A 50,788-nucleotide genomic window follows, 5' to 3' on the forward strand; every position below is an offset into this window, starting at 1 on the left:
CGATGCGCCTTCTGAGTGTCCCGGAGTCATGCCTGACCAGGCCTCCGACTCTTGGCGTGGGCGCACGGTGACGTGTCTTTCGAACGAAAAAAGCGCCCCTTGGGGCGCTTCTGTCATCGGCTCAGGCCACCGCTCGCGGTGGCCATCGATGTTGCGAGCATCGGAGTCGAACTTGATTCTATCAGAACAAGGGGTATCAGGCTTCCTGTGCGATCGGAATCACGTTGGACGCTGCGTTCTGATACTCCTCGATTTCGTGGAAGTTCATGTAGCGGTAGATTTCACCCGACATGGCGTCGAACTCGCTCATGTAGCGGCGATACTCATCGACGCTCGGCAGGCGACCTTCCACGGCGGCCACCGCCGCCAGTTCCGCGGACGCCAGGTAGACATTGGCGCCGTCACCCAGGCGATTGGGGAAGTTGCGGGTGGAGGTGGAGACCACCGTGCTCTTGGCGGCCACGCGCGCCTGGTTACCCATGCACAGCGAGCAGCCGGGCATTTCCATGCGTGCACCGGCGCGGCCATAAATGCCGTAATACCCTTCCTCGGTCAGCTGGTGCTGGTCCATCTTGGTCGGCGGTGCCAGCCACAGGCGAGTCTTCAGGCTACCGGCCGGTTGCTTCTCGAGCAGCTTGCCCGCGGCACGGAAGTGGCCGATGTTGGTCATGCACGAGCCGATGAACACCTCATCGATCTTCTCGCCGGCAACCTCGGAGAGCAGGCGCGCGTCGTCCGGGTCGTTGGGTGCGCACAGAACCGGCTCCTTTAGCTCGGCCAGGTCGATTTCGATGACCTCGGCATACTCGGCATCCTTGTCGGCACGCATCAGGCTCGGGTTGGCCAGCCACTCTTCCATGCCAAGAATGCGGCGCTCGATGGTGCGCTTGTCACCATAGCCGTTGGCGATCATCCACTTCAGCAGCGTGATGTTCGACTTCAGGTACTCGCTGACGCTCTCCTCGGAAAGCGTGATGGTGCAACCCGCGGCACTCCGTTCTGCGGAGGCGTCGGAGAGTTCGAAGGCCTGCTCGACGGTCAGATCCTCGAGACCTTCGATTTCCAGCACGCGACCCGAGAAGGCGTTCTTCTTGCCAGACTTGGCGACAGTCAGCAGGCCCTGCTTGATGCCGTAGTAGGGTATGGCGTGAACCAGGTCGCGCAGGGTGACGCCGGGCTGGCGCTGACCCTTGAAGCGCACCAGGACCGATTCCGGCATATCCAGTGGCATCACGCCAGTGGCGGCGGCAAAGGCCACCAGGCCGGAACCGGCCGGGAAGGAGATGCCCAGCGGGAAGCGGGTGTGGGAATCGCCGCCGGTACCCACGGTATCTGGCAGCAGCATGCGATTCAGCCAGCTGTGGATGATGCCATCGCCGGGCCGCAGGGAGACACCACCGCGGTTCATGATGAAGTCGGGCAGGGTGTGGTGGGTGTCCACATCGACAGGCTTCGGGTAGGCCGCGGTGTGACAGAATGACTGCATCACCAGGTCGGCCTGGAAACCGAGGCAGGCAAGATCCTTGAGCTCGTCACGGGTCATTGGGCCGGTGGTATCCTGGGAGCCCACGGTGGCCATCTTCGGTTCGCAGTACATGCCCGGACGCACGCCGTCCATGCCACAGGCCTTGCCGACCATCTTCTGGGCCAGGGTGAAGCCGCGGCCGGTGTCCTTCGGTTGTTCCGGCAGACGGAACACGTCCGATTGTGGCAGGCCCAGCGACTCACGTGCCTTGGTGGTCAGGCCGCGGCCGATGATCAACGGAATACGGCCACCGGCGCGCACTTCGTCGAGGATCACCTGGGTCTTGAGTTCGAAGGTGCTGACGACCTCGTCGGTGCCGTGCTTGCAGACCTTGCCCTGATAGGGGTAGATGTCAATGACATCGCCCATCTCGAGGTTGGATACATCCATCTCGACGGGCAGGGCGCCTGCATCTTCCATGGTGTTGAAGAAGATCGGTGCGATCTTGCCACCGAAACAGAAGCCGCCCGCGCGCTTGTTGGGAACGTTGGGGATGTCGTCACCGAAGAACCATAGCACCGAGTTGGTGGCCGACTTGCGCGATGAACCAGTGCCCACCACATCGCCGACATAAGCAACGGGGAAACCCTTTGCCTTGACGTCCTCGATCTGCTTGAGCGGGCCTGTGGTACCGGGCACTTCCGGTTCGATACCGTCGCGCTCATTCTTGAGCATGGCATTGGCATGCAGCGGGATATCGGGGCGCGACCAGGCATCCGGAGCGGGTGAGAGGTCATCGGTATTGGTTTCGCCGGGTACCTTGAACACCGCAAGCGTGATCTTCTCGGCAAGCTCGGGCTTGGCGAGGAACCACTCGGCGTCGGCCCAGGACTGCACCACGTCCTTGGCGACGGCATTGCCGTTCTTGGCACGTTCTTCCACGTCATGGAAGGCGTCGAACATCAGCAGAGTGTGCTTGAGCTGTTCTCCCACTTCCTTGGCCAGTTCCTGGTCGTCGAGCAGCTCGACCAAGGTGACGATGTTATAGCCGCCTTGCATGGTGCCAAGCAGCTTCACGGCGTGAATCTTGTCGATCAGGGGGGAGGTGGCCTCGCCCTTGGCCAGCGCGGTCAGGAAGCCCGCCTTGACGTAGGCAGCCTCGTCAACACCCGGTGGAACGCGATTGGTGATCAAGTCGAGGACGAATTCCTCTTCACCGGCTGGCGGCGACTTCAGCAGTTCGATAAGTGCGGCGACCTGCTCAGCGTTCAGCGGCTTGGGTGGAACACCCTCGGCGGCACGCTCCTCGACATGTTGGCGGTAGGCTTCAATCACGTTGGGGCCCTCATCGGTGGTGATTGCCAGGACATGATCAAGTGACGTGAAACGGTGGCAATTGATCGTTCTGGCGGGTGAAACAGGGGTGAAGGACGCCCTGTCTGCGATGGCGCCGAGTCTACTCGAAACTGTCGACAATGTTAAGCGAGGCCCAGCGCCAGGGCCTTGGACTTTGGTCTGCGTGATGTCCGTCCTGCTACAGGATGTCACCGAGCCCTTGGCGCGTTACCATGGATGACTCGCTGAACCAGAGAGATCCCATGTCTGCCAGCCAATCTTTTGCGCCTGCTCGTCGACGCACATCGTCAGGGGTGATCGTCTCGCCCTGCGTCGGTCTGTGTTCCACCACCCTTGGCGATCGCACTTGCCGGGGATGTCAGCGCGCCGACAGCGAGATCCATGATTGGCCCGGTCTTTCACACGACGAACGCCGTGCTCGCCTGGTAGCACTCGACTCCCTGCGCGAGGCCGTCGCCGGACGCTACCTGCAACTGCTCGACAGCGATGCGTTCGATGCCCAGATGCGGCGCCACCGTATTCGCTCCCGGTCCGATCAGCCGGGGTTATCGAAGGCGGTAGAGCTGCTCAGAGTGGGGCGCGATCGAATTCGCGACCTGCGTTGCTATGGTCTGGCGCCATTGGGTGAGGCGCGTCACCTCTCTGTTGCAGAACTCCATGACCGGATTGCCGCCGATCTGGCCAGTGCCGCAGAATTGCGCCGGATCAGCCTTGCCGATTCCTGACACCCGCATGGCCATCGACGAAGGCCATCGCCTAGAGCCATTATCATGCCAGTAGCCGATTCTCCTCGCCCGCCCGAACGCACTGTCAGCCCCGATACGGATGCGTTGCTGCCCAGCCAGTTGCTTGACTTCCTGGGGTGTCGAACGCCCGATGCCTGGCTTGACTGGGCACTCGACAACACCGAATTACTGTTGATCGACCATGCGCAATGCGAGAAGAAAGCGGCTTCCACCGCGATGAGTCTGCTTTACCGGTATGTCGACCGGCCATTATTGTTGTCAAAGATGTCTCAACTGGCCCGTGAGGAGTTGCTGCATTTCGAGCAGGTGGTGACGTTGATGGAGGCCCGCGGCATTGGCTATCGTCATCTCAGCGCGTCACGCTATGCCGAAGGGTTGCGGCGGCATGTTCGCCCTCAAGACCCCGAGCGACTGGTCGATATCTTGATCATCGGTGCCTTTATCGAGGCTCGCAGTTGCGAGCGCTTTGCCCGGCTCATTCCGCATCTCGACAGTGAGCTTGCAAAGTTCTATCGCAGTCTGGTTAAGTCGGAAGGACGCCACTATGAAGATTACCTGATGCTGGCACGTGAGTACGCCGCATCATCTATCGAGTCACGAATTGCCTTGTTTGCCGCCCACGAAGCGGAACTGGTGCAGACGCCCGACACGGCGTTTCGTTTTCACAGCGGCGTGCCTGCCTGAAGGCCGCCGCCATCGACTGGCAGGACCGACCATGATGCGGAAGCCCTCCGACGTCGTAGACACCAACGAGCAGAATCAACTGGCGCTGTTCGGCCACTTCTCGCTGACCCTCGGCGAGGATGTGGTAACGCAGTTCAGCTATGACAAGGTGAAAGCGCTACTGGTTTACCTGCTGCTGCATAGTCAGCCGGTCAATCGCGCCACCCTGGCGGAGCTGCTGTGGCCCGACCAGGGATTGTCGTCGGGACGCACCAATCTCAGGCATGCACTGCATTGCCTGCGCCAGTCGTTGGGCGAGGAGGCGGAACGTGTACTGGTAGTGTCGCGACAGACCATCGCCTTCCGGCTGCCGGAAAGCTGGCGCTTCGATCTACTGGAAGTCCAGGGGTTGCTCGACGACGAGCGAGACCTGGCCACCCTGGCCGCGCTGCTCGAACGCTACAACGGTGATCTGGTGGAAGAGTTGCAGCTGCCAGCTTGTGGTGATTACCAGCGGTGGTTGCTGCAGGTGCGCAACGAATGGCGGCAGCGTGTCATTCGCTTCGCCGAGGCGGCGCTTGAGCAACATGACAATGTGCCAGACAGGCTTCTCTATGACCTGGTCAGCCGCTTCCCGGGTTATGGTCCATTTCACGAACGGTTGGTACACCAGCTCGCTGATCAAGGCCAGTTGGCCGCCGCTCATGAACAATACAATGCCTACCTTCAACTTCTCGCGCTCTCGGGACAGCAGCCGGAGCCGGCCTTCCTGCAACTGGCGCGTTACTGGTCGGATGCCGGCAGTGACTCGGTTCAAGCGGGTAGCGTAGGCTTCTCGCGAATACTTGCTGCCGATAGCGCACCGCTGCGCGAGGATGAGATCGAGCAGCGCCAGTTGTCGGTGATGGCCATCCGGCTGCGCCTCAAGGGTGACCTGTCGTCGCGGGCGGGTAGCCGCGCCTGCTTGATGTTGCAGTTCGAATTGATGCGCTGGCTCGAGCAGCAGTGCCATCATCTCGGCGGGTTCTGGCTCCCGGGTGCCACCGGTGGGTTGGGGCTTGCCTGTTTCGGCACCCATGGCCCCGCTCACCAGCTGGCCGAACTGGTGGCGTTGTACGAGCACTGCCGCCGGATGCTGCCTGACGAATCGGCGCGACACTGGAGCGGCGAGGGCGAGCCTCCCCAGGTGGCGCTTGCTGCCGGTCTCAACAGTGGCCGGGTGATCTATCTGCCTGAGCGCCATATGGTCGACCCGCTGGGGCAGGTTACCCAGGGGTCGCTTGAACTGATGAACGCTGCCGAAGGCAGTGAGCTGGTGATCTCCCAGGAAGCTAGCCAGCACATGCCACCAGCGCTCGACCTGCAGCCACGGCTGAGTTCACGGCTGGTGGCCAGTGACGGTCGCGTACGCTTGCGAGCGCTGGTGCTGGGCACTAACGAGGGTGGGCGCGAAGCGCTGCCGCCGAGCCTGGTGGGGCGCGAAAGCCAGCTAAGAACGTTGCGTGATGCGTTGGCGCGGGCCGGTATCGGTCTGCGTCAGAGCGTGCTGGTACGTGGCCCTTCCGGTATGGGCAAGTCGGCATTGATGGTGGGCTTTCGGCAACTCGAGCAGAGTCGTGATGCTGCCATCTGCTGGCAGCCAACCACGCGTTTGTCGGTGCAGGAACCGTATGGCGTCGCCAGGCATCTGCTGCGCTGGCGGCTGGGTGGCGAGATTACGACCGATGCCTTCAACGCACTGCTTGAAACGCTGTCCGTACCCGTGCCCGACGAAGAGCGCCGTCAACTGCTGGAAGAGGCGCTTGGAGTGCGTGATCCGCGCGAGGTCGCGGTGCTGGCCCAGAGCGGCGAGGCGGTCGAACTGGTGGTCGGCATGTTGCACCGCTTGATCACTGCACTTGCCGCCGAACGTACCCTGGTGCTGATGATCGATGACCTGCAGTGGCTCGATGAGCCCTCCTTCAAGGTGCTGGCGGGGTTGCAGGCGCGCTTGCCGATCAACTGCGCTTTCCTGCTGGTGGCAAGCCACCATGGGCGCGAGGTGTTGCCGGCGAAGCTGCACTGGGATCAGCAGATCTCCCTTGGTCGCCTCGATGCCATTCAGTCTTCACACTTGCTGTCGCAGCTGTCACGACGCTACCGGATCCATCTCAGTCCGCGCTTGCGAGGCCAGATCATCGAGCGCTGCGACGGTGTGCCGCTCTATCTTCAGGAAATCTGCCGTCGCGTCGACCTGGATCGGCGCGAGGGACGTAGCGTGCAGCTCGATGAACTTCCGCATGGCCTGCTGGGGCTTTTGGCAAGCCGCATCGATCAACTCGATGCCGACCGCGAGGTGGCTCACGTATCGGCGGTGCTCGGTCGACGGTTCCGCTTCGATTTCCTGGCTGAATGCAGTGGTTGGGAGAAACCGCGCCTTTGCCAGGCGCTCGAGCAGATGCGCAGGCTCGAGATAATCGAGCCGGTTGAAGGCGACGACGATGGTCGTGAATATCAGTTCACCCATCAATTGTTGCAGGAAGCCGCCTATCTGTCATGTCCGCGAGATGTGCGTGTGTCCATTCACCGCCAGGTCGTCGAATTGATCGAAGAGCACTTCCCGATGTGGATCAGCCGCCATCCCGGGGACTTCGCCACCCACCTGCGGCGCAGTGGCCACTATGCGCGTGGGGCGCGTTACTTCGAACTTGCGGCGCGTGAGGCACTCAAGGTCAGTGCCAATCGTACGGCACTCAAGATGGCCGATTTTGGTCTGGCGAGTCTGCGTCATGTCGAAGATCAGGCCGAGCGCGAGGTTAGCCTGCTGACCGTTCGTGGTCAGGCGGCCTTCGCCCTTGAAGGCCATGGCTCGCCCACCGCCCACGAGAGTTTCGTTCGAGCGCGCGAACTGCTGGCGGGGCTGGATACCTCCGATGAAGACAGCGACGACCTGGAGCAGGCCTTCCTGGTCAAGTGGGGGCTGTGGGTGGGGTGTAGCCAGCGACATGCGCATGCCGACGCGTTCCATCTGGCATCAAGGCTGGCTGACCTTGCGCAGAGGCTCGATGACCCGCGCTATCGGCGCCTGGCGGAGTACTCGCGGGCCAGCTGCGAGTATTGGGCCGGGCGCATCCAGCTTGCCTATGACCATCTGGAAGAGATCAACCCTCTTGAATCGCCGATGATGATCGAGTGGCTGCCGTTCTCCGATCACCCGCAAGTGGCTGCCGCCTGCTTCCAGGGCTGGGCACTGTGCCTGCGTGGTGACTACCGCCGTGCCGAGCAGCATATCGAGGCGGCGATTCGTCTGGCCGAACGCTTCAACCACCCGGGAAGTCTGGCCATGGCGTTGCTGTATGCCGCATCGCTCTATCGCCAGTTGGGGCATGTACACCTGGCCGCCGCCCGTGCCGAACGCGCCTTCGAGCTGACGGGGTCGCCAGACCTGCACCTGTGGCAGATTGCCGCACGTGGTGTGCTTGGTTGGCAGCGCGCACTGTCGGGCGACCGCGACGGCCTGGCCCAGGTGGAAGCGTCCCTCGAGGAACTCACCGAGCTGACCGGGCGCGACCGTTTTCAGCGGCCCGCGCTGTGGTATTCGGATGCTTGTATCAGTGTCGGTGAATTGACGCGAGCCGAGGACTACCTGGACCAGACGCTGTTTCTGGCCCGCGAGCAGAGCACCTTGTACGTTCCTGAGCTGGCATTGCAGCTGGCGCGGGTTCGCCACCGTCTCGGTCGCTCACGCGAGGCGGTGCGTTTGCTTATCGAGCAGGCCCAGACCCAGGCCCGCGAAGCTGGCAACCTGCACCAGCAACTAAGCGCGCTTTCCATGTGGCTGACCTACATCGACGAAAGTGACGACGACGTGCGTGACGAGTTCCGGCGCTTGCTGTCCGAGGCGACCCCGAGCGATGCACCGATTCTGATGCGTTGGCGCAGTCAGTTGGATCGTACCCTTTCCCATGCGGCCGACATGACATCGTGACCGTCATTCACCCATGGCCTTGCGCTTGACCTAGCCCCTTGGTCGTCAACCAACCATGCAACGCCCCGCTCACACCAAGTGACGGGGCGTTTCCGGTTGTCCAGCAAGAGTGGGACTAGCGTGGGGAAAAGCGCCGGGTCAGGCCCATTTCGGCGATCATGCGGGTCGAGATCTCTTCCACCGAGAAGCGCGTGGTGTCGATGAACGGGATGTGCATCTGTCGGTAGAGTCCTTCGGCCTGGCCGACCTCCTGCATGCACTGGTCCATGGAGCTGTAGCGGCTATTGGGTCTGCGCTCGTTGCGAATGGCGGCCAGGCGGCGCGCATCGATAGTCAGGCCGAACAACTTGTGGCGATGTGGCGCCAGGGCCTTGGGGAGCCTGAGGCTGCCGTCCTCATCGAGATCATCCTCGGTGAGCGGGTAGTTGGCGGCTCGAATGCCAAACTGCAGTGCCAGGTAGAGCGAGGTGGGCGTCTTGCCGCAGCGCGAAACCCCGACCAGGATGACATCGGCCTTGTCATACTGATGGGTGCGCGCACCATCGTCGTTGTCCAGGGCGAAGTGAACCGAATGGATGCGATCCATGTAGACCTCATCCTTGCCGATGGAGTGCGTGCGACCCACCGTGTAGGTGGAGTGGGTCGCCAATTCCTGCTCCAGCGGCTCGAGGAAGGTTGAGAAGATATCGATCTTGAAGCCTTCCGCTTCGCGGATTACCGCGCGAATGTCGCTGTCGACGATGGTGTCGATGATGATCGGCTGCTCGCCATCATGCACCGCTGCCCCATTGATCACGTCCACCAAGGCGCGCGCCTTGATCACCGTATCGATATAGGGCTTGGTCAACATGCGAAATTCGACATTCTCGAACTGGGTCAGCAGGCTACGGCCAAGGCTCTCGGCGGTGATGCCGGTGCCATCGGAGATGAAGAAGGCGGTGCGGGTCATGGCGGTATCGCTGTCGGCGGAAGTGAACGCCCATTGTCGGTGCAGTGGCGAGCCGCGACAAGACTTGAAGAGTGCCTGGTAGGGCAATCGCAGTTGGACATGACGAGGGGCGCCGGGGACAGGTCGAAGAGGAGGTCTTTTGCCATGGATGGCAAAAGTAGCGCCCAGGGAGGGGTTTACAGCGCCTCCTCGCAGACCTGTCGACGGTTTAGCACCGAGTGAAACTCTACACTGCGATATCCCCGGGGTGCCTGGAAAATACGTGTCACTACACAAAATCGTTAAATACGCCATCTGTTGTAAAAAACCTCCACTGACTTCGCTGTTAGACCAATGGCGAATATGGTGGCCCCTTGGTAAAGTCGCGACCATCCCTCCATGCCTGGATTTCCGGGTATGGAGAAACCGGTCGTCGATTTCCAAGGGGGTCACGTGGACGATTACATTGTATGGTTCGATCAGTTGGGTATGGACGATGTCGAGCGGGTAGGAGGGAAGAATGCCTCGCTCGGCGAGATGATCTCCAACCTGTCCGACGCTGGTGTCACCGTGCCAGGTGGCTTTGCCACCACCGCCCACGCCTACCGTGAATTCCTGTCCCACGAAGGGCTCAATGAGCGAATCAATACGGCCCTCTCTACCCTCGACGTGGATGACGTGACGGCATTGGCGAAAACCGGCGCCGAGATACGCCAATGGGTTATCGATACGCCACTTCCCCCAACCTTCGAGAAGCACCTGCGCAGCGCCTACGAGACGCTTTCAAGCCAGCATCCCAAGCTCAAGGTCGCGGTACGCAGCTCGGCCACCGCCGAGGATCTCCCTGATGCGTCGTTTGCCGGTCAGCAGGAGACCTTCCTCAACATCGAAGGCTTCGACAATATCAAGCGTGCCGTGCATGAGGTCTTCGCTTCGCTGTTCAACGACCGGGCAATTTCCTACCGCGTGCACCGTGGCTATGCCCACGAAAACGTGGCGTTGTCCGCCGGTATCCAGAAAATGGTGCGCTCCGAGACCGGCGCATCCGGTGTGATGTTCACCCTGGATACCGAATCCGGCTACCGTGATGCGGTCTTCGTCACTGCTTCCTGGGGCCTTGGCGAGACCGTGGTGCAGGGTGCCGTGAACCCCGACGAGTTCTATGTCCACAAGCCGACGCTGGCGGCCGGGCGCCCGGCGGTACTGCGCCGCAACCTCGGCTCCAAGCTGATCAAGATGGTCTATGGCCAGGAAGCCAGCGCTGGCAAGTCGGTGGACACCATCGACGTGCCGCTCGCCGATCGAGGCCGTTTTTGCATCAATGACCAGCAGGTCATGGCGCTGGCAAGCCAGGCCGTGACCATCGAGCAGCACTACCAGCGCCCGATGGACATCGAGTGGGCCCAGGATGGCGATGACGGCAAGCTCTATATCGTCCAGGCACGTCCCGAGACTGTGGTTTCCCAGCAGGAGGGCGGCAAGCTCGAACGCTTCCAGCTCAAGGAGAAGGGCCGTACCCTGGTGACGGGCCGAGCGATTGGCCAGCGCATCGGGCGTGGCGCGGTGAAGGTGGTGTTTTCCCCGGACGACATGAACAAGGTCAACGCCGGCGACGTGCTGGTGACCGACATGACGGATCCGGACTGGGAGCCGATCATGAAGCGGGCATCGGCTATCGTCACCAATCGCGGCGGGCGCACCTGTCACGCGGCGATCATCGCCCGTGAGCTGGGAATACCCGCCGTGGTGGGCTGTGGCGATGCCACCGAGGTGCTGGCCGATGGTCGCGATGTGACGGTGTCGTGCGCCGAGGGCGATGCCGGCAATGTCTATGATGGCCTGCTGGAATTCGACCGCCGGGTGACCAGCGTCGACGCCATGCCCGAGATTCCCTTCAAGATCATGATGAACGTCGGCAACCCCGACCGCGCCTTCGGTTTTGCAAGCCTGCCCAACGCAGGCGTTGGTCTGGCACGCCTGGAATTCATCATCAACCGCATGATCGGCGTGCACCCCAAGGCGCTGCTCGAGTACGACACGCTGCCCGCCGAGCTTCAGCAGAGCATCGATCTGCGCATCGCCGGCTACAACAGTCCGGTTGACTTCTACGTCGACAAGCTCGTCGAGGGCATCTCCACCCTGGCGGCCGCCTTCTATCCGCAGCGGGTCATCGTGCGGCTCTCGGACTTCAAGTCCAACGAGTACGAGAACCTGATCGGTGGCAAGAACTACGAGCCCGGTGAAGAGAACCCGATGCTTGGCTTCCGGGGTGCCTCACGCTACATCTCCGACTCCTTCCGGCCATGCTTCGAGCTGGAGTGCCGGGCGCTGAAGCGGGTACGCGAAGTGATGGGGCTCGATAACATCGAGATCATGGTACCGTTCGTGCGGACCACCGAAGAAGCCAGTCAGGTGATCGATCTACTGGCCGCCAATGGCTTGAAGCGTGATCCCCAGGGCCTCAAGGTGATCATGATGTGCGAGCTGCCGGCCAACGCCTTGCTCGCCGACGAGTTCCTTGAGTATTTCGACGGCTTCTCGATCGGTTCCAACGACCTTACCCAACTGACGCTCGGCCTGGATCGTGACTCCGGCATCGTTGCCCACCTGTTCGACGAGCGCAATCCGGCGGTCAAGAAGCTGCTGGCCATGGCTATCCAGGCATGTCGCGCCAAGGGCAAGTACATCGGCATCTGCGGCCAGGGCCCCTCGGATCATCCCGACCTGGCCAAGTGGTTGATGGAGCAGGGCATCGATTCGGTATCACTGAACCCCGACGCGGTGCTCGAGACCTGGTTCATGCTGGCCGGTGAAACTCTGGGTTGAGAACAGGGACCGACTAGGGCAATCGCTGTTGGACATGACGAGGGGCGCCGGGGACAGGTCGAAGAGGAGGTCTTTTGCCATGGATGGCAAAAGTAGCGCCCAAGGACGGGTTCACAGCGCCTCCTCGATGGTCCGACATTTCGGGACCTGTCCCCGGTTCAGCACCGAGTGAAATTGCTTACTGCGATTGCCCTGGGGGCGACCCACTGGCCTAAAACCAGCAACGCCGCGATACATCGCGGCGTTGCTGGTTTTAGGACGGCCCCAGGACTCGTGCCTGGCGCCCACAAGTGTAGCAAAGCCGGTTAGATCCAAATCTCTCGCAACTCAGGCTTTCCGGTGTTGCCGACCTCGATCTCCCAGCCGTGGCCCGGTTGCCAGTCGCCCAGCACGATGCGCTGAGCGGGCTTGCCGTCGATGTCGAGCGCGTGGACCGCCGGGCGATGGGTGTGGCCATGGATCAGCGTGGTCACGCCGTAGTCGGCCATCACCTTGACCACCTCATCGGGGGTCACGTCCATGATGTCGTCGGCCTTGTTGGAATTGGCCTCGCCGGACTGTTCGCGCAACTGGCGTGCCAGCTGAATCCGCTCGCCCAGGGGCATGCCGAGAATCCGGGCCTGCCAGTTCGGGTCGCGTGCCTGGGCGCGAAAGGCCATGTAAGCGTCGTCACGGGTGCACAGGCTGTCGCCATGCATCAGCAGCACGGGCTGATCGCCGAAAGAGACAAGGCTCGGGTCGGGCAGCAGGGTGGCGCCGGCCCGTTCGGCAAAGCGCTCGCCAAGCAGGAAGTCGCGGTTGCCGTGCATCAGGTAGATGGCGGTACCGCGCTGGGCGAGGTCGTTAAGCGCCTGGGCGACGCGTACGGCAAGGTCGGCGTGGCCGGTAGGATCGCTGCCCGCCAGGTCGAGCAGGTCGTCGCCGATCCAGGCGTCGAAGAAGTCGCCGAGGATGTACAGCGCATCGCAGTCTCTGGCGCGGGTCTCGAGCCAGCCAAGAAAGCTCTCGGTAATCTCCGCGGCGGCGGGATTCAGGTGCAGGTCTGAAATCAGCAGGGTGGTCATCGGTTGGCGCCTTCCTTAATCCTGCTGAAGGTAGGCCTTCTGGATCACCACGTCCTCGGCGGGCACATCGGCATGCATGCCGCGGCGGGTGGTCTTGACCGCCTTGATCTTCTCGACCACGTCCATGCCCTCGACCACTTCACCGAACACGCAGTAGCCCCAGCCCTGGATCGACTTGCCGCTGTGGTTGAGGAAGTCGTTGTCGGCGATGTTGATGAAGAACTGCGCAGTGGCGGAATGCGGGTCCTGGGTACGCGCCATGGCCAGGGTGCCGGTGGCATTGACCAGGCCATTGTCGGCTTCGTTATCGATCGGGTCGCGGGTCGGTTTCTGATTGAAATCACTATCGAACCCGCCACCCTGCACCATGAAACCATCGATCACGCGGTGGAACAGGGTGTCGTCATAAAAGCCCTCGCGCACGTACTGTTCGAAATTGGCGGCGGTTTTCGGTGCCTTTTCATGATTCAGGGCGATGGTGATGTCACCAAAATTGGTCTGCAGAACGATCATGGGGTATTTCCTGTTCGGTATGTGGGCACTGCCTTGGCGTTGCCCATGGGCGTGACGCTATAATAGCGGTTTTGCCTCGCTGCGCGAAGCGGGCGTCGCAGGGCAGAAGCTTGCGCCGACGCCAGCGGTGAGGGGCGCCGGTGACAAGCCGAAGAGGAGGTCCGATGCCAGGGATGGCATCGGTAGCGCCCAGGGAGGGGTTTACAGCGCCTCCTCGAAGGCTTGTCACCGGAACCCCCCGAGTAGAGAAGGCTATCCTGCAACGGCACCGGACCAACCAGAGGTTGATTTTCCAACCATGACCACCGAGACCACCAGCGCGCCGAATTTCATCCGCAACCAGATACGCGACGAGCGCGAGGCTGGCCGTGACGACAAGATCGTGACCCGCTTCCCGCCTGAGCCCAATGGTTTCCTGCATATCGGTCACGCCAAGTCGATCTGCCTCAACTTCGGGCTGGCCGAACAGTTCGGGGGCGACTGTCATCTGCGTTTCGATGACACCAACCCGGCCAAGGAAGAGCAGGCCTACATCGATGCCATCAAGGCCGATGTCGAATGGCTGGGCTTTCAATGGGCGGGCGGCGTGCGTTTTGCCTCGGACTATTTTGACCAGCTCTACGCCTGGGCCCAGCACCTGGTTCGTGAAGGCAAGGCCTACGTCGACGACCTTTCGCCCGATGAGATCCGTGAATATCGTGGCACGCTGACCGAACCCGGCCGGCCAAGCCCATACCGCGAGCGCAGTGCCGACGAGAACCTCGACCTGCTCGAGCGCATGCGCACCGGTGAATTCGCCGAAGGCGAGAAGGTGTTGCGGGCAAGGATCGACATGGCCGCACCCAACATCAACCTGCGCGACCCCATCCTCTACCGTATCCGCCACGCCCACCATCACCAGACGGGCGACAAGTGGAAGATCTACCCCAGCTACGACTTCACCCATGGCCAGTCGGATGCCATCGAAGGCGTCACTCACTCGATCTGCACGCTGGAGTTCGAGGATCACCGACCGCTGTACGAATGGTTCCTCGACAACCTGCCGGTGCCCTGCAAGCCCCGGCAGATCGAGTTCGCGCGGCTCAACATGAACTACACCCTGACCTCCAAGCGCAAGCTCAAGCTGCTGGTCGATCAGGGGATCGTCGATGGCTGGGACGACCCGCGCATGCCGACCATCTCCGGAATGCGCCGGCGTGGCTATACCGCGGCATCGATCCGCAAGTTCTGCGAGATGATCGGTGTGACTCGCGCCGATGGCGGCCTGGTCGACATCGCCATGCTCACCCACGCCATCCGCTCTGACCTCGAGGACAATGCTCCCCGCGCCATGGCGGTGCTAAGGCCACTCAAGGTGGTGTTGACCAACGTGGCCGAGGATCATGAGGAAGTGTATGAGGTTCCCGGCCACCCGGCGCGTGAGGACATGGCGGTGCGCAAGGTGCCCTTGACCCGCGAACTCTACATCGACGCCGATGACTTCATGGAGGAGCCACCCAAGAAGTTCTTCCGGCTGGCACCGGGCAAGGAAGTGCGGCTGCGCAACAGCTACGTGATCCGTTGTGACGAGGTGGTCAAGGATCCGGCGGGTGAGATCACCGAGCTTCGCTGTTCGGTGGATTTCGATACCCTGGGCAAGAACCCGGAAGGCCGTAAGGTGAAGGGCGTGATTCACTGGGTCAGTGTCACCCATGGGGTGCCCATGGAGGTGCGTCTCTACGACAACCTGTTCGAGGTCGAGCAACCCGACCGCGACCGCGATGCCGACTTCCTCGAGCACCTCAATCCGCAATCGCTGGTGGTCTGCCAGGCGGTCGGCGAGCCGAGCCTTGCCGAAGCCTCACCGGAATCGCGCTTCCAGTTCGAGCGTGTCGGATATTTCTGTGCCGACCGCCATGCCTGCGAATCCGGCAAACTGGTGTTCAACCGCACTGTGGGGCTGAAGGACAGCTGGGCCAAGATCAAGAAGAAGGGGTAATCGTGAGCAGCACTCTGCAGGTCTATAACACGCTGTCTCGTCGCAAGGAGGTCTTCACGCCGATCGAGCCGGGCCGTGTACGCATGTATGTCTGCGGCATGACCGTCTACGACTACTGCCACCTGGGCCATGCCCGCGTGATGGTGGCCTTCGACGTGATCACCCGTTATTTGCGCAGCCGCGGTTTCGATGTCACCTACGTGCGCAATATCACCGATATCGACGACAAGATTCTCAAGCGTGCCGACGAAAATGGCGAAACCATCAGTGCGCTGACCGAGCGCATGATCGCCGCCATGCATGAGGACGAATCACGGCTGTTCGTATTGCGACCGGATGCCGAGCCGCGAGCCACGGGGCATATCGCCGAGATCATTGCGATGATCGAGTCGCTGATCGACAAGGGTTATGCCTACGGTGCCGTCAACGGTGATGTGTATTACCGGGTGCGCAAGTTCGAGGGCTACGGCAAGCTCAACAATCGCGACCTTGACGAGATGCGATCCGGTGCCCGGGTCGAGGTCGATGAATCCAAGGAGGACCCGCTCGACTTCGTGCTGTGGAAGGCGGCCAAGCCCGGCGAAGCCAGTTGGTCGTCGCCCTGGGGCGAGGGGCGACCCGGCTGGCATATCGAATGCTCGGCGATGTCCACCTGCTGCCTCGGCGAGACCTTCGACATTCACGGTGGCGGGCCGGACCTCACCTTTCCGCACCATGAGAACGAGATCGCCCAGAGCGAGGCGGCCACCGGCAAGCCCTACGTCAATACCTGGATGCATGCCGGCGCAGTGCGCGTGAACCATGAGAAAATGTCCAAGTCGCTGGGCAACTTCTTCACCATCCGCGAGGTGCTGGCCCATCACGACCCGGAAGTGGTGCGCTATCTGCTGGTGGCCAGCCACTACCGCAGCCCGATCAACTACGCGCCGGATTCGCTTCTGGAGGCACGCAAGTCGCTGGAGCGTTTCTATAACGCCCTTGAGTGTGTGCAATGCCCCGCGCCCGACAAGTCGCTTAAGGTCGATACTCGCTATGCCGAACGCTTCACATCGGCCATGGACGACGACTTCAACACCCCCGAGGCGCTATCGGTGATGTTCGACCTGGCCCGTGAGTTGAACCGAGCGCGCAAGGAAACACCCGAGCAAGCGCCAGCCCTGGCGGCAGAACTAAAGCGCCTGGGCGGTATTCTGGGGCTCCTGCAACAGGACCCGGCGGCGTTTCTCAAGGGCGCGGGAAGCGAGCTTGCGTTGAGCGAAGCCGAGATCGACGCGCGCATCGAAGCGCGGGCCGAGGCCAAGAAGGCCAAGGACTTCGCCCGTGCCGATAGCATCCGCGACGAGCTCGCCGCACTGGGTATCATCCTCAAGGACTCACGCGAGGGCACAAGCTGGGTGCTCGAGACGCCAGGTGAGTGATCCGTAGGGGCCTCGGAAGGGCAGTGATCTTCATGATCCGCCAGTGGTGTCGGCTCATTCGCCTGCAGGCGGCAGCGGTACCTGCCGCGGCCAGTCATCGGCGACCACGAACAGGCGTTGCCAGCCTTGCGTGGGGTGATGCAAGGCGAGCTGAATAGGCGAGGCGGGTGTGGTGAAGTGCTCAGCCAACTGGGCCTCGATATCACGCAACGGCGAAAGCCACTCCTTGCGTGGCAGGGCCAGCCAATGCGGTTTGCGCAGCCATCGCCCCTGGGTGCCAGGGGCGATGGCGTCCCTGAGGCGTGGCCAGTCGGACCAGTGCAGCCAGCGCCCCTTCAAGTGGTCTCGGGTCGCCTCGTGCGGTGCGGGAAATGCACCATGCAGGGGGTAGAACAGCACGCCGGGCATCGCCAGGCGACGCGTTATCCGCAACGCTTCTTCGCTCACTCCGGCATCGCCATGCACAAGGCGACGCAGGGTGTCGCGGGCTTCAGGCTGCTCGCTCAGGCGCAATTGCCGTTGGTAGAGATGTTCGCGCTTGTTGGCCAGGCTATCGGCTCCCCCCGGCCCGATCCAGCGAGCCTGATCCGTGTCGCCGCGTGGTCCCACCGGCAACCCCAGGTAGAACTTTATCGCCACCTCCAGATGGATGGTCGTATCACTGTCCCGCTTTTGGTAGATCAGGTCGAACTCGCCAAGGGTAAGCCTGTCGCGCAGGATGCGCAGGTTGTGGGCCAATAGTTGAGTGCCTGGCGCGGCATTCAGCAGAAACTGCCAAAGTCGCTCGTGATAGAGACCCATGCGGCCCACCAAGGCATCGCCGATATGCGACTCGAGCGGCGCTGGGTTCGCCTCGATGTCAGCGAGCCACTCGCGCAGCCGAGTGTCATCGGCGAGCCCGAGCTCCTGGCGAGTGGGACGATGACACGAGGGCAGGGCAATCAGGTCCGGCGCCAGCAACACCCAGGCGAGGTCACGCACCAGCGGATGGTGGCAGTCATCGAGCGGTGTGGTCGTCGTCGGCATGGACTACCTTCCCGGGCGGCCAGCCTGCCAACCCAGGCCGGTGAGTGAATGAGGCGTTGAGGGCAAGTCTCTGACACGCCAATCCTCTTTTCCCTATACTCAGCATACATTCTCGACCTACCGGGTGGTAACGCCAATGAACCCCTCCATGATTCGCTTCGCGGCACTCGCCGCCGGAACGCTGATGGGTGTATCCGTCGCCCAGGCCAACGAGCCGGTGGTGGTCTCCTCAAAGATCGATACCGAAGGGTCGGTACTCGGCCAGTTGATCCTGCAGCGCCTGGAATCCGGCGGCATCGAGGTGGAAGACCGGCTGCAACTGGGTGGCACGAGTATTGTGCGTGAAGCGTTGCTGGCCGGCGAAATCGACCTGTATCCGGAATACACGGGCAATGGCGCCTTTTTCTTCGACATGACCGACAGCGATGTCTGGCACGATGCCGATGACGCCTATGCCACCGTGGCCGAGCGCGATGCCGAGAACGGCCTGGTATGGCTGACCCCGGCCGAGGCCAACAACACCTGGGCCATGAGCGTTCGCAGTGACCTTGCCGATGAGCATGGCCTGGCGACCCTCGAAGACCTTGCTGAATACCTCGCCGAGGGCGGTGAGTTCAAGTTCGCCGCCAGTGCCGAGTTCGTCGAGTCCGAGCAGGCGCTGCCTGCCTTCCAGCAAGCCTATGGGTTCGAGCTGAGCGACGATCAGCTACTGGTGCTTTCCGGTGGCAACACCGCCTCGACCATGCGCGCTGCCGCCCAGCAGACCAGCGGGGTCAACGCTGCCATGACCTACGGTACCGATGGTGGTCTCGGTGCACTTGGGCTGGTCGTGCTGGATGATACGCTGGGCGTCCAGCCGGTCTACCAACCGGCCCCGGTGGTCCGCGACAGCGTGCTTGACGAGCACCCCGAGATCGAATCACTGCTGGAGCCGGTGTTCAAGGCGCTGGACCTCGAGACCCTGCAGCGTCTCAACGGCGACGTGGCGGTGAATGGCCGCGACCCCCGCGAGGTAGCGTCGGATTTCCTCGACGGCCTGGGTGACTGAGGCCTCGGTGCGCAGCGATTCACCATCGCCCAACCGGGTGCTGCTGGTCCTGATGCTTGCGGCCTGTGCCGCATGGCTCGGCCTGGCGTCGGTCAGCGTGGCGCCCAACCGTATCGTGCCCGGGACCGCTTATCTGGCCGCCGAGGCGGTCGGTTGGCCGCTGGCGCTGGCAGGATGCCTGCCGATGTTGGCGGTGGCGGGGCTTGCGTGGCGGCCCGACGAACGTTCGCTGCGGCTGTCACTCGCTGTGGTGTTGGGCCTGATGATGTGGCTACCGCTGTGGTTGGCCATCAATGCCATGTTGCTGATCGACCCGGACATGCCCCAGTCGCGCCTGGGGATTGGTCCCGCGGTGTGGCTGCTGTTGTTCCTGCTGGCCCTTGCGCTGATCGAATTGCGTACGCGCCTGGCACTCTCCCGCCTGGCGGGTTGGGGGCTCGTGGTACCGATTCTCGTGACGTGGGCGCTGTGCCTTGCCTGGTGGCTTGCGCCGCTGGCGCTGGTGCGGGAATACCAGGCGCGCAGTGCTCAGTTCCTGGCGGCGATCGGCCATCACCTGGCGCTGGTAGGTGCGGCGGTGGGCGCGAGCCTGGTGCTTGGTGTGGCGCTGGCCCTGGCCATGCGCCGTCATGAGCGTCTCGAACGACTGGGGTTCGGGGTGCTGAATTTTCTGCAGACCATCCCCAGCCTGGCACTGTTCGGGCTACTGCTGGCACCGCTCGCCTGGCTCTCGGCCAATCAGCCCTGGCTTGCCGCGTTGGGGGTGAGCGGTATCGGCTGGGCGCCGGCGTTGCTCGCATTGATTGCCTACAGTCTGCTGCCGATGGTGCGTAACACCTTCGTGGCGCTGGAGGGCGTCGACCCCGGGGTCATCGAAGCGGCCCGCGGTATGGGCATGAGTCGTTCCCAGGTGTTCCTGCAGGTGCGTCTACCCCTGGCGTTGCCGGTACTGCTCGAAGGGGTGCGTATCACCACCGTTCAGGCCATCGGGCTTGCCGCCGTTGCGGCACTGATTGGCGCCGGTGGCCTGGGTACCTTCATCTTTCAGGGCCTTGGCCAGGCGGCCATGGACATGGTGCTGCTGGGTGCGCTGCCGATCCTTGCCATGGCGCTAATCGCCGATGCATTGCTCGGTGCGTTGGCCTCGCGTCTGCGTGACGGATCCCTGACATCCCCAGGAGGTGCTCGATGATCGAGCTGTTCGAGGTCACCAAGCGCTTCGCTAACGAGACCGCCGTGGATGGCATCTCGCTACGCGTCGAGACTGGCGAGCTATGCGCATTGGTGGGCACCTCGGGGTGTGGCAAATCGACCACCTTGCGCATGATCAACCGGCTCATCGAGCACACGGCCGGTGAAATTCACCTGGATGGCCATCCGGTACGCACCTTCAATGAGCAGGAACTGCGTCGGCGTATCGGTTACGCCATCCAGAGTACCGGGCTGTTTCCGCACTGGAGCGTGGCGCGCAATATCGGGCTGGTACCGAGGCTTCTGAAATGGCCCAAGGCGCGGGTTGCCGAGCGGGTGGAAGAACTCATGGACCTGCTCGGGCTGCCGATGGCGCAATTCGCCGACAAGTACCCCCATCAGCTTTCCGGAGGGCAGGCGCAGCGTGTCGGCGTCGCCAGGGCGCTGGCCGCGGACCCCGATATCCTGCTGATGGACGAGCCGTTCGGGGCGCTCGACCCGATCACGCGTGAGACCCTGCAGGTAGAGCTGCGCGCCCTCCAGGCACGCTTGCACAAGACCATTGTCTTCGTCACCCACGACATGGATGAAGCGCTGCTGCTGGCCGACAGGCTGGTGGTGATGCGCGCCGGCCGGATTATTCAGCAGGGCACGCCGCTTGAGTTGTTGCGCTCGCCGGTCGATGACTTCGTCGCCTCGATGCTGGGCGGTGAAAATCGTGGACTCAAGGAGGCGGCGCTGACGCCTGTCAGCGAACGCATGCTGCCGCTGTCGCCGAGGTTGATTTCCCGCTCGCGGGTAGGGCGTGACGCGACACTGCACCAGGCATTGGCAGTGATGTTTCGCGAGCACGCCGACCGGCTCACGGTGGTTGATGATGACGAGATGCCGGTAGGCGAGTTGTCGCTACGCCGTCTGGTGGGTGCTGGCCGTGAAGAGTGAGTCGGTGACAGACACCAGGCGGTGCGGATTGATGAGAGGGTGGAAGAGAGGGGTGATGATAGCGGTGATGAGAGAATGGCGAGCGCCGCTGGTCTGGGGCGGCTTGCTGATCGCCTTTTGTCTTGCAATGGGTGAGCTCGAGCCGTTCTATCGGCTGATCGAGCCTGATTCACGACGCGTCATCTATGACCGCGCCGACTTCCTGACCCTGCTGTGGCGGCACCTGACGGTGGTCGGCATCGCGTCGTTCTTCGCAATAATGATTGGCGTCACCGCCGCAGTTCTGGTCACGCGTCCGGCAGGGCGGGATTTCCTTCCTCTGGTGGCCCAGTTGGCCTCCATGGGCCAGACCTTTCCCCCCGTGGCGGTATTGGCCCTGGCGGTGCCGGTACTCGGTTTCGGTGGCGTGCCGATCGTCGTCGCGCTGCTGCTCTATGGGCTGCTGCCGATCGTGCGCAATACCCTGGCCGGGCTCGAGGGCATCGACGCCTCTGTGCTCGAATCGGCGCGGGGCATGGGCATGGGCCGCATGCAGATACTTGCCCAGGTTGAGCTGCCGCTGGCATTCCCGGTGATCCTCGCCGGCATTCGTACTTCGGTTACCGTCAACATCGCCACCGCGGCGCTCGGGGCCACCGTTGGCGCCAGCAATCTTGGCGACCCCATCATCTCCGGCATCGTCAATGCCAACACCGCGTATGTGGTCCAGGGTGCGCTGCTGATCGGCCTGCTGGCGCTGACGGTGGATAGCCTGTTCGCACGCTTGCAGCCCTGAGAGCCGCCTGATATTCGGCCTGTCATCGCTTTGATTCGGGTGATGAACAGGCATCATGTCATGACCTTGATGATGCGTTTAGCTAGTGGATTCCACCAAATTTCTGCCAGGGGGTAGCAAGACAGTGAGCCTTGATGGCATCTTACGTTAACGTCAACTACTGTGACGTTGGTGATGAGCTGGAGAAAAGCTCTGGCAGCTGGCTACAGTAGGAACAACACTGCCCTCACAAGGGGCGGATGTGCTCCTGCCACCACCCTAGGACCAGGACAATGACAAGCCAACAAGATATCCATACACCGGAATTCCTGACCGGTGACGAGTTCAGCATTCCCACCTTTCGCCTGTTGAAACAGGATGGCAGCCTTTTCGAGGGTGCCACGGCGCCCGAGCTCGATCGTGACCAGGCGTTGCGAATCTACCAGGCCATGGTGACCACGCGTGTCCTCGATGAGCGGATGATGGCGGCCCAGCGGCAGGGCCGGCTCAGTTTCTACATGCAGTGCACTGGCGAAGAGGCGGCGGTGATTGGTGCTACCGCCGCCCTGGAAGACGCCGACATGATCATGGCTCAGTACCGCGAGCAGGGGGCGCTGGTCTACCGCGGCTTCACCTACGATGAGTTCATGAATCAGCTGTTCGGTAATGAGCTGGATTACGGCAAGGGCCGCCAGATGCCGATTCACTACGGCTCCCGCAAGCTGCACTACATGACCATCTCCTCGCCACTGGCCACCCAGATTCCTCAGGCGGCCGGTTACGCCTATGGCCAGAAGCTGGCGGGTGAAGGGCACTGCACGATCACCTTCTTCGGTGAGGGTGCCGCCTCGGAAGGGGATTTTCATGCCGCGCTGAATATGGCCTCGGTGCATGAGGTGCCGGTGATCTTCTTCTGCCGCAACAATGGCTATGCGATCTCCACGCCGTCCATCGAGCAGTTCGCCGCCGATGGCATCGCACCGCGTGCCTATGGGTACCGCATGCACGTGATTCGTGTCGACGGCAACGACATCCTGGCCGTGCTGGCGGCGACCCGTGCCGCACGACGTATCGCCGTGGAGCACAACAAGCCGGTATTGATCGAGGCGATGACCTACCGTCTGGCTGCCCACTCCTCCTCGGATGACCCCTCGGGCTACCGGTCGAAGAAAGAGGAGGAAGCCTGGCGCGAGAAGGATCCGCTCCTGCGCATGCGGCTGTGGCTGATCGCCCACGAGTGGTGGAGCGAGGAGCAGGAGAAGGCCCTTCAGGAGGAATTGCGTCGGGAAGTGCTTGAAACCATGAAGCGTGCCGAGAAGCGTCCGCCGCCGCCGCTGGACAGCCTGGTCACCGATGTCTATGCCGACGTCACGCCGGCCTTGCAGCGCCAGCTCGATCGCTTGAAGACCCATATCCGCCAGTATCCCGACAGCTACCCGCGTGGCGCCAGTTCCCTGGACCCGGATGTCGCGGTCGGTGACGATGCCGCCACCGAAGGAGACGCCTGACATGCCGACCATGAACATGCTGCAGGCCATCAACAACGCCCTGGACATCGCCATGGCGGAAGATGAAAAGGTGTTGTGCTTCGGGGAAGACGTCGGCATCTTCGGTGGCGTGTTCCGCGCCACCAGCCATTTGCAGGAAAAGTATGGCCGCGCGCGTTGCTTCAATACGCCGCTGGTGGAGCAGGGGATCATCGGCTTTGCCAATGGTCTGGCGGCCCAGGGCTCTGTTCCTGTGGCGGAAATCCAGTTTGCCGACTATATCTTTCCGGCCTTCGACCAGATCGTCAACGAGACCGCCAAGTTCCGTTATCGCTCGGGTGATCTGTTCAATGTCGGTGGGCTGACCATCCGCGCCCCCTATGGTGGCGGCATCTCCGGCGGGCTTTACCACTCGCAATCGCCTGAGGCCTATTTCGCCCACACGCCTGGGCTCAAGGTGGTGATTCCACGCAACCCCTACCAGGCCAAAGGGCTGTTGCTGTCGGCGATTCGTGACCCCGACCCGGTGCTGTTCTTCGAGCCCAAGCGGTTGTATCGCGCTTCCACCGGCGAGGTGCCGGAGGAGGATTACCAGTTGCCGATCGGCGAAGCCGAGGTGACCCGCGAGGGCAGCGATATCACCGTGCTTGGCTGGGGCGCTCAGATGGAAGTGATCGAGCGTGCGGTGGCACTCGCCGAGAAGGAGGGTATCTCCTGCGAGGTGATCGACCTGCGTTCGATCCTGCCCTGGGACGAAGACACCGTCGCGGAATCGGTGCTCAAGACCGGCCGCCTGCTGATCACCCACGAGGCCCCGCTGACCGGCGGCTTCGCCGGCGAGATTGCCGCCACCATCGCCGAACGCTGCTTCCTTTACCTGGAGTCCCCCATCAGCCGGGTGACCGGGCTGGATACGCCTTTCCCGCTAACCCTGGAGAAGGAGTATCTACCCGACCACTTGAAGATCTTCGAAGCGATCAAGGCCTGCGTGGCTTTCTGAGTCGGTATTGGACAGGAGTGAGTGACATGAGTGATTTCATGCTGCCCGATATCGGTGAAGGTATCGTGGAGTGCGAGGTGGTGGAGTGGCGCGTGGCCGAGGGCGATGTGATCGAGGAAGACCAGCCGGTGGTCGAGGTGATGACTGACAAGGCACTGGTCGAGATCACCGCGCCACAAGCCGGTCGGGTGACGCGGTTGTATGTACCCAAGGGCGAGATCGCCAAGGTGCATGCGCCGCTCTATGCCTACGAGGTCGAAGGTGCCATGCCAGCACCCGAAACCGCCACCGAGACCCCGGTGGTGCAGCCAAAAGTAGTGCAGCCAAAAGTAGCGCAGCCCCAGGTCGCGGCGCGCGACTTCATCCTGCCGGATATCGGTGAGGGTATCGTCGAGTGTGAAGTGGTCGAATGGCGGGTCAGTGAAGGAGAGACCATCGCCGAGGACCAGCCGGTCGTCGATGTGATGACCGACAAGGCACTGGTCGAGATCACCGCACCAGAGGCCGGGGTGGTAAGCAAGCTGCATGTCGGGAAGGGCGAGATTGCCAAGGTGCATGCGCCGCTTTATGCCTACCAGCCCGAAGGTACCGAGGCGTCGTTAGAGGAACCGCAGGCAGTGGCCAGGCAAGCTTCCACTGCGGCTAACCCGCCATCGCCGGCTGCCGATGCCAAGGTTGTCCGCCAGGGTCACCGGTCAGGCGAGTCACCTGCCGGGGTCGAGACTGGCCGCGGTCCTTATGGAAGAATTCCCGCCGCACCGGCGGTACGCCGTTTGCTGCGTGAGCATGAGCTGACCCTCGACGAGGTACCGGGCACCGGCAAGCAAGGCCGGGTGCTGAAGGACGATGTGCAGCGTTACCTGGACGCCGGTGGCAAGGCCACCCGTGTGCAACAACCTGACACGACAGCGCCGGGCGCCGACAACGCCGCAGCGGCCGAACCCATCACCCAGGGCGGCAAGGTGGAACCCCTGCGTGGCGTGCGCGCGGTGATGGCACGGCGCATGGTCGAGGCTGCCACCACCATCCCGCACTTCCAGTATGGCGAGGAGATCGATGTCACCGCGCTGCTGGCGCTACGCGAACGCCTCAAGCCGCTGGCGGAGGCGGAAAATACCCGGCTGACGCTGATGCCGCTGTTCATGAAGGCCATGGCGCTGGCGGTGAAGGCCCATCCGATCCTCAATGCGAGGCTCAATGACGAGGCCACCGAGATTCATTACCAGGATTCGGTGAACATCGGCATGGCGGTGGATAGCCGCGCCGGGTTGATGGTGCCCAACGTCAAGGGGGTCGAGCGCCGCACCCTGCTCGAGGTGGCGGCCGAGATCCAGCGTCTCACCGAAGATGCCCGTGCTGGCCGGGTCGCCCAGCAGGATCTCAAGGGCGGCACCATCAGTATCTCGAATATCGGGGCACTGGGCGGCACCTATGCCGCGCCCATCATCAACGCGCCCGAGGTAGCCATCGTGGCGATCGGCAAGACCCAGTGGTTGCCACGCTTCGATGAACATGGCGAGGTGACCCGGCGGGCGATCATGACGATCACCTGGTCGGGGGATCACCGCATCATCGATGGTGGCACCATCGCCCGCTTCTGCAATGCCTGGAAGGGCTACTTGGAAGCGCCGGAGACGATGCTTCTGCATCTGGGCTGAGGCGGATGCGATGAGCCAGCCCCCTCTGCAGCAGTTCTATATCCCGGAAGAGCAGTCGATCTATCTGCTCAGCCACGGCGATGCCCGCAAGCTCAAGGCTTGGGTGGCGCTGTGCCAGGCCCAGCTCGAGCAGCTGGGCTACCGGGAGATAGCATTGATCGGCAAGGGGGCCTACGGTTTCGTGTTCGCCGGGCTCACGGCGCTAGGTGACCGCTACGTGTTCAAGTTCACGCGCGTCACCCTGCCGGCGCACCTTCAGGAGCGCCTCGAAGAAGAGGCGTTCATGCTGGAGCAGGTCGACCACCCACGGGTGCCGAAGTTGATTGCCTACCAGCGGGTCCGCAACCAGTCGATCCTGGTGATGCAGCGTGCGCCTGGGCTCAACCTTGAAGAAGTGTCGCTTCGTGAAGGCCGTCTGCCGCCACGCCTGGTGGTCCGCATCGCCGATCAACTGGCCGACATTCTGCGCGCACTGCGTCGCGAGAACGGCCCATCGTTACGCCCCATCGTGCATGGCGACATCAAGCCCTCGAATCTGGTATTCGATGGCGACAGGGAAACCATTGCGTTGATCGACTGGGGCTCGTCGGTGTTCGCCCAACTGGATGCTAATCAGCAGTTCGTGGCGGCCAACGTCATGGAACTGATGTCGGATAATCTGCAGCAGACCAACGCCCGCCTGGGCGATGTCTATTTCATTGGCGAGGAGCAGCTCAATGGTGCGCTCTCCTCGCCACGCTTCGACGAGCAGGGCGCCGCCGGTACCCTCTACGCACTAGCCTCGGCGCAGTCTTGCCGGTTCGGACATCGGGCCATTCCGGCCACCTCGCTTGGCCTTCCGGTGGAATTCGCCCGCATGCTGGATGGCATGCTCGATCCGGATCCGGCCGTTCGCTTGCGTGCCGGTGACCATTTCATCGAGGCGATGCCACGCATGGCACGTGTTGTGATGATTGATCTACCTGAGCCGCCTATCCACGCCCTGGTGCCGGTGTGGGTACGTCCACTGGTACGCGAGATCGATACCGTGGTGTACAGCTCGCGCAAGGCGTTCCTGCGCGAGGAAGGCGGACGCGAGACCCTCAGCGACGTCAACGATGTGCAGCTGGATCGCTACTACAAGAACTTCATGCAAGGGATGGGCGAGACCGAGAAGGCGTTTCTGGCATCGGTCAGTCGCCTGGGTCGCTATCCGGTGGTGGGAGGGTTGGCGGTGCGTTGGGAGGCCGAGGGGGTCTACATCGACACCTCGCTCAACCTGCATGACCAGAGTCTGCGTCCCGCCTTCCTCGCCGCGGTCAACAACATGGTCCATCTGGCCCGAGCGATCTATCGTCAGGGCATCTTCAAGAGCTGTCTGTTCAATGCGCGCGACACGCTTCACCTGGACCGCGAGGGCCCGGACCAGCCCTTCGCGCGGATGCCTGGCATGCGGCTCGCCTACGAGGTCAGCGCGGTACCCGAACTCGAAGACCGTAGCCGGCTGCACAGCTACTTCGAGGACGGCCCGGACCCCGAGGAGTTTCTGGTACTGCCGGAGGCGATCATCACCTCGCTTGAAGCGCTCAACGACATTCACCATACCGGCATGATCATCTTCGAGGCGCTACCCGAGCACCTCAAGATCCACAGCTATTACCGGCTGCTTGACCCTTCCCGTGAAGGCGAGTTCCAGCGCCGCCTGGAGGATATCCTCGACGCGGTGGGGCTGATCGAGGGGCTGGGGGTCTCCGGGTTCATGAAGATGCCCTACAAGGACACTCGCTTCTTTGCCCACGTCGAACGTCAGCCCGAACGTTTCTATCCCCGCGACCCGCGCGCGGCACTGCGCGACACCAGTGCCGTCGATAAGCGGGCTGGCGCGGTGGGGCCACCCAGCGGCTAGCGAGTCATCGCCGTGGGCAGGTACAGCGCGATCTGTGGAAACAGGTGCATGATGGCGATCGCCAGCAGCATCAACAGGAAGAATGGCAGGGTGGCGCGAGTGATGGTGATGATGTCCTTGCCGGTGAGGCCCTGTATCACGAACAGGTTGAAACCCACGGGTGGGGTGATCTGCGACATCTCGACCACCACCACCAGGTAGATCCCGAACCAGATCAGATCGAAACCGGCGACCTCGATCAGCGGCATGATGATCGCGGTGACCAGCAGGATCAGCGAAATACCATCGAGAAAGCAGCCCATCACCAGCAGTAGCAGGGTCAGTGCGATCAGCAGCAGGGTAGGTGACAGCCCCATCTCGCCAATCGCGCGGGCCAGTTGCATCGGTACTTGGGTGAAACCCATGGCGGAGGTCAGAAACGAGGCCCCGGCGATGATGAAGGCGATCATGCAGGCGGTGCGCACCGCTGCGAACAACGAATCCTTGAAGATTGTCGTGTTGAACTGGCCATTCAGCCTGGCGATCACTATCGACAGCACCACCCCCACGGCGGCGGCCTCGGTGGGCGAGGCAAGCCCGCCGTAGATCGACACGATGATGCCGCCGATCAATACCAGAATCGGAATCAGTGACCAGGTGTGGCGAAGGCGTTCGGCAAAGCTCATGCCGGATTCATCCTCGCCGGTCAGGCCCAGACGATCGCCCTTGAGCAGTGCCCAGCCCACCAGATAGCCGGTGAACATCAGCAGGATCATCAGGCCAGGGCCGATGCCGGCCATGAACAGGCGCGAGATCGATTGTTCAGTGACCACACCATAGACGATCAGCATGATCGAAGGCGGAATCAACAGGCCCAGGGTCGAGGCACTCGCCAGGGTGCCAATCGCCATCTGGCTGTCGTAGCCGCGTCGCTCCAGTTCCGGTAGCGTCATCTTGCCGACCGTGGCGCAGGTGGCCGCCGAGGAGCCGCACACCGCCGCAAACATGCCGCTGCCGATGATGTTGGTGTGCAGCAGCCGCCCGGGAATCCGGTTGAGCCACGGCGAAAGCCCACGGAACATGTTATCGGCAAGCCCAGAACGGAACAGGATCTCGCCCATCCAGATGAACATTGGCAGGGCGGTGAGATCCCAGCCGTAGCTGGCGCCCCAGAAGTCCGAGGCCAGGATCGGGCCGGGGTCGAAGGTACTGAAGAATGCCAGCGCCACCCAGGCGGTGCCGATCAGCGAGAAGGCGATCCACACCCCGCTGCCAAGCAACAGCGCAAGCGTGATCAGGGTGGCCAGACTGAGCATCAGCATGGCGAAGTCTCCGGTGGCACGTCAGGAAGGGGTGTTGTCGTCGGGCGCTTCGGGGTCACGAAAGCTCGCCGGGTCGCGGACAGCGATCTTGAGCGTCATCGCCAGAGCCTCGAGCAGTGCCAGGCAAAGCAGGCCAACGCCGATGGTCAGGATGGCCTGCGGAATCCACAGCGGGATCGATATGAACCCGGATGAGACGTCGTTGAATTCGATGCTTTCCATGATCAGGGAGATCAGCCCCTTGCCAAGCACCACGCTGATGGTCAGGGCGACGAGCAAGCCAAACACCTCGAACCACACGCGAAGTCTCGTGGGCAACCGGGTGATTACCAGGGTCATGCGGATGTGCGCATGATGAACGAAGGTGTAGGCAAGCCCCAGGAAGGTGGCCCCCACCAGCAGGTAGGCGGCGATTTCCGAGACACCGGTGATACTGATGCCCAGTCGCCCGAGACCGACGAGCACAAGCAAGGCATCGATGACCCGAAAACCGACCTGCAGGGCGATCAACGCGCAGATCGTGACCATGCAGGTCGCCGCCCCTATGGCACCGAATCGGTAGAGCGCGTTGAACTTGAAGGCGCTGGCCTCGTCTGTCGAGGGTGTGGCGTTCATGGCGTTTCCTCAAGGCACGCGCGGCCCAGAAAGGGTCGCGCGTGGGTGAGATTACTGCTCGTCCAGTGAGTCGCGATATTCGTCGAGTACCGCCTTGGCGTCGTCACTGGCACGCGATTGCCAATCCTCGAACAGGGTGTCGCCCGCTTCCTGCAGGGCGGCCGCCACCTCGTCGTTGGGCGTTGTCACTGTGATGCCGTTCTCCCGCAACGCGTCGAGACTGGCCTCGTTGTCGTCACGGCTCATTTGCCAACCGCGCTCTTCGGCTTCCGCCGCGGCGTCAAGTACCGCCTGCTGGGTTTCATCGTCAAGCTGGTCGAAGGTCCGCTTGTTGACGAACACGATGTTCTTCGGCAGCCACAGGTTGGCCTCGGTGTAATGGGACAGGTAGTCCCAGGCGGTCATCGAATTGCCGGTGGAGCTGGAGGTGATCATGGCATCCACACGCCCGGTGCTGAAGGCGGTGGGAATGTCGGATTCCTCCGTTTCGGTGGGGCTACCGCCCAGATTCTGAACGAAGCGCTGGGTATTGATGTTGGGCGCGCGAACCCTCAGGCCCTCGAACTGGTCGGGATCCTCGAGCGGCTCGGCGGTGTAGATGCCCTGGGCTGGCCATGTCACTGCGTATAACGGCATCAACCCCTCCTCGGCGAAGATGTCGGTAATCATCGGCTTGGTGGCCTGCCACAACGCCAAGGCCTGTTCGTAGCTTCCCGCGACGCCCGGGAGCGTGTCGATCTCGAAGATGGGATCATCGTTGGACAGGGTCGAGAGGAATATCTCGCCAACCTGCACGGTGCCGCGGCGCACCGAGGGTTTGATCTCGCCATGGGCGATCAACGAGCCGCCGCTGTGTACGGTGATCGTGACCTCGCCATCGGTCGCCTCGGCGACATCCTCGGCGAATTGCTTGTTGTTCTCGGTGTGGAAGCTGGCGTCGCCATAGGGGGTCGCCATGTTCCATTCCGCGGCCTGTGCAGCACTGGCAACACCCATCAGGGTGACGAGCAGTAGTGGAGTAAAGCGCACATGAGGGATGAAAACGGTGGGAAACAACACAGTGGTGAAGCGCTGCGTCTGCATGGGAGAACTCCAGTGGTTGTCGAGTTTGTTGTGGCCTCTCATAACACCTTGGAGTGTAGCGGCTCCTGCCGTTGATAATCCGCTGACGGTGTTTTCTGGCGGAATTCGGCTTGGCGCGGTGGCAGCGGGTTTTCTATAGTCTAGGGCCTGTGCACTCGGGCTTGGACAAGCCCTGCATGCCTATCATGACGGGAGATACAATGAACATTCCGCTGCTCAACTGTGACATGGGCGAAAGTTTCGGAAACTGGACGCTTGGATTGGATGCCGAGGTGATGCCGTACGTGGACTGCGCCAACATCGCCTGTGGTTATCATGCCTCCGATCCGCATGTCATGCGACGCACCGTGGCGTTGGCGGTCCAGCACTCGGTCAAGATCGGCGCACATCCAGCCTACCCGGACCTGATGGGGTTTGGCCGACGCTCAATGGCCTGCACGCCCGCCGAGGTGGAAGATATGGTGCTCTATCAAATCGGCGCGCTGGCGGGTATCTGCCGTGCCGAGGGCACCGCCCCTGGTTATGTCAAACCCCACGGGGCGCTCTATAACGATATGGCCCGCGACAGTGCGCTGCTGGAGGGGGTACTGCGTGCGGTGAGGGCATTCGACGCCAACCTGCCGGTCATGGTGATGGCCACCGCCGATACCTCTGCGAGTCGGTTGCTTGCCGAGGAAATGGGCATGACGCTGTGGTTCGAGACCTTTGCCGATCGCGCCTATGATACCAACGGCCATTTGGCTTCCAGGCGTCTGCCCGGCGCAGTGCATCATGATCAGGAGACGATCGTTGCCCAGGCTGTGTCGCTTGCTAGGGGAGAAGCACAGACCACGCTCGATGGAACAGAGCTGACGCTTGCCTGTGACACGATCTGCGTGCATGGCGACAACCCTGAATCGGTAGCCGCCGTGCGAGCCATTCGCCAGGCGCTGGTCGACCTGGAAGGGCAGCGTTGAAGCTTAGCGTACAAGTAAGCCCAGCAGTGATGAGCGCAGGGCGTCGTGTCAGGTGTCAGGTGTCAGGTGACAGGAAAGTGACATGCGACTCAGGCGCCCAGGCCACTCTCGCGCAGGAGCTGGTCTATCGAACGCTCGGTGTGTGGGGGTGGCGCTGTCTCGATCATCAGATGTGTCTCGAGACTCGTGACCGATTCGCGAACGCAGCGCTCGATAAGTTCGGCCTTGCCAAGGCCCGTCAACTCGGAGAGACGTTCCAGGCGCATTTCGAGATCACGTGGGAAGCGCAGCAGATGTGGCATGGTGTATCTCCTTGATCGAGGTTCGTCGTCCGATACTGTGGGTGCGATTCGACAACGCGCCGGGCGGAACTCGAGGCGACAAGTTACGTGTTATTGAAGCGAGGTGTTCGCGTAGGCTCGTTTCTCTATTGTAATATAAAGTTACCGGCAGCGATGTTCAGTGTCGCTGACCCAGGTGACGAACGCGTGACACCGCGACGATCACTGCCCGGGTTTCTTGTCCGGGCTTAAGGAATGGGCCTCACGCCAGGCCCTGACGCGTCATCACCTCGATGATGATCGGTACCGGGGTCATCAGGTGATCACGCATCATGCGTGATGCGCGGGGGGCGTCGCGGGCCAGGATGATCTCGACCAATGCCGCGTGCTCTTGTCGCTTGGTTTCGAGGGCTTGATCGGAGAACACCGTCTCGCGCAGCCATAGGTGGCGATAACGCTCGACCTGGTCGAACAGACTCTGGCGTACTTGCAGCAGGTGGGGTGAAAGGCAGCCGTTGGCGATGGCGGTGTGGTAGGCCTGGTGACGGGCATCCCAGACATCTAGCAGCTCATCAGGGGAGTTGACTTCCATGACCTTGGACAAAGTGTGGGCGCGCGCCAGTATTTCCGCCTCCCAGGCATCATCACCGCGTTCGATGGCAAGCTCCAGTACCAGACCTTCGAGCTGCGCGCGTGCATCGTAGAGGTCATTGAGTTCGGCGATCGACATCGGTGCGACACGGTAGCCGCGCTGGCTGATGGCCACCACCAGGCGCTCCGCGACCAGTTGCGACAGCGCCTCGCGCAGTGGCCCCACACCGAGTTCATAGTGCGCTTTAAGACGGCTCATCAGGAGCTTTTCACCGGGCTTGAAGACGCCTCGAATGATGTCTTTCTTCAGCCAGTGATAGGCGCTGATGCCGAGGTTCTGCCTTGGCGAGCTATCCGTTTTTGTGCTTTGCATTGATGTCCTGCCCCTGGCGCGACCATTCCCTGTGATTGCTGGCTATCTTAGCCGAACATCGCCATTTCTGATAACACCTGGCCAGTCTGGGTGATTGATGGCAATTCGTTCCATCGGTGGCTATTCTGGCCTTCCAAGACTCCCCGTTACCGTGAGGTTTAACGTGTTCGACTTCATCATCATCGGCGGCGGCATCCTCGGCATGTCCACCGCCATGCAGCTCGCCGAACGTTTTCCGGACCGCAAGCTGCTGTTGCTGGAGAAGGAAGACGGGCCGGCGCGCCACCAGAGCGGCCATAACAGCGGGGTGATTCACGCCGGGGTCTACTACACGCCGGGAAGCCTCAAGGCGCGTTTTTGTCTGGAAGGCAACCGCGCCACCAAGGCGTTCTGCAACGCCCATGACATCCCCTTCGATGAATGCGGAAAACTGCTGGTCGCCACCAACGAGCTCGAGATGCGGCGCATGGGGGCGCTGTGGGAGCGTACCGCCGCCAACGGACTCGAACGAGAGTGGCTGGATAGTGAAGCACTGCGCGAACGCGAGCCGAACATCAAAGGACTCGGCGCCATCTTCGTTCCCTCGACGGGGATCGTCGACTACGCCCGGGTCACCCAGGCGATGGCCGATGAGTGCGAGCGTCGCGGCGCACAGCTTTCCTTCGGCCATCGCGTAAAGGCTATCGACGAGCGTTACGGTGAGGTAGTGGTCAAGACGAGCCAGGGCGATTTCAGCGGCCGTTACCTGATTTCATGTGCCGGCTTGATGGCCGACAGGGTGGTCAAGATGCTGGGCCGGGACCCGGGATTCACCATCTGCCCGTTTCGCGGCGAATACTACCGGCTCCCCGAACAGCATAATCACATCGTCAATCACCTGATCTATCCAATTCCCGACCCCGGCATGCCGTTTCTCGGTGTGCATCTGACCCGCATGATCGATGGCAGCGTGACGGTGGGGCCCAATGCGGTGCTGGCCTTGAAGCGTGAAGGGTATCGCAAGACGGATGTGTCGTTGTCCGACATGGCACGGATGTTCACCAATCCCGGCATTCTCAAGGCGCTCACGTCTCACCTGAAGCCGGGGTTGACGGAGATGCGCAACTCGCTGTTCAAGTCGGGATATCTCGAACAAGTGCGCAAGTACTGCCCGAGCCTGACGCTCGAGGATCTTGGTGACTACCCCGCTGGCGTGCGTGCCCAGGCGGTAGGCCGCGATGGCCGGCTCGTCGATGACTTCCTGTTCGTCAACACCCGGCGCACCGTGAACGTCTGCAATGCGCCGTCACCCGCCGCCACCTCGGCGATTCCCATCGGCGGCCATATCGTCGCCAAGGTCGCCGAGCAGGTGGAGTGGTGAGGATGGTCGCTCGAATGCCGATCGATGGAGATCAGGTTGGCAGCCTGGCGGGTTCGAACTCCTGCCGGATACGCCTGGCAACCTCGATCAGCCGAGGGCCGAGATTCTCGACGAGCACCTCGTGCGTCAGCCTCAACCCGGAACCACCGCAGTTGATGGCCATGACCTCGGCGCCACCTTCGAGTTCCAGCGGCATGGCCACGGCACTGACCTCTTGTTGCCAGTCTCCCTCGGAGAGGCAGAAGCCATAACGCTGATACTCCTCAAGGCTCTTGTTCAAGCCGGCCTCCATCCGAGGCCAGTCGTCGCCATGGGTATCCTTCAATTCGGCCAATACGTGCCGGCGGCGCTCCGCGGAGATGCCGCACAGCCAGGCGCGGCCGATCGCCGAGGTTGCCATGGGCAGGCGTGAGCCGACTTCGAGGCGCATGATCAGCGGGCCACTGCCATGACAGGTCTCCAGGTACATCATCGAGGTGCGATCCGCGGTACCCAGACTGACGTTGCAGTCGGTAGCATCGGCCAGTCGCTGCAGGTGGGGACGGGCAATATCGCGGATGCCCATATTGGCGAGATAACGATAGCCCAGTGCCAGCACACCCGCTCCCAGGCGGTACTTCTCTAGGTGTCGGTCATGTTGCAGATAGCCCAGCAAGGTGAGGGTGTAGGTCAGCCGCGAGACCGACGGTCGGGGGATGCCGGTACGGCGGGATAGCTCGGCATTGCCGAGATACTCCTCGCCTGCGCCGAAGGCGCGCAGCAATTCCAGGCCTCGGCCCAGGGCCGTGACGAAGTTGCGATCCTTGCCAGAGGTGTCGTCGTCATCGGAGGCGGTAGGGTGCTTCATGCAGGATATCCCAGGTTAGATCACGAATTGCGGAATCTAGTATCGCATATCGGGGAATGTTTGCCTGCAGGAGGTCCTGACACTATCGATCAGCAGGTCGCGGTTGGCGTTGGAGGCTTCGGTGAGCCAGATACACTGCGACTGGTGCCTGACATCCATATCGGCCAAGGGCAGGAAGACCACGTTCGTGAACATGGAACCCGCCAATGCCTGGGGTACCAGCGCCACGCCCATGCCATGGGCGATCAGCGCCACAATCGTCAGCCAGTGCGAGACCTCGTGCTTGATCGAGGGTGTCTGGTCGGCGATGTGAAACAGGCTGACGATCCGATCGTAGTAGTGGGGCGCCAACTTGCGGTTGAACATTACCAGCGGCTCACCTACCAGATCGCTGATCGACAGGGCGTCTCGAGATGACAGTGGATGATACCGAGGCAGACAGCAGAGAAACGGCTCATCGGCGATGGTGATGGCTGACAGCGTCTCGGGAAGCGGTATGGAGTGGATAAAGCCGATTTCGAGTTGACCGGCTTCGATGGCCGCGATCTGCTCGGCGGAGTTGCGCTCCATCAGTTGAATATCTATTCCCGGGTGGGACGCTTGAAGGGCTTTGAGAGCCGTCGGCAACTGACGAAATAGCATCGCGGGGGTGAAGCCGACCCTCACCAGCCCCGAGGCGCTGGCAGCAATGCGCCTGACCAGCGTCCGGGACTCCGTTAGTTGCTCCAACATACGACGTGCCTGGCGCTGAAAGGCCTCTCCCGCGGATGTCAATGCGACATGCTTGCTGCTTCTCTCGAGCAACTGGACTCCCAGTTCTTCCTCTAGTTGGCGCAGGCTAGCGCTCAGCGGAGGCTGCGAGATATGCAAACGCTTGGCGGCGTGTCCGAAGTGCAGCTCTTCGGTGAGCACCAGGAAATAGCGTAACTGGCGAAAGGTGATGGCCATCAGTGGACTCCAGGGGTGGTGCTTCGGTGCGAGGTTTAACAATCTTATTTACTGTATCGTTGGTTCGTAAAGTTGTATTGGATGCCCCCTAATCCTCCTCCTAGTATTCAGAAAAATAAATCAGAGAGGAGGCGTTCCATGACAGCGAACGTTCATCGCAACATCCCTGACAACCGTGGCCATAACGCCTATACCAGTGACCCCGAGCTTGGCCGTCTGCTGAAAATCTATATGGAGCCGGCGCTGAGTGAGCACCTTGCCCCTGCCTTTCAGGAACTCGGCGCCCTGGTCGGCGACGAGCTGGAGACACTGGCCCTGGAGGCCGACAGGCATCCGCCGGTGCTTCATTTGCGCAGCCGCAATGGGGCCGATGCCCAGCGGATCGACAAGCACCCTGCCTATCGTCGACTGGAGTACTTTGCCTACTCACACTTCGGGTTGGCGGCCATGTCCCACCGGGGAGGCGTTCTCGATTGGCCGGAGCCGCTGCCGCCGATCGTCAAGTACGGACTGACCTTTCTGTTTGTTCAAGCGGAATTCGGGTTGTGCTGCCCGCTGAGCATGACCGATTCGCTTACCCGCACACTACGCAAGTTTGGAAATCCTGAGCTAGTCGAACGCTACATCACCAACCTCACATCTCAGGATGAGGTGACGCATTTTCAGGGCGCCATGTTCATGACCGAACAAGACGCCGGCTCCGATGTGGGCGCCATCACCACCGAAGCGCGCTTCGAGGAGGGCGCATGGCGGTTGTATGGCGACAAGTGGTTTTGCTCCAACCCGGATGCGGCCCTGGCCATGGTGCTGGCACGCCCTCAAGGGGGGGAGACGGGTACCCGCGGCTTGACGCTGTTCCTGCTGCCACGCCACCTCGAGGACGGCAGCCTCAACCACTATCGAATCCTGCGTCTCAAGGACAAGTTGGGGACGCGCTCGATGGCCAGCGGCGAAATCGTGATGGAGGGTGCCGTGGCTCATGTGGTCGGTGAGCAGGGCAAGGGTTTCAAGCACATGACCGACATGATCAACATGTCGCGTCTTTCCAATGGCGTGCGCTCCGCTGGCCTGATGCGTCGCTCGGTCAACGAGGCGTTGTTCATTGCCCGCCACCGTAGCGCCTTCGGGCGTCAACTGATCGAACTGCCGCTGATGCAGCGGCAACTGGTGAAAATGCTGGTCAGTGCCGAGCAGGGACGCAGCATGGTTTTCCATACCGCCGATTGCCTGAGGCGTGCCGATGGCGGTGATTGTGAAGCCGCCAAGCTACTGCGCATCCTCACGCCGCTGATCAAGTTCCGTACCACACGGGATGCCCGCAAGGTGGCAGGCGATGGCATGGAGGTGCGGGGTGGCTGCGGCTATATCGAGGAGTGGTCGGACGCACGGGTGCTACGCGATGCCCACCTCGGCTCCATCTGGGAGGGCACCAGCAACATCGTTGCCCTCGACGTGTTCCGAGCCATTCGCCGTGAGCAGACCCTGCCCGTGCTCTACCCCTATCTGGAGCGTCTGCTTGGCGAAGCCAATCTGGATGAACAGACGCATGCCTTGTTCAAGACCCTGCTGGGCAGGGCGGTGGGTGCCGCCGAGCAGGTGGCTGAAGGACCCGACAACGAGTCAGAGGTGCGGCGCATTGCCAGTGCCCTCTACCACGTGACCTCGGCGGTTTTATTGGCCTGGGAGTCGGCGTTGCTGGGTGGCGACGTTCGGCGCCTGGCCCTGGCCAAGTTGGTGTTACAGCACAAATTGGTGCCACAGGATCCTCTCGGGGTGTGGGCACCGGAGGGTAGCGCAGTGGCGACACTGTTGGATGAGACGCCAATGGATCGTCAGGTGATGCGTCGCCTGGTCGATGATCGCGCTCTGGCGCGGGCCGCAGGTCTCTCCGAGGAGGTGCTGGCATGAACGGATTTTCTTCTGCCCTCGATGGTATTCGCGTCATCGACTTGAGCAGGGTGTTGGGAGGACCTTACGGCACCCAGGTACTGGGTGATTACGGCGCGGATGTGATCAAGGTCGAGCCTCCCTCGGGGGATGAGACCCGGGGTTGGGGCCCACCCTTTGCTGAAGACGCGGCTTCTTACTTCCACGGCCTCAATCGCAGCAAGCGTGGCATGGCGCTGGATCTACGCCAGCCGGAGGGCAAGGCGCTGCTGCTGGAAATGCTCGAGGGAGCCGATGTACTGGTGGAGAATTTCAAGCCGGGAACCCTGGAGAAATGGGGGCTGAGCTATGAGGTGCTCAAGGCTCGCTTTCCGGGCTTGATCCACTGTCGGGTCAGCGGTTTCGGAGCCGATGGTCCACTAGGCGGCCTGCCTGGCTACGATGCCGTGATTCAGGCGATGTCAGGGTTAATGAGCGTCAATGGCGAGTCCGGGGGTGAGCCGCTAAGGATCGGCCTGCCGGTGGTGGATATTGTGACTGGTCTCAATGCGGTGATCGGCATCACCTTGGCCTTGTACGAGCGCCAGCGTAGCGGTGAGGGGCAGTTCGTCGAAGCGGCATTATTCGATTCGGGGCTTTCCTTGATGCACCCGCATTTTCCCAATGTCTTCTACGGTGGGCCCGAGCCGCGGCGCACTGGCAATGCGCATCCCAATATCGCCCCCTACGAAGTGTACCGCACCGGCACCCAGCCCGTGTTCCTCGCGGTGGGTAACCATACCCAGTTCGTCAGGCTATGCGAGGTGCTGGGTTGCCCGGGGCTGTCCGATGATCCCCGCTTCGTCGATAACGGCGCTCGACTTGGGCATCGTGATGCGCTTCGCGAGGCGCTCGAGACGGCCATGCAACGCCTGGATGGGCGCGAACTGGCCGACCGGCTGATAGGTGCTGGGGTGCCATGCGGCCCGGTACTGGCCACGCAGGAGGTGCTTGCGCACCCGCATACCAAGCATCGCGAAATGCTCATCGAGATCGGCGCCTACAAGGGCACCGGCTCGCCGATCAAGTTAGGCCGCACGCCCTCGCGATACGAACGTCCGCCCCCCCGGTTCGCCGAGCATACCGACGAGATTCTCGCCGAACTGGGACTCTCGCCGGCCAGAGTGGCCGAACTGCGTGCTCGGGGGGTCATTCCAGAGGTGGGCGGCTGAACGATAGCCGCCCACCACCACAACCCACCACCACAACGATCAGCACCACAATGATCAGCACCAACAACAAATAGAGGTAGCATGCCATGAAATACCAGACACTCACCGCCGGCCTGATCGCCGCATCCCTGATGGCGTTGGGCGGGAATGCCCATGCCCAAGGCCTCCCCGATACCATGACCTGGACCGCCTATGACGTCGGGTCACAGGGCCACTCGGAGGCATCCGCCATTGCCGATGCCTTCGGTCGCGCCCACAACAGTCGTATCCGTATCCAGCCCGCGGGGTCGGCCATTGGCCGCCTGCAACCGTTGGTGGCCGGCCGAGCTGACTACGCCTACCTGGCCACGGAATCCTTCTTTGCGTCGGAGGGAATCCATGATTTTGCCGAGCGACGCTGGGGGCCTCAGGACCTGCGCGCCGTGGCGGGCCGCCCCTCCACCTTCGGTGTCCCCTCGGCGGCGGATGCCGATATCCATACCCTGGAAGACCTGCGTGGCAAGCGTGTCGCCTACGTGGCCGGCAATCCATCGGTCAACGTCAAGTGCGACGCCATCCTGGCCTTTGGCGGTCTCACCCGAGACGACGTCGATGCGGTGATGTTCCCCACTCATGGCGCAGCCATGAGCTCGATGGTTCAGAACCAGGCCGATGCCGCCTGTACCACCACCACCGCCAGTCAGCTGTATGAGTTGGAAGAGTCCTCCCGCGGTATCCGTTGGGTCGATATACCGGCAGATGACGAACAGGGCTGGCAACGAATGAACCGTGTGGCGCCGGTCTTCCAACCCTTCCAGGAGACCATCGGTGCCGGGCTCTCGGAAACATCCCCGGCCAACATGCTGGCCTATCGCTATCCGATCATCGTGGCCTTGGGTAACAAGAGTGATGATGAGGTGTATGAGTTCGTCAAGGCCCTGGATGAGACCTATGACCTCTACAAGGATGCCACCTCGGCGATTCATCGCTGGCGCATCGAGGATGCCGGAGCGCCACCCATTGATATTCCTTTCCATGCCGGCGCGATCCGCTACCTGGAAGAGCAGGGCATCTGGGACGAGGAGATGCAAGCCTGGAACCATGCCCGTCTGGCCAGGCTCGAGGCACTGAGTGATGCCTGGTCCCAGGTACGCGAAGAGGGCGATGGCCTGGACGAGGAGGCTTTCGCGGCTCGCTGGAACGAGCGTCGCGAGCAAGTGCTGTCTGAGCTGCCGTGATGCCATGGCCGGGGTGTATGCCCCGGCCCTTCCTTATCAAGGGTCCTGACCATGAGCGAAATCAACAACCAACGCTTGAATGGCATGTCTCGAGGCGTCGTGATGGCCTTGGGTCTCACTGGTCTGATGATGGCCATCAACCAGACCTTTGCCCTGAAACTGTTGGGCTTCTACCCGATAGGCAATGCCTTCCTCTACTATCTGATCGGCATCTTCCTTGCGGCGGCACTGCTCTGCTTTCCGGCCCGCAAGGCCGATGTCAACCGATTGCCCTGGTACGACTGGCTGCTGGCCACGACTGCCCTTGGCTGTTCCATTTACCTGGGTGTCAACGGCTTGCGCATGACCCAGGAGGGGTGGGAATTCTTCGCGCCGATCGAGGCCACCATGACGGCATCACTGACCCTGTTGCTGGTGCTGGAAGGTGTCAGGCGCTGCGGTGGCTGGGCGATCTTCGCGGTGGCCCTGGTGTTCGGCCTCTATCCCCTCTATGCCGACCATATGCCTGGTTTCCTGTGGAGCAACTCCTTCGCCCTGGACGAGACGATACGCGCCCATGTGATGGGGGCAGAAAGCATCATCGGCGTGCCCATGCAGGTGGTGGCCAACCTGATCATCGGCTTCGTGGTGTTCGGCATCGCCTTGACCGTCACCGGTGGCGGTGATTTCTTCATGAACTTCGCGACCGCACTGATGGGCAAGAGTCGTGGCGGGCCTGCCAAGGTGGCGGTGATTTCGAGCGCCTTCATGGGAAGCCTCTCGGGCAGTGCGGTCTCCAATATCCTGACCACCGGCACGATCACCATTCCCGCCATGAAACGCAGTGGCTACTCCGCCGAATATGCCGCCGCAGTGGAAGCCTGTTCCTCCACCGGGGGAACCCTGATGCCACCCGTGATGGGGGCGGTGGCCTTCATCATGGCCTCCTTCCTTGGAGTGAGCTATGGCGAGGTGATGATGGCGGCGCTGTTGCCGGCCATTCTCTTTTATCTGGCATTGTTGCTGCAGGTCGATAACTACGCGGCTCGCAAGGGGCTGAAGGGAATGCAACCCGAGGAAATTCCCCGGGTACTCGATACCTTGAAGTCCGGCTGGCCGTACCTGCTTAGTCTGGCGGTACTGATCTACATGCTGCTGGTGATGCGCATGGAGAGCCATGCGCCCTATTACGCCACTCTGGTGTTGCTGGTGATCTCGCTGTTTCGACGTCATCAGCGTCTTAGTGTGCGCAAGGGGCTCGACTTCATGTACCAGCTTGCGCATAACATCGGCAATCTGGTGGCGATCCTGGCGGGTATTGGCCTGGTGGTGGGGGGGCTTTCCTACACTGGCGTGGCAGGTTCCTTCTCGCGCGAGTTGCTGCTTTATGCCGGAGGCAGCATACCGCTGATGCTGGCGGCGGGTGCGGTGACCAGCTTTGTGCTGGGCATGGGCATGACGGTGAGTGCCTGCTACATCTTCCTGTCGATTCTGCTGGCGCCTGCATTGGTGGCGGCGGGGCTTAACCCGTTGGGCAGCCACCTGTTCATTCTCTACTGGGGCATGCTGTCTTACATCACGCCGCCAGTCGCTCTGGCAGCGATCACCGCCGCGGGCGTGGCTGGAGCCAGCAATACCCGTACCAGTCTGCATGCCGTGCGCCTGGGTGGGGTGCTTTTCGTGCTGCCGTTTCTGTTCGTGCTCAATCCGGCGCTGATCCTGCAGGGGCCCGTGGATCGGATTGTGCTGTCATCACTCACCGCCATCACCGCGATCTGGCTGGTAGCCGCCTCGATGGAGGGCTATCTGTATCGGGTCGGCAACATCAAGCACCTGGCTCGATTGGTCTTGCTGTTGGCGGCGGCACTGTTGATCTATCCCGAATGGATCAGCGACCTGATCGGGTTGACCCTGTTGGGCTGTTGCTACCTGGCGCATCGAGTGGCTTGGCGCCGTTTGCCCACAGACCGCCCTCACGATGGACTCGAGAGGCAAACCGAGGGTCGTTGAGCATCGTGCCGAGCAGGGAATGAAACGCAGCTACTAAGCCGCCGCCCCCCTGAGGAGCGGCGGCGTTGTCGGGCGTTCCCGTTCGCCTTCGGGGTGTCAGTGATCCAGTCGTTCGATGATGGCTGCGATGCCTTGGCCGACGCCAATGCACATGGTCACCAAGGCGAAGCGACCACCACTGGCCTCCAACTGGCGGAGGGCGGTCAGCGCCAGGCGAGCCCCTGACGCGCCCAGTGGGTGGCCGATGGCGATGGCACCACCGTTGATGTTCAGGCGGCTGTCGTCCGCCGATAGCCCGAGTTGCTTGACGCAGCCCAGTACCTGCACCGCGAAGGCCTCGTTGATCTCGATCACATCCATCTGGTCGAGGGTCATGCCGGCTCGCGCCAATACCTTCTGTGATGCGGGTGCCGGCCCCAGGCCCATGACGCGGGGCGCCACACCGGCCACGGCTCCCGCCACGATGCGTGCCCGTGGTCTGACCCCGGCGTTTTCTCCCGCCTGGCGACTGCCGACGATCAGGGCGGCGGCCCCATCGTTGAGACCCGAGGCGTTACCGGCGGTGACAACACCACCCTCGAACAGCGGCGACAGTCGGCCCAGCTTGTCGGCATCGGTGCCAGGCCGTGGATGTTCATCCTTGTCGATCGCGAGCGGGGGCTGCTTGCGGCCCTGGGGCACCTCGATGGCGAGGATCTCCCCGTCATAAAAGCCCTGGCTCAGGGCAGTGGCGTACCGGGCCTGGGAGCGCGCCGCGAAGGCATCACTCGCGTCGCGTCCCAGTGCCAGGTCCTTTGCCACGTTGTCGGCTGTCTCCGGCATGCTGTGGCTACCATAGACTTGACCGATCCAGGGATTGGGAAAGCGCGAACCGATCACGGTGTCATAAAGGGGCTGATTGCGGGCAAATGCCGCATCGGCCTTGCCCAGCACATAGGGCGCCCGCGACATCGACTCCACTCCCCCGGCCAGGAACAGCTCACCTTCGCCGAGTCGGGTCGCGCGCGCGGCATCGATCACCGCGGCCAGGCCGCTGCCGCACAGACGATTGACGGTCTGCCCGGCAACCTCGACGGGAAGACCGGCCAGCAGCGCACCGTGGCGGGCCACGTTGCGAGAATCCTCGCCGGCCTGGTTGGTGCAGCCGGCCAACACTTCCTCGAAGTCCTCGGGGGCGAAGCCGTTGCGCTCGACGAGGGCCTTCAAGGTCCGGCCGAGCAGATCATCGGGGCGCACGCTGGCCAGACTGCCGCCGTGGCGACCGAAGGGGGTACGAATACCGTCGTAGATGAAGGCGTCTTGCATGGGAGCACTCCTGTCAGGTCGATTCGGGGGTCGCAAGCGGCAGGCCCAGCATGGCGCGTCGGCGCAGCCAGGGACTGGGGCGATAGCGTGGGTCGCGGGTGGCGGCGAACATGTTGTCGAGGATCGAGAGTATCCGCCGGCCGCCGAAGTGGTCGCCCATTGCCAGCGGTCCTCGTGGATAGCCGAGCCCCAGTTCCACGGCGCGGTCGAGAGTAGCGGGCTCTGCCACGCCCTGTTGGGCAATGTCAGCGCCGACATTGACGATGCAGGCCACCACGCGCTGGAGCACGAAGCCGTTGCTGTCGTTGAGCACACTCACCGGGGTGCCGTCAGCGCCAAGCAGGGCCCAGGCGGCATCCCGGTAGCGGGTCTGGGTGGCCGGGGTGGTCATCAGGCTACGCCGCTTGTCGAGGCCGCCGAGCATATCGATCGCCACACAGCGACGCGCATCGAGACCCAGGCGCAGTGCCGTCTGGGTGGCGTCTTCACCCAGCGGGGTGAGCAGGCAAAGCGAGTCGGGGCTTGGCTGATCGCGCTGTTCGAGCGTCCAGCCAGCGGCGGTGACCACTGCCGAGAGGGCCTGGGCGGCTTCGGGGTCTTCGCGGCTGATCCATATCGGCAGGGGAGTGGCCGCCGGCGCTGAAGGTTCCTTGGCCACTACCGCCTGGCCCTCCTGGTAGCAATAGAAGCCTTCGCCGCTCTTGCGGCCCAGCAGCCCGGCATCGAGACGCGATCGGGTCAAGGGTGAAGGCCGGAAACGCGCCTCTTCATAATACTGGTGATAGATCGACTCCATTACCGCGTGGGATACATCGAGACCGGTCAAGTCCAGCAGGCTGAAGGGCCCCATGCGAAAACCACCCTGGTCGACGAGGATGCGGTCGATGGTGGCGTGATCCGTCACGCGTTCGCCAAGGATTCGCAGCGCCTCGGTGCCGAAGGCGCGCCCGGCGTGGTTGACCAGAAAGCCCGGGGTGTCGGTGGCGCGAGCGGTAAAATGCCCCATGGCCTGTCCCAGGGCATCCACGTGGTCGACGACCTCACGGGAGGTTCGCAAACCGGGTATGACCTCCACGATCTTCATCAGCGGAACAGGGTTGAAGAAGTGGAAGCCGATCACTCGCTGCGGTAGGCGGCACGCGGAGGCAATGGCGGTTACCGACAGCGACGAGGTATTGGTGGCCAGCACGGCGTCGTCAGCGATGACCGCTTCCAGTCGCCTGAAGAGGTCCTGCTTGACGTCGAGATCCTCGACGATGGCTTCCACCACGATATCGCAGCCCGCCAGATCCTCGAGCTCGGTAGCCTCATGGAGCCGGGATTGGTAGCTTGCCTGATCGTCTTCGCTCAGGCGCCCCTTGGCTACTCCACGCGACCAGATGCCAGCGATGAAGTCCCTGGCCTCATCCACCGCGCCCGTGCGTGCATCATGCAGCATCACCTCGAGACCCGCCTGGGCAGCCAACTGGGCGATGCCGCGACCCATGGCGCCGGTGCCGACCAGCCCCAGGCGGTGGAAAGGTGCCGACGAAGTGACATCCGAGGGTGTGGGGGACGACATGGCGAGCTTCTCCTCATGATCGGGTATCGGGACAGTCGTGCGCTGAACAGTCGAGCGCTGATATGCAGCGTGCTTATATTCCGCAAAGCAAAACTAAATTCCGTATATTGACTGCCATCCTAGGCTATGCAAAAGTGCCTGACAATAGATGCGAACGACAATTCCATGATGCAGAACCGGTACTCCTGACGTAGCCGACTCCCCGAGACCCGCCTGCCACTTCACCTGTGAGGACACGCCATGATTCGTGACCCGGAACTCCTGAATCAGCTTCTCGATACCATTTCGCGTTTCGTGCGCGAACGACTGATTCCCAATGAAGCGCGCCTGGCCGAGGACGATGCCGTACCTGCCGAATTGCTTGCGGAGATGAAGGAGATGGGTCTGTTTGGCCTGTCGATCCCGGAAGAGTATGGCGGTCTCGGCTTGACCATGGAGGAAGAGGCGCTGGTCGCGATGGAGATTGGCAAGACGTCTCCGGCGTTCCGTTCGGTGTTTGGCACCAACAACGGCATCGGCGCACAAGGCATTCTCATCGACGGTACGCAGGAGCAGAAGCTGAAGTACGTGCCGGCGCTGGCGACTGGAGACATCCTCAGTTCGTTCTGCCTGACCGAGCCCGATGTCGGTTCCGACGCTGCCAGCCTGCGCACCACGGCCGTACGTGACGGCGATCACTACATTCTCAATGGCACCAAGCGCTACATCACCAATGGCCCCGAGGCGGATCTTTTCACCGTGATGGCGCGAACGGATCCCGCCAAGAAAGGGGCAGGTGGCATTTCGGCGTTCATTGTCGAAGGTGACACTCCCGGACTCGAGCGTGGGCCTGCCGACAACAAAATGGGTCAGAAGGGCGCCCACACCTGCGACATCATTTTCAACGACTGCCGGGTGCCGGCCGAGAACATCATCGGGGGCCGCGAGGGCCAGGGCTTCAAGACAGCGATGAAGGTGCTGGATCGCGGCCGACTGCATATTTCCGCCGTCTGTGTCGGTGTTGCCGAGCGGCTGGTCGAGGAGTCGCTGCGCTATACCATGGATCGCCAACAGTTCGGCGTGCCGCTTTCCAGCCATCAACTGATCCAGGCAATGCTTGCCGACAGCAAGACTGAAGCCTATGCCGGCCGCACCATGGTCCTCGACGCGGCTCGTCGGAAGGATGCCGGTGAAGATGTCTCGACCCTGGCCTCGTGCGCCAAGCTGTTCTGTGCGGAGATGGTGGGTCGTGTGGCCGATCGCGCGGTTCAAGTCCATGGCGGCGCTGGTTACATGGCGGAGTATGCCGTCGAACGCTTCTATCGCGATGTGCGGCTGTTCCGTATCTATGAAGGTACCACCCAGATCCAGCAACTGGTGATCGCCCGGAACATGGTACGGGAGGCATCCTGATGACGTTTCGTGTAGCGCGCCGGGCACCTGACGAGCGGATCTTTGGCCGCCTGGCCAGTGAGCTGGTGGCCGAGCTTCCCGAGCGCCTGAGTACCCGGGTGCTCGAGAATGCCCGTCGCATTCCCGACGAGCCGGCACTGGTCGATGGCGATATCCGCTGGAGCTACGCAGAGCTGGCGCGCGAGATTGGCGAGGCGTGTCAGTGGCTGGTTTCACTCGGGATTCGCCCAGGCGACCGTGTGATGATGGTTGGTGAGAACAGTCGTGCCCTGGTAGCCGTGCTGCTGGCGGCAAGCGAACTCGATGCCTGGGTGGCGATCGTCAACTCACGGCTGTCGGTCAAGGAGATCGATCTGATTCGCGATCATTGCCTGCCGCGACGCGTCCTGTACACCAGTGAGGCATCCCCCGATGCGGATGAGCACGGTCGTCGTCACGGCGCCGAGTCGCTGGTGCATCCCAGCCTGGGTGCGCTGAGGGTAGGGGCGCTGGCTTCAAGCGACCCTGAACCGGTGTCGGCCAGTGGCGACGAGCAGGTGGCGGCGATGATCTATACCTCCGGCACCACCGGCACACCCAAGGGTGTCATGCTCACTCACCGCGGTATTCTTTATATCGCATCGATCTCCGGGGGCATGCGCCATCTTGGTGAGGGCCAGCGCGTCTATGGGGTGCTACCCATGTCGCATGTCTTCGGTCTTTCTTCGGTATGCATGGGATCGCTCTATAACGGTGCCTGTCTCTATACCGTGCCACGCTTCGATGCGGCGATGATGCTCGCGACCCTGGAGCGTGAGCGAATCACCGTCCTGCAGGGCGTGCCGGCCATGTACTCGAGAACCCTGGAGTTTCTTCGCCAGCGCGGCCAGCCTCTGGAAGCGCCAGCGCTGATCTATATGTCGGCAGGCGGCTCGCCGATGGATGCCGACATCAAGGGAAGAGCCGAGGCGGTTTTCGGGCTGACACTGCATAACGGCTATGGCTTGACCGAGGCCAGCCCGACCATCAGCCAGACCCGTATCGATGATCGACATGCCAGCAATACCGCGGGGCGTGTGTTGCCACTGCTGGAGTATCGCCTCGCGCCGTTGGATACAGGCGGTGACGCCACCGAGGGCGAAGACGAGGTTGGCGAGCTCTGGGTGCGTGGCCCCAATGTCATGAAGGGCTACTTTCGCCAGCCCGACGCCACGCGAGCCATCCTCACCGACGATGGTTGGCTCAATACCGGCGATATCGCGCGGTTCGACGAGGCCGATCAGCTGTATATCGTGGGGCGCAGCAAGGAGCTTATCATTCGCTCCGGGTTCAACATCTACCCACCCGATGTCGAGGCGGTGATCAACGAACATCCCGATGTCACCCTGTCCGCCGTGGTGGGCCGCCAGGTATCGGGTAACGAGGAGGTGGTGGCCTTCGTGCAGTGCGAGCCGGGGTCGAACCTGGACGAAACGACGTTACATGCCTTTATCGCCGAGCGGCTGGCCCCCTACAAGCGGCCATCGCAGATCGTGTTGATGGAGAGTCTGCCGGCGACGGCAAGTGGCAAGATTCTCAAGGGGCGGTTGCGTGACATGGCGCAGGGGAGGGACATGCCATGAGTGACGTCTTGCCACTGTCCTGGCGAATGGTGGGCTTTCAGGATTTTCTGGGCGTCCGCGTGGTTGACTGGGTACCGGACCAGGTCACGCTCGAGCTGGTGGTCGAGCCACATCACCTCAACCGCAGCGGGATCGTGCATGGTGGCGTTCTCTGCACCTTGCTGGATGTGGCGATGAGTTTTTCGGGCTTGCACTGCGAAGCTCCGGATCAGCTTCGCAAGGCGATGACCTTGTCGCTTACCACCACCTTCGTGGCGGCAGCCAAGGGAGATACGCTGCGAGCTATCGGCAGGCTGGAAGGCGGTGGGCGCAGTACCTTCATGGCCAGCGGTAAAGTCTTCGACAGCGAAGGCACCCTTGTGGCGATGGGCGAAGGGGCCTTTCGTCGGCGCCGGGGAAGCGAGGCCGCCGAGGTGGAGGGCCAGTGAGTGGGGGGCGGCTGAGGGCTTGCCTGCTGTTGGTCGTGACGCTGGCGACCCTGGCAGACCTGGTGTTCGCGAGCCTCCTGGCGCAGTGGTTGGCCATGCTGGCTCTCGGGGGGTATCTGCTGAGCCTGCGCGGGCTTTCCTCCATGGCCCGCATCCTGCTGGTTGTGGCCTTCATGCTGAGTCTGGTGGCGCTGTGGCAACATGACGAGCCACTGGTATTGCTGCACGAGGCGGCGGGGCGCTTTGCCTTCTTTGCGACCTTCCTGGTGGCGTTGGGCCTGCTTCGTCTGCCTGCCTACCGGTCGACGCTGGTGAAGCGCTGTGGTCACACCATGCTCCTTCAGCCTCCCAGCCGACGGTATCCGATCCTGTCATTGGGGTCGGCGCTGTTCGGCATCATTCTCAATATCGGTGTCCTGAATCTGTTTGCCGCCATGATCGAGAAGAGCAACACCCTGGCGGCGGCACAGGGGCGCTTGTGGGTACAGCAAGCTCGCAGGCGGCGAATGATGCTGGCGTTGTTGCGTGGGTTTGCCTTGGCGCCACTGGTGTCACCCATGGGTATCGGCATGGCGGTAGTGCTCTCCAGCATGGAGGGCCTGCGCTGGATCGAACTGGCTCCCTATGCCCTGGGTGCGGCGCTGTTGCTGTTCCTGGTCGGCTGGGGCGTCGACCGGCTGACGGGCCCACGACTTCAGTCCAGTCGCCAGCATGACATTCCTCCACTGCAGCCGCTGGTGCGTTTCTGCCTGTTGTTGGTCTCGCTGGTAGCGTTGATCTTCTCACTTGCCTGGGTGGGTGGGCTGCGTTTGCCCACGGCGGTGTTGCTAGGGGCCCCCTTGGGGGCTTTCCTGTGGCTCTGCTGGCAGGGCCGTCGCCATGGCCTAGCGGGGATACCGAGTGCCGCCGTGACCATGCATCGCGGGTTGCCAAGGCTGGTGGCTCCCGCGTCCAACGAGATCGTGGTGCTGGGGGCAGCCGGCTATCTGGGGCACATCTGCGTGGGATTGGTGGAGGGTACGGCGTTGGCCGAGCGTGTCGGTTTCCTCTCAGCGCTGGGGGCAGGCACCGCGGTGGTCGCCATGTTGCTGGTGGCACTGTTGGCTCAGGTTGGCATCAACCCCATCGTCAGCGTCACGCTGCTGGTCGGTATTCTGCCCACCCTGGGTATCGAGGGATTGACGCCACCCATTCTGGCGGTCTCCCTGCTGGTGGGGTGGACACTGGCGCTCATGTCATCACCCATGACCGTCTCGATGCTGATTCTGTCCAGGTTCACGGGCGTTTCGTCGTTGCGGATCGGCTATCGCTGGAACGGCCTGTTTCTCTGCCTTGCCACCCCGCTTTTGGCGGCGTGGTTTTTGATAGCACGTTTTTAGCGTGCCAGTGGCCATTCACCGTTCCACTGGCATGCGTCCCTGAATACTCAAATGAACTGAATATGCACATGCACTGAATACTCACAGGACATGGCCATGCCATCGGCCATGACGGCAAGCACCGGAGTGTCGACACGATCCAGGACACCCTGGAGGGCCAGCCACACAACATGGGAGAAACGCCATGAAAGTACTCGTCGCGGTCAAACGCGTCATCGACTACAACGTCAAGATCCGGGTCAAGCCGGATAATTCCGACGTCGATCTCACCAACGTCAAGATGGCCATGAACCCGTTCTGCGAGATCGCCGTGGAAGAAGCGGTGAGGCTCAAGGAGCGCGGCGTGGCCACCGAGGTCGTGGCCGTGACCATCGGCCCCAAGGCCGCCCAGGAGCAACTGCGCACCGCCCTGGCACTGGGCGCCGACCGGGCCGTTCATGTGGATACGTCCGCCGAGTCCGATCAGCGAATTGAATCCCTGGCCGTGGCCAAGCTGCTTGCCAAGGTGGTCGAGGAAGAGCAGCCGGGCCTGGTCATCGTCGGCAAGC

At 62.3% G+C, this 50,788-nt stretch carries 39 protein-coding genes; 25 read left to right on the forward strand and 14 right to left on the reverse strand.

Annotated elements, in window-relative coordinates; translation table 11 throughout:
• Positions 1–196: 196 nt before the first annotated feature.
• Positions 197–2,800, reverse strand: a complete 2,604-nt coding sequence (gene acnB / locus C6V82_RS16525) for a bifunctional aconitate hydratase 2/2-methylisocitrate dehydratase (protein ID WP_102587336.1) — start codon at positions 2,798–2,800, stop codon at positions 197–199.
• A 263-nt stretch (positions 2,801–3,063) separates the two neighbouring features.
• Here acnB and C6V82_RS16530 point away from each other — a divergent pair, with 263 nt between their 5' ends.
• From C6V82_RS16530 to C6V82_RS16540, 3 genes are read left to right on the forward strand one after another with little or no spacing between them, the layout of a single operon-like run.
• Positions 3,064–3,546 (forward strand): DUF1289 domain-containing protein, encoded by a 483-nt coding sequence (locus C6V82_RS16530; protein WP_102587370.1) that lies wholly within the window; start codon positions 3,064–3,066, stop codon positions 3,544–3,546.
• 45 nt (positions 3,547–3,591) lie between these two features.
• Positions 3,592–4,251: a MiaE family protein gene (locus C6V82_RS16535; protein ID WP_102587337.1), complete on the forward strand. Its 660-nt coding sequence runs from the start codon at positions 3,592–3,594 to the stop codon at positions 4,249–4,251.
• Positions 4,252–4,285: 34 nt separating this feature from the next.
• Entirely contained in the window at positions 4,286–8,197 is a 3,912-nt protein-coding gene (locus C6V82_RS16540) for an ATP-binding protein (protein WP_102587371.1), read from the forward strand.
• Positions 8,198–8,312: 115 nt separating this feature from the next.
• On the opposite strand, the gene ppsR is transcribed toward C6V82_RS16540, so the two are convergent.
• Entirely contained in the window at positions 8,313–9,146 is an 834-nt protein-coding gene (gene ppsR / locus C6V82_RS16545; RefSeq protein ID WP_102587338.1) for a posphoenolpyruvate synthetase regulatory kinase/phosphorylase PpsR, read from the reverse strand.
• A gap of 432 nt (positions 9,147–9,578) precedes the next feature.
• On the opposite strand from ppsR, the gene ppsA reads away from it, so the two are divergent.
• Complete coding sequence (ppsA, locus tag C6V82_RS16550) at positions 9,579–11,951, forward strand: phosphoenolpyruvate synthase (RefSeq protein WP_102587372.1); 2,373 nt, start codon at positions 9,579–9,581, stop codon at positions 11,949–11,951.
• A gap of 305 nt (positions 11,952–12,256) precedes the next feature.
• Here the strand turns inward: ppsA and C6V82_RS16555 are convergent, their stop codons facing one another.
• Together C6V82_RS16555 and C6V82_RS16560 are read right to left on the reverse strand one after the other, a co-directional pair.
• The gene (locus C6V82_RS16555; protein WP_102587339.1) at positions 12,257–13,015 is read right to left on the reverse strand and encodes a UDP-2,3-diacylglucosamine diphosphatase; all 759 of its coding nucleotides are present in this window, start codon (positions 13,013–13,015) and stop codon (positions 12,257–12,259) included.
• Positions 13,016–13,030: 15 nt separating this feature from the next.
• A complete protein-coding gene (locus tag C6V82_RS16560) occupies positions 13,031–13,528 on the reverse strand; it encodes a peptidylprolyl isomerase (RefSeq protein WP_102587340.1) in 498 nt (165 codons plus the stop codon).
• A 298-nt stretch (positions 13,529–13,826) separates the two neighbouring features.
• Between C6V82_RS16560 and C6V82_RS16565 the strand changes: the two genes are divergently transcribed.
• Both C6V82_RS16565 and cysS read left to right on the forward strand, forming a co-directional pair.
• Positions 13,827–15,506 (forward strand): glutamine--tRNA ligase/YqeY domain fusion protein, encoded by a 1,680-nt coding sequence (locus C6V82_RS16565; protein WP_102587341.1) that lies wholly within the window; start codon positions 13,827–13,829, stop codon positions 15,504–15,506.
• Positions 15,507–15,520: 14 nt separating this feature from the next.
• Positions 15,521–16,924, forward strand: a complete 1,404-nt coding sequence (gene cysS / locus C6V82_RS16570; protein WP_180978240.1) for a cysteine--tRNA ligase — start codon at positions 15,521–15,523, stop codon at positions 16,922–16,924.
• A 54-nt stretch (positions 16,925–16,978) separates the two neighbouring features.
• On the opposite strand, the gene C6V82_RS16575 is transcribed toward cysS, so the two are convergent.
• Positions 16,979–17,950: a DUF1853 family protein gene (locus C6V82_RS16575; protein ID WP_102587343.1), complete on the reverse strand. Its 972-nt coding sequence runs from the start codon at positions 17,948–17,950 to the stop codon at positions 16,979–16,981.
• A 136-nt stretch (positions 17,951–18,086) separates the two neighbouring features.
• On the opposite strand from C6V82_RS16575, the gene osmF reads away from it, so the two are divergent.
• From osmF to C6V82_RS16615, 8 genes are all read left to right on the forward strand, one after another.
• Positions 18,087–18,998, forward strand: coding sequence for a glycine betaine ABC transporter substrate-binding protein OsmF (gene osmF, locus C6V82_RS16580; RefSeq protein WP_102587344.1), 912 nt, complete (start codon positions 18,087–18,089; stop codon positions 18,996–18,998).
• 52 nt (positions 18,999–19,050) lie between these two features.
• Entirely contained in the window at positions 19,051–20,190 is a 1,140-nt protein-coding gene (locus C6V82_RS16585; protein ID WP_102587373.1) for an ABC transporter permease, read from the forward strand.
• On the forward strand, positions 20,187–21,131 hold the full coding sequence (locus C6V82_RS16590; protein WP_102587345.1) for an ABC transporter ATP-binding protein: 945 nt from the start codon (positions 20,187–20,189) through the stop codon (positions 21,129–21,131). Before C6V82_RS16585 ends, C6V82_RS16590 begins: the two co-directional genes overlap by 4 nt.
• A 55-nt stretch (positions 21,132–21,186) precedes the next feature.
• Positions 21,187–21,906 carry an ABC transporter permease gene (locus tag C6V82_RS16595; protein ID WP_229843237.1) on the forward strand — a complete coding sequence of 240 codons (720 nt, stop codon included), beginning with the start codon at positions 21,187–21,189 and terminating at the stop codon, positions 21,904–21,906.
• Positions 21,907–22,178: 272 nt separating this feature from the next.
• A complete protein-coding gene (locus tag C6V82_RS16600) occupies positions 22,179–23,393 on the forward strand; it encodes a thiamine pyrophosphate-dependent dehydrogenase E1 component subunit alpha (RefSeq protein ID WP_102587346.1) in 1,215 nt (404 codons plus the stop codon).
• A 1-nt stretch (position 23,394) separates the two neighbouring features.
• A complete protein-coding gene (locus C6V82_RS16605; RefSeq protein ID WP_102587347.1) occupies positions 23,395–24,372 on the forward strand; it encodes an alpha-ketoacid dehydrogenase subunit beta in 978 nt (325 codons plus the stop codon).
• Between the two features lie 26 nt (positions 24,373–24,398).
• Positions 24,399–26,030 (forward strand): dihydrolipoyllysine-residue acetyltransferase, encoded by a 1,632-nt coding sequence (locus C6V82_RS16610; RefSeq protein ID WP_102587348.1) that lies wholly within the window; start codon positions 24,399–24,401, stop codon positions 26,028–26,030.
• Positions 26,031–26,040: 10 nt separating this feature from the next.
• The gene (locus tag C6V82_RS16615) at positions 26,041–27,915 is read left to right on the forward strand and encodes a protein kinase domain-containing protein (protein WP_102587349.1); all 1,875 of its coding nucleotides are present in this window, start codon (positions 26,041–26,043) and stop codon (positions 27,913–27,915) included.
• Here C6V82_RS16615 and C6V82_RS16620 read toward each other — a convergent pair.
• Genes C6V82_RS16620 through C6V82_RS16630 form a run of 3 tightly spaced genes read right to left on the reverse strand, consistent with a single transcriptional unit; the run spans position 27,912 to position 30,827 of the window.
• A complete protein-coding gene (locus C6V82_RS16620) occupies positions 27,912–29,216 on the reverse strand; it encodes a TRAP transporter large permease (protein ID WP_102587350.1) in 1,305 nt (434 codons plus the stop codon). The two genes, C6V82_RS16615 and C6V82_RS16620, sit on opposite strands and share 4 nt — an antisense overlap.
• 21 nt (positions 29,217–29,237) lie before the next feature.
• Positions 29,238–29,831 carry a TRAP transporter small permease gene (locus C6V82_RS16625; protein WP_229843239.1) on the reverse strand — a complete coding sequence of 198 codons (594 nt, stop codon included), beginning with the start codon at positions 29,829–29,831 and terminating at the stop codon, positions 29,238–29,240.
• 51 nt (positions 29,832–29,882) lie between these two features.
• Entirely contained in the window at positions 29,883–30,827 is a 945-nt protein-coding gene (locus tag C6V82_RS16630; RefSeq protein WP_229843243.1) for a TRAP transporter substrate-binding protein, read from the reverse strand.
• A gap of 287 nt (positions 30,828–31,114) precedes the next feature.
• Here C6V82_RS16630 and C6V82_RS16635 point away from each other — a divergent pair, with 287 nt between their 5' ends.
• Positions 31,115–31,870, forward strand: a complete 756-nt coding sequence (locus C6V82_RS16635) for a 5-oxoprolinase subunit PxpA (protein ID WP_102587351.1) — start codon at positions 31,115–31,117, stop codon at positions 31,868–31,870.
• Between the two features lie 89 nt (positions 31,871–31,959).
• Here C6V82_RS16635 and C6V82_RS16640 read toward each other — a convergent pair whose 3' ends face one another.
• Together C6V82_RS16640 and csiR are read right to left on the reverse strand one after the other, a co-directional pair.
• Complete coding sequence (locus C6V82_RS16640) at positions 31,960–32,172, reverse strand: hypothetical protein (RefSeq protein WP_102587352.1); 213 nt, start codon at positions 32,170–32,172, stop codon at positions 31,960–31,962.
• 241 nt (positions 32,173–32,413) lie between these two features.
• The gene (gene csiR, locus C6V82_RS16645; protein ID WP_102587353.1) at positions 32,414–33,115 is read right to left on the reverse strand and encodes a DNA-binding transcriptional regulator CsiR; all 702 of its coding nucleotides are present in this window, start codon (positions 33,113–33,115) and stop codon (positions 32,414–32,416) included.
• Between the two features lie 163 nt (positions 33,116–33,278).
• Here csiR and lhgO point away from each other — a divergent pair, with 163 nt between their 5' ends.
• Complete coding sequence (lhgO, locus tag C6V82_RS16650; RefSeq protein ID WP_102587354.1) at positions 33,279–34,475, forward strand: L-2-hydroxyglutarate oxidase; 1,197 nt, start codon at positions 33,279–33,281, stop codon at positions 34,473–34,475.
• Between the two features lie 31 nt (positions 34,476–34,506).
• Here the strand turns inward: lhgO and C6V82_RS16655 are convergent, their stop codons facing one another.
• Together C6V82_RS16655 and C6V82_RS16660 are read right to left on the reverse strand one after the other, a co-directional pair.
• On the reverse strand, positions 34,507–35,322 hold the full coding sequence (locus C6V82_RS16655; protein ID WP_102587355.1) for an IclR family transcriptional regulator: 816 nt from the start codon (positions 35,320–35,322) through the stop codon (positions 34,507–34,509).
• Between the two features lie 36 nt (positions 35,323–35,358).
• Complete coding sequence (locus tag C6V82_RS16660) at positions 35,359–36,270, reverse strand: LysR family transcriptional regulator (protein WP_102587356.1); 912 nt, start codon at positions 36,268–36,270, stop codon at positions 35,359–35,361.
• 138 nt (positions 36,271–36,408) lie between these two features.
• Between C6V82_RS16660 and C6V82_RS16665 the strand changes: the two genes are divergently transcribed.
• From C6V82_RS16665 to C6V82_RS16680, 4 genes are all read left to right on the forward strand, one after another.
• Positions 36,409–38,178, forward strand: coding sequence for an acyl-CoA dehydrogenase family protein (locus C6V82_RS16665; RefSeq protein WP_102587357.1), 1,770 nt, complete (start codon positions 36,409–36,411; stop codon positions 38,176–38,178).
• On the forward strand, positions 38,175–39,368 hold the full coding sequence (locus C6V82_RS16670) for a CaiB/BaiF CoA transferase family protein (protein ID WP_102587358.1): 1,194 nt from the start codon (positions 38,175–38,177) through the stop codon (positions 39,366–39,368). The genes C6V82_RS16665 and C6V82_RS16670 overlap by 4 nt, the downstream gene beginning before the upstream one ends.
• Before the next feature lie 86 nt (positions 39,369–39,454).
• Positions 39,455–40,585, forward strand: coding sequence for a TAXI family TRAP transporter solute-binding subunit (locus C6V82_RS16675; RefSeq protein ID WP_102587359.1), 1,131 nt, complete (start codon positions 39,455–39,457; stop codon positions 40,583–40,585).
• A 51-nt stretch (positions 40,586–40,636) separates the two neighbouring features.
• Complete coding sequence (locus C6V82_RS16680) at positions 40,637–42,574, forward strand: TRAP transporter permease (protein WP_229843240.1); 1,938 nt, start codon at positions 40,637–40,639, stop codon at positions 42,572–42,574.
• A 96-nt stretch (positions 42,575–42,670) separates the two neighbouring features.
• On the opposite strand, the gene C6V82_RS16685 is transcribed toward C6V82_RS16680, so the two are convergent.
• Together C6V82_RS16685 and C6V82_RS16690 are read right to left on the reverse strand one after the other, a co-directional pair.
• Positions 42,671–43,879 (reverse strand): 3-oxoadipyl-CoA thiolase, encoded by a 1,209-nt coding sequence (locus tag C6V82_RS16685; protein ID WP_102587360.1) that lies wholly within the window; start codon positions 43,877–43,879, stop codon positions 42,671–42,673.
• A gap of 13 nt (positions 43,880–43,892) precedes the next feature.
• Positions 43,893–45,440, reverse strand: coding sequence for a 3-hydroxyacyl-CoA dehydrogenase (locus C6V82_RS16690; RefSeq protein ID WP_102587361.1), 1,548 nt, complete (start codon positions 45,438–45,440; stop codon positions 43,893–43,895).
• 240 nt (positions 45,441–45,680) lie between these two features.
• Between C6V82_RS16690 and C6V82_RS16695 the strand changes: the two genes are divergently transcribed.
• The 5 genes from C6V82_RS16695 to C6V82_RS16715 all read left to right on the forward strand — a co-directional run.
• Entirely contained in the window at positions 45,681–46,832 is a 1,152-nt protein-coding gene (locus C6V82_RS16695) for an acyl-CoA dehydrogenase family protein (RefSeq protein ID WP_102587362.1), read from the forward strand.
• The gene (locus tag C6V82_RS16700; protein ID WP_102587363.1) at positions 46,832–48,433 is read left to right on the forward strand and encodes a class I adenylate-forming enzyme family protein; all 1,602 of its coding nucleotides are present in this window, start codon (positions 46,832–46,834) and stop codon (positions 48,431–48,433) included. Before C6V82_RS16695 ends, C6V82_RS16700 begins: the two co-directional genes overlap by 1 nt.
• Positions 48,430–48,861, forward strand: a complete 432-nt coding sequence (locus tag C6V82_RS16705; protein ID WP_102587364.1) for a PaaI family thioesterase — start codon at positions 48,430–48,432, stop codon at positions 48,859–48,861. Before C6V82_RS16700 ends, C6V82_RS16705 begins: the two co-directional genes overlap by 4 nt.
• Positions 48,858–50,240 carry a hypothetical protein gene (locus C6V82_RS16710; RefSeq protein ID WP_102587365.1) on the forward strand — a complete coding sequence of 461 codons (1,383 nt, stop codon included), beginning with the start codon at positions 48,858–48,860 and terminating at the stop codon, positions 50,238–50,240. The genes C6V82_RS16705 and C6V82_RS16710 overlap by 4 nt, the downstream gene beginning before the upstream one ends.
• Before the next feature lie 184 nt (positions 50,241–50,424).
• Positions 50,425–50,788, forward strand: a 364-nt coding sequence (locus C6V82_RS16715) for an electron transfer flavoprotein subunit beta/FixA family protein (RefSeq protein ID WP_420809974.1), incomplete at its 3' end; no start/stop codon positions are given.

Source organism: Halomonas urumqiensis (genome assembly GCF_003028575.1).
Classification (GTDB): domain Bacteria; phylum Pseudomonadota; class Gammaproteobacteria; order Pseudomonadales; family Halomonadaceae; genus Halomonas; species Halomonas urumqiensis.

What these genes read in the sequence shown, in the direction of transcription:
- C6V82_RS16560 (WP_102587340.1), bottom strand. Translation starts at nt 13,528, where the DNA reads ATGATCGTTCTGCAGACCAATTTTGGTGACATCACCATCGCCCTGAAT.
- C6V82_RS16680 (WP_229843240.1), top strand. Translation starts at nt 40,637, where the DNA reads ATGAGCGAAATCAACAACCAACGCTTGAATGGCATGTCTCGAGGCGTC.
- C6V82_RS16655 (WP_102587355.1), bottom strand. Translation starts at nt 35,322, where the DNA reads ATGAAGCACCCTACCGCCTCCGATGACGACGACACCTCTGGCAAGGAT.
- C6V82_RS16605 (WP_102587347.1), top strand. Translation starts at nt 23,395, where the DNA reads ATGCCGACCATGAACATGCTGCAGGCCATCAACAACGCCCTGGACATC.
- C6V82_RS16540 (WP_102587371.1), top strand. Translation starts at nt 4,286, where the DNA reads ATGCGGAAGCCCTCCGACGTCGTAGACACCAACGAGCAGAATCAACTG.
- C6V82_RS16675 (WP_102587359.1), top strand. Translation starts at nt 39,455, where the DNA reads ATGAAATACCAGACACTCACCGCCGGCCTGATCGCCGCATCCCTGATG.
- csiR (WP_102587353.1), bottom strand. Translation starts at nt 33,115, where the DNA reads ATGCAAAGCACAAAAACGGATAGCTCGCCAAGGCAGAACCTCGGCATC.
- C6V82_RS16595 (WP_229843237.1), top strand. Translation starts at nt 21,187, where the DNA reads ATGATAGCGGTGATGAGAGAATGGCGAGCGCCGCTGGTCTGGGGCGGC.
- C6V82_RS16695 (WP_102587362.1), top strand. Translation starts at nt 45,681, where the DNA reads ATGATTCGTGACCCGGAACTCCTGAATCAGCTTCTCGATACCATTTCG.
- C6V82_RS16590 (WP_102587345.1), top strand. Translation starts at nt 20,187, where the DNA reads ATGATCGAGCTGTTCGAGGTCACCAAGCGCTTCGCTAACGAGACCGCC.
- C6V82_RS16565 (WP_102587341.1), top strand. Translation starts at nt 13,827, where the DNA reads ATGACCACCGAGACCACCAGCGCGCCGAATTTCATCCGCAACCAGATA.
- C6V82_RS16705 (WP_102587364.1), top strand. Translation starts at nt 48,430, where the DNA reads ATGAGTGACGTCTTGCCACTGTCCTGGCGAATGGTGGGCTTTCAGGAT.
- C6V82_RS16600 (WP_102587346.1), top strand. Translation starts at nt 22,179, where the DNA reads ATGACAAGCCAACAAGATATCCATACACCGGAATTCCTGACCGGTGAC.
- C6V82_RS16555 (WP_102587339.1), bottom strand. Translation starts at nt 13,015, where the DNA reads ATGACCACCCTGCTGATTTCAGACCTGCACCTGAATCCCGCCGCCGCG.
- C6V82_RS16665 (WP_102587357.1), top strand. Translation starts at nt 36,409, where the DNA reads ATGACAGCGAACGTTCATCGCAACATCCCTGACAACCGTGGCCATAAC.
- C6V82_RS16670 (WP_102587358.1), top strand. Translation starts at nt 38,175, where the DNA reads ATGAACGGATTTTCTTCTGCCCTCGATGGTATTCGCGTCATCGACTTG.
- C6V82_RS16690 (WP_102587361.1), bottom strand. Translation starts at nt 45,440, where the DNA reads ATGTCGTCCCCCACACCCTCGGATGTCACTTCGTCGGCACCTTTCCAC.
- C6V82_RS16700 (WP_102587363.1), top strand. Translation starts at nt 46,832, where the DNA reads ATGACGTTTCGTGTAGCGCGCCGGGCACCTGACGAGCGGATCTTTGGC.
- C6V82_RS16620 (WP_102587350.1), bottom strand. Translation starts at nt 29,216, where the DNA reads ATGCTGATGCTCAGTCTGGCCACCCTGATCACGCTTGCGCTGTTGCTT.
- C6V82_RS16635 (WP_102587351.1), top strand. Translation starts at nt 31,115, where the DNA reads ATGAACATTCCGCTGCTCAACTGTGACATGGGCGAAAGTTTCGGAAAC.
- C6V82_RS16535 (WP_102587337.1), top strand. Translation starts at nt 3,592, where the DNA reads ATGCCAGTAGCCGATTCTCCTCGCCCGCCCGAACGCACTGTCAGCCCC.
- C6V82_RS16625 (WP_229843239.1), bottom strand. Translation starts at nt 29,831, where the DNA reads ATGAACGCCACACCCTCGACAGACGAGGCCAGCGCCTTCAAGTTCAAC.
- C6V82_RS16610 (WP_102587348.1), top strand. Translation starts at nt 24,399, where the DNA reads ATGAGTGATTTCATGCTGCCCGATATCGGTGAAGGTATCGTGGAGTGC.
- osmF (WP_102587344.1), top strand. Translation starts at nt 18,087, where the DNA reads ATGAACCCCTCCATGATTCGCTTCGCGGCACTCGCCGCCGGAACGCTG.
- C6V82_RS16530 (WP_102587370.1), top strand. Translation starts at nt 3,064, where the DNA reads ATGTCTGCCAGCCAATCTTTTGCGCCTGCTCGTCGACGCACATCGTCA.
- C6V82_RS16585 (WP_102587373.1), top strand. Translation starts at nt 19,051, where the DNA reads ATGCTTGCGGCCTGTGCCGCATGGCTCGGCCTGGCGTCGGTCAGCGTG.
- C6V82_RS16615 (WP_102587349.1), top strand. Translation starts at nt 26,041, where the DNA reads ATGAGCCAGCCCCCTCTGCAGCAGTTCTATATCCCGGAAGAGCAGTCG.
- ppsR (WP_102587338.1), bottom strand. Translation starts at nt 9,146, where the DNA reads ATGACCCGCACCGCCTTCTTCATCTCCGATGGCACCGGCATCACCGCC.
- C6V82_RS16630 (WP_229843243.1), bottom strand. Translation starts at nt 30,827, where the DNA reads ATGGGTGTTGCCAGTGCTGCACAGGCCGCGGAATGGAACATGGCGACC.
- C6V82_RS16575 (WP_102587343.1), bottom strand. Translation starts at nt 17,950, where the DNA reads ATGCCGACGACGACCACACCGCTCGATGACTGCCACCATCCGCTGGTG.
- C6V82_RS16660 (WP_102587356.1), bottom strand. Translation starts at nt 36,270, where the DNA reads ATGGCCATCACCTTTCGCCAGTTACGCTATTTCCTGGTGCTCACCGAA.
- C6V82_RS16640 (WP_102587352.1), bottom strand. Translation starts at nt 32,172, where the DNA reads ATGCCACATCTGCTGCGCTTCCCACGTGATCTCGAAATGCGCCTGGAA.
- C6V82_RS16685 (WP_102587360.1), bottom strand. Translation starts at nt 43,879, where the DNA reads ATGCAAGACGCCTTCATCTACGACGGTATTCGTACCCCCTTCGGTCGC.